At 65.6% G+C, this 57,092-nt stretch carries 51 protein-coding genes, 1 tRNA gene and 1 other RNA gene (1 of these 53 only partly in view); 18 read left to right on the forward strand and 35 right to left on the reverse strand.

The window, feature by feature from the left end:
* Positions 1–541 carry the 5' portion of a DNA polymerase III subunit gamma and tau gene (locus tag CJ028_RS02465; protein ID WP_105033789.1) on the reverse strand. It extends 2,189 nt beyond the left edge of the window, so only the first 541 of its 2,730 coding nucleotides appear in the window; it begins with the start codon at positions 539–541; its stop codon lies off the left edge, out of view.
* Positions 542–1,184: 643 nt separating this feature from the next.
* On the opposite strand from CJ028_RS02465, the gene CJ028_RS02470 reads away from it, so the two are divergent.
* Entirely contained in the window at positions 1,185–2,099 is a 915-nt protein-coding gene (locus CJ028_RS02470) for a type IV toxin-antitoxin system AbiEi family antitoxin domain-containing protein (protein ID WP_161498874.1), read from the forward strand.
* Between the two features lie 113 nt (positions 2,100–2,212).
* Here the strand turns inward: CJ028_RS02470 and CJ028_RS02475 are convergent, their stop codons facing one another.
* The 4 genes from CJ028_RS02475 to ffs all read right to left on the reverse strand — a co-directional run bounded on the left by CJ028_RS02475 (position 2,213) and on the right by ffs (position 8,486).
* Positions 2,213–3,436, reverse strand: a complete 1,224-nt coding sequence (locus tag CJ028_RS02475; RefSeq protein ID WP_105033705.1) for an acetate/propionate family kinase — start codon at positions 3,434–3,436, stop codon at positions 2,213–2,215.
* The gene (pta, locus tag CJ028_RS02480) at positions 3,433–5,643 is read right to left on the reverse strand and encodes a phosphate acetyltransferase (protein ID WP_105033790.1); all 2,211 of its coding nucleotides are present in this window, start codon (positions 5,641–5,643) and stop codon (positions 3,433–3,435) included. The genes CJ028_RS02475 and pta overlap by 4 nt, the downstream gene beginning before the upstream one ends.
* Positions 5,644–5,690: 47 nt before the next feature.
* Positions 5,691–8,156, reverse strand: coding sequence for a phosphoketolase family protein (locus CJ028_RS02485; RefSeq protein ID WP_105033706.1), 2,466 nt, complete (start codon positions 8,154–8,156; stop codon positions 5,691–5,693).
* A gap of 233 nt (positions 8,157–8,389) precedes the next feature.
* Positions 8,390–8,486, reverse strand: an RNA gene (ffs, locus tag CJ028_RS02490) — signal recognition particle sRNA small type.
* Positions 8,487–8,607: 121 nt separating this feature from the next.
* On the opposite strand from ffs, the gene CJ028_RS02495 reads away from it, so the two are divergent.
* A tRNA-Ser gene (locus tag CJ028_RS02495) sits at positions 8,608–8,695 on the forward strand.
* Positions 8,696–8,872: 177 nt separating this feature from the next.
* On the opposite strand, the gene CJ028_RS02500 is transcribed toward CJ028_RS02495, so the two are convergent.
* The 9 genes from CJ028_RS02500 to CJ028_RS02540 all read right to left on the reverse strand — a co-directional run bounded on the left by CJ028_RS02500 (position 8,873) and on the right by CJ028_RS02540 (position 17,032).
* Positions 8,873–10,240 carry an NAD-dependent succinate-semialdehyde dehydrogenase gene (locus CJ028_RS02500; RefSeq protein WP_105033707.1) on the reverse strand — a complete coding sequence of 456 codons (1,368 nt, stop codon included), beginning with the start codon at positions 10,238–10,240 and terminating at the stop codon, positions 8,873–8,875.
* 352 nt (positions 10,241–10,592) lie between these two features.
* A complete protein-coding gene (locus CJ028_RS02505; protein ID WP_105033708.1) occupies positions 10,593–11,105 on the reverse strand; it encodes a mycothiol transferase in 513 nt (170 codons plus the stop codon).
* 54 nt (positions 11,106–11,159) lie between these two features.
* Positions 11,160–11,666 carry a hypothetical protein gene (locus CJ028_RS02510; protein ID WP_105033709.1) on the reverse strand — a complete coding sequence of 169 codons (507 nt, stop codon included), beginning with the start codon at positions 11,664–11,666 and terminating at the stop codon, positions 11,160–11,162.
* Complete coding sequence (locus CJ028_RS02515; RefSeq protein WP_129590357.1) at positions 11,663–13,381, reverse strand: hypothetical protein; 1,719 nt, start codon at positions 13,379–13,381, stop codon at positions 11,663–11,665. The genes CJ028_RS02510 and CJ028_RS02515 overlap by 4 nt, the downstream gene beginning before the upstream one ends.
* A 26-nt stretch (positions 13,382–13,407) precedes the next feature.
* Positions 13,408–13,671 (reverse strand): hypothetical protein, encoded by a 264-nt coding sequence (locus CJ028_RS02520; RefSeq protein WP_129590358.1) that lies wholly within the window; start codon positions 13,669–13,671, stop codon positions 13,408–13,410.
* 69 nt (positions 13,672–13,740) lie between these two features.
* Positions 13,741–14,910 carry a sulfate/molybdate ABC transporter ATP-binding protein gene (locus CJ028_RS02525; protein ID WP_105033712.1) on the reverse strand — a complete coding sequence of 390 codons (1,170 nt, stop codon included), beginning with the start codon at positions 14,908–14,910 and terminating at the stop codon, positions 13,741–13,743.
* Positions 14,911–14,956: 46 nt separating this feature from the next.
* A complete protein-coding gene (locus tag CJ028_RS02530) occupies positions 14,957–15,739 on the reverse strand; it encodes an ABC transporter permease (RefSeq protein ID WP_105033713.1) in 783 nt (260 codons plus the stop codon).
* 112 nt (positions 15,740–15,851) lie between these two features.
* Complete coding sequence (modA, locus tag CJ028_RS02535) at positions 15,852–16,631, reverse strand: molybdate ABC transporter substrate-binding protein (protein ID WP_105033714.1); 780 nt, start codon at positions 16,629–16,631, stop codon at positions 15,852–15,854.
* Positions 16,628–17,032, reverse strand: a complete 405-nt coding sequence (locus CJ028_RS02540) for a TOBE domain-containing protein (protein WP_105033715.1) — start codon at positions 17,030–17,032, stop codon at positions 16,628–16,630. The genes modA and CJ028_RS02540 overlap by 4 nt, the downstream gene beginning before the upstream one ends.
* A gap of 272 nt (positions 17,033–17,304) precedes the next feature.
* Between CJ028_RS02540 and CJ028_RS02545 the strand changes: the two genes are divergently transcribed.
* The 6 genes from CJ028_RS02545 (at position 17,305) to CJ028_RS02570 (ending at position 22,069) form a co-directional block, all read left to right on the forward strand.
* Positions 17,305–18,606 carry a ThiF family adenylyltransferase gene (locus tag CJ028_RS02545; RefSeq protein ID WP_105033716.1) on the forward strand — a complete coding sequence of 434 codons (1,302 nt, stop codon included), beginning with the start codon at positions 17,305–17,307 and terminating at the stop codon, positions 18,604–18,606.
* A gap of 3 nt (positions 18,607–18,609) precedes the next feature.
* Positions 18,610–20,055, forward strand: a complete 1,446-nt coding sequence (locus tag CJ028_RS02550; protein WP_240607042.1) for a molybdopterin molybdotransferase MoeA — start codon at positions 18,610–18,612, stop codon at positions 20,053–20,055.
* Positions 20,052–20,561, forward strand: coding sequence for a cyclic pyranopterin monophosphate synthase MoaC (gene moaC, locus CJ028_RS02555; protein WP_105033717.1), 510 nt, complete (start codon positions 20,052–20,054; stop codon positions 20,559–20,561). The genes CJ028_RS02550 and moaC overlap by 4 nt, the downstream gene beginning before the upstream one ends.
* A gap of 174 nt (positions 20,562–20,735) precedes the next feature.
* Positions 20,736–21,551, forward strand: a complete 816-nt coding sequence (gene mobA, locus CJ028_RS02560; protein WP_129590359.1) for a molybdenum cofactor guanylyltransferase — start codon at positions 20,736–20,738, stop codon at positions 21,549–21,551.
* 6 nt (positions 21,552–21,557) lie between these two features.
* Positions 21,558–21,830 (forward strand): DUF6457 domain-containing protein, encoded by a 273-nt coding sequence (locus CJ028_RS02565; protein ID WP_105033719.1) that lies wholly within the window; start codon positions 21,558–21,560, stop codon positions 21,828–21,830.
* Entirely contained in the window at positions 21,830–22,069 is a 240-nt protein-coding gene (locus tag CJ028_RS02570) for a MoaD/ThiS family protein (RefSeq protein ID WP_105033720.1), read from the forward strand. The genes CJ028_RS02565 and CJ028_RS02570 overlap by 1 nt, the downstream gene beginning before the upstream one ends.
* Positions 22,070–22,139: 70 nt before the next feature.
* Here the strand turns inward: CJ028_RS02570 and CJ028_RS02575 are convergent, their stop codons facing one another.
* A complete protein-coding gene (locus CJ028_RS02575) occupies positions 22,140–22,733 on the reverse strand; it encodes a TetR/AcrR family transcriptional regulator (protein WP_105033721.1) in 594 nt (197 codons plus the stop codon).
* Positions 22,734–22,833: 100 nt separating this feature from the next.
* Here CJ028_RS02575 and CJ028_RS02580 point away from each other — a divergent pair, with 100 nt between their 5' ends.
* A complete protein-coding gene (locus CJ028_RS02580; RefSeq protein WP_105033722.1) occupies positions 22,834–23,727 on the forward strand; it encodes a carbon-nitrogen hydrolase family protein in 894 nt (297 codons plus the stop codon).
* Positions 23,727–25,094, forward strand: a complete 1,368-nt coding sequence (locus tag CJ028_RS02585; RefSeq protein ID WP_105033723.1) for an APC family permease — start codon at positions 23,727–23,729, stop codon at positions 25,092–25,094. The genes CJ028_RS02580 and CJ028_RS02585 overlap by 1 nt, the downstream gene beginning before the upstream one ends.
* 109 nt (positions 25,095–25,203) lie before the next feature.
* Here the strand turns inward: CJ028_RS02585 and CJ028_RS02590 are convergent, their stop codons facing one another.
* The gene (locus CJ028_RS02590) at positions 25,204–25,626 is read right to left on the reverse strand and encodes a molybdenum cofactor biosynthesis protein MoaE (protein WP_105033724.1); all 423 of its coding nucleotides are present in this window, start codon (positions 25,624–25,626) and stop codon (positions 25,204–25,206) included.
* Positions 25,626–26,141 carry a MogA/MoaB family molybdenum cofactor biosynthesis protein gene (locus CJ028_RS02595; protein WP_105033725.1) on the reverse strand — a complete coding sequence of 172 codons (516 nt, stop codon included), beginning with the start codon at positions 26,139–26,141 and terminating at the stop codon, positions 25,626–25,628. Before CJ028_RS02595 ends, CJ028_RS02590 begins: the two co-directional genes overlap by 1 nt.
* Before the next feature lie 267 nt (positions 26,142–26,408).
* On the opposite strand from CJ028_RS02595, the gene CJ028_RS02600 reads away from it, so the two are divergent.
* The 3 genes from CJ028_RS02600 (at position 26,409) to CJ028_RS02605 (ending at position 29,487) form a co-directional block, all read left to right on the forward strand.
* Positions 26,409–27,734, forward strand: coding sequence for an MFS transporter (locus CJ028_RS02600; RefSeq protein WP_105033726.1), 1,326 nt, complete (start codon positions 26,409–26,411; stop codon positions 27,732–27,734).
* Positions 27,735–27,833: 99 nt separating this feature from the next.
* A complete protein-coding gene (locus CJ028_RS21060; protein ID WP_167395124.1) occupies positions 27,834–27,971 on the forward strand; it encodes a hypothetical protein in 138 nt (45 codons plus the stop codon).
* A 286-nt stretch (positions 27,972–28,257) separates the two neighbouring features.
* Complete coding sequence (locus tag CJ028_RS02605; protein ID WP_105033727.1) at positions 28,258–29,487, forward strand: NAD(P)/FAD-dependent oxidoreductase; 1,230 nt, start codon at positions 28,258–28,260, stop codon at positions 29,485–29,487.
* A gap of 123 nt (positions 29,488–29,610) precedes the next feature.
* On the opposite strand, the gene CJ028_RS02610 is transcribed toward CJ028_RS02605, so the two are convergent.
* The 7 genes from CJ028_RS02610 to CJ028_RS02640 form a co-directional block, all read right to left on the reverse strand.
* Positions 29,611–31,023, reverse strand: coding sequence for a dicarboxylate/amino acid:cation symporter (locus CJ028_RS02610; protein ID WP_105033728.1), 1,413 nt, complete (start codon positions 31,021–31,023; stop codon positions 29,611–29,613).
* Between the two features lie 134 nt (positions 31,024–31,157).
* The gene (locus CJ028_RS02615; RefSeq protein WP_105033729.1) at positions 31,158–31,511 is read right to left on the reverse strand and encodes a DUF488 domain-containing protein; all 354 of its coding nucleotides are present in this window, start codon (positions 31,509–31,511) and stop codon (positions 31,158–31,160) included.
* Positions 31,512–31,520: 9 nt separating this feature from the next.
* Complete coding sequence (gene narI, locus CJ028_RS02620) at positions 31,521–32,279, reverse strand: respiratory nitrate reductase subunit gamma (RefSeq protein ID WP_105033730.1); 759 nt, start codon at positions 32,277–32,279, stop codon at positions 31,521–31,523.
* A complete protein-coding gene (gene narJ, locus CJ028_RS02625; RefSeq protein ID WP_240607044.1) occupies positions 32,276–33,001 on the reverse strand; it encodes a nitrate reductase molybdenum cofactor assembly chaperone in 726 nt (241 codons plus the stop codon). Before narJ ends, narI begins: the two co-directional genes overlap by 4 nt.
* The gene (gene narH / locus CJ028_RS02630) at positions 32,998–34,698 is read right to left on the reverse strand and encodes a nitrate reductase subunit beta (protein ID WP_105033731.1); all 1,701 of its coding nucleotides are present in this window, start codon (positions 34,696–34,698) and stop codon (positions 32,998–33,000) included. The genes narJ and narH overlap by 4 nt, the downstream gene beginning before the upstream one ends.
* Positions 34,698–38,456, reverse strand: coding sequence for a nitrate reductase subunit alpha (locus tag CJ028_RS02635; RefSeq protein ID WP_240607045.1), 3,759 nt, complete (start codon positions 38,454–38,456; stop codon positions 34,698–34,700). Before CJ028_RS02635 ends, narH begins: the two co-directional genes overlap by 1 nt.
* A 168-nt stretch (positions 38,457–38,624) precedes the next feature.
* A complete protein-coding gene (locus tag CJ028_RS02640) occupies positions 38,625–39,341 on the reverse strand; it encodes a helix-turn-helix transcriptional regulator (protein ID WP_105033732.1) in 717 nt (238 codons plus the stop codon).
* Between the two features lie 152 nt (positions 39,342–39,493).
* On the opposite strand from CJ028_RS02640, the gene pdhA reads away from it, so the two are divergent.
* From pdhA to CJ028_RS02655, 3 genes are read left to right on the forward strand one after another with little or no spacing between them, the layout of a single operon-like run.
* Positions 39,494–40,570: a pyruvate dehydrogenase (acetyl-transferring) E1 component subunit alpha gene (gene pdhA, locus CJ028_RS02645; RefSeq protein ID WP_105033733.1), complete on the forward strand. Its 1,077-nt coding sequence runs from the start codon at positions 39,494–39,496 to the stop codon at positions 40,568–40,570.
* The gene (locus CJ028_RS02650; protein WP_240607046.1) at positions 40,567–41,586 is read left to right on the forward strand and encodes an alpha-ketoacid dehydrogenase subunit beta; all 1,020 of its coding nucleotides are present in this window, start codon (positions 40,567–40,569) and stop codon (positions 41,584–41,586) included. Before pdhA ends, CJ028_RS02650 begins: the two co-directional genes overlap by 4 nt.
* Positions 41,587–41,595: 9 nt before the next feature.
* Positions 41,596–42,864, forward strand: coding sequence for a dihydrolipoamide acetyltransferase family protein (locus CJ028_RS02655; protein WP_205683920.1), 1,269 nt, complete (start codon positions 41,596–41,598; stop codon positions 42,862–42,864).
* On the opposite strand, the gene CJ028_RS02660 is transcribed toward CJ028_RS02655, so the two are convergent.
* Genes CJ028_RS02660 through CJ028_RS02670 form a run of 3 tightly spaced genes read right to left on the reverse strand, consistent with a single transcriptional unit; the run spans position 42,861 to position 45,224 of the window.
* A complete protein-coding gene (locus CJ028_RS02660) occupies positions 42,861–43,097 on the reverse strand; it encodes a putative acetyltransferase (protein ID WP_105033734.1) in 237 nt (78 codons plus the stop codon). The genes CJ028_RS02655 and CJ028_RS02660 overlap by 4 nt on opposite strands.
* Complete coding sequence (locus CJ028_RS02665; protein WP_205683921.1) at positions 43,094–43,792, reverse strand: potassium channel family protein; 699 nt, start codon at positions 43,790–43,792, stop codon at positions 43,094–43,096. Before CJ028_RS02665 ends, CJ028_RS02660 begins: the two co-directional genes overlap by 4 nt.
* Positions 43,785–45,224, reverse strand: a complete 1,440-nt coding sequence (locus CJ028_RS02670) for a TrkH family potassium uptake protein (protein ID WP_105033735.1) — start codon at positions 45,222–45,224, stop codon at positions 43,785–43,787. The genes CJ028_RS02665 and CJ028_RS02670 overlap by 8 nt, the downstream gene beginning before the upstream one ends.
* Before the next feature lie 102 nt (positions 45,225–45,326).
* On the opposite strand from CJ028_RS02670, the gene CJ028_RS02675 reads away from it, so the two are divergent.
* Positions 45,327–45,884: a hypothetical protein gene (locus tag CJ028_RS02675; RefSeq protein ID WP_105033736.1), complete on the forward strand. Its 558-nt coding sequence runs from the start codon at positions 45,327–45,329 to the stop codon at positions 45,882–45,884.
* 63 nt (positions 45,885–45,947) lie between these two features.
* Here CJ028_RS02675 and CJ028_RS02680 read toward each other — a convergent pair whose 3' ends face one another.
* From CJ028_RS02680 to CJ028_RS02695, 4 genes are all read right to left on the reverse strand, one after another.
* Positions 45,948–47,333 carry an NAD(P)/FAD-dependent oxidoreductase gene (locus tag CJ028_RS02680; RefSeq protein WP_105033737.1) on the reverse strand — a complete coding sequence of 462 codons (1,386 nt, stop codon included), beginning with the start codon at positions 47,331–47,333 and terminating at the stop codon, positions 45,948–45,950.
* A complete protein-coding gene (locus CJ028_RS02685; protein WP_105033738.1) occupies positions 47,330–48,034 on the reverse strand; it encodes a phosphatase PAP2 family protein in 705 nt (234 codons plus the stop codon). Before CJ028_RS02685 ends, CJ028_RS02680 begins: the two co-directional genes overlap by 4 nt.
* 176 nt (positions 48,035–48,210) lie before the next feature.
* Positions 48,211–49,488, reverse strand: a complete 1,278-nt coding sequence (locus CJ028_RS02690) for a multidrug effflux MFS transporter (RefSeq protein WP_240607048.1) — start codon at positions 49,486–49,488, stop codon at positions 48,211–48,213.
* 35 nt (positions 49,489–49,523) lie between these two features.
* Positions 49,524–50,753 (reverse strand): ROK family transcriptional regulator, encoded by a 1,230-nt coding sequence (locus CJ028_RS02695; RefSeq protein ID WP_105033740.1) that lies wholly within the window; start codon positions 50,751–50,753, stop codon positions 49,524–49,526.
* Between the two features lie 117 nt (positions 50,754–50,870).
* Between CJ028_RS02695 and CJ028_RS02700 the strand changes: the two genes are divergently transcribed.
* Complete coding sequence (locus tag CJ028_RS02700) at positions 50,871–51,716, forward strand: NAD-dependent epimerase/dehydratase family protein (protein ID WP_105033741.1); 846 nt, start codon at positions 50,871–50,873, stop codon at positions 51,714–51,716.
* Here the strand turns inward: CJ028_RS02700 and CJ028_RS02705 are convergent.
* Genes CJ028_RS02705 through mmsA form a run of 4 tightly spaced genes read right to left on the reverse strand, consistent with a single transcriptional unit; the run spans position 51,713 to position 56,975 of the window.
* A complete protein-coding gene (locus CJ028_RS02705) occupies positions 51,713–52,960 on the reverse strand; it encodes an FAD-binding protein (protein WP_105033742.1) in 1,248 nt (415 codons plus the stop codon). The two genes, CJ028_RS02700 and CJ028_RS02705, sit on opposite strands and share 4 nt — an antisense overlap.
* A 42-nt stretch (positions 52,961–53,002) precedes the next feature.
* The gene (locus CJ028_RS02710) at positions 53,003–54,214 is read right to left on the reverse strand and encodes an ROK family transcriptional regulator (RefSeq protein WP_240607049.1); all 1,212 of its coding nucleotides are present in this window, start codon (positions 54,212–54,214) and stop codon (positions 53,003–53,005) included.
* Between the two features lie 59 nt (positions 54,215–54,273).
* Entirely contained in the window at positions 54,274–55,461 is a 1,188-nt protein-coding gene (gene mmsB, locus CJ028_RS02715) for a multiple monosaccharide ABC transporter permease (protein WP_105033743.1), read from the reverse strand.
* A gap of 5 nt (positions 55,462–55,466) precedes the next feature.
* A complete protein-coding gene (gene mmsA / locus CJ028_RS02720) occupies positions 55,467–56,975 on the reverse strand; it encodes a multiple monosaccharide ABC transporter ATP-binding protein (RefSeq protein WP_105033744.1) in 1,509 nt (502 codons plus the stop codon).
* Positions 56,976–57,092 lie beyond the last annotated feature (117 nt).

A 57,092-nucleotide genomic window follows, 5' to 3' on the forward strand; every position in this document is an offset into this window, starting at 1 on the left:
GCGGCACCAGCCGAAACGGATAATGATGCGTACGCGAGCGGATGGTGCCGATCACCTTTTCGGGTTCGGTGGTCGCGAAGATGAACTTCACGTGTTCCGGCGGCTCCTCGACGATCTTGAGCAGCGCGTTGAAGCCCTGCGGCGTGACCATGTGCGCCTCGTCGAGGATGAAGATCTTGTAACGGTCGCGGGCGGGCGCGAAGATGGCGCGCTCGCGAATGTCGCGGGCATCGTCGACACCGTTGTGGCTGGCTGCGTCGATCTCGACCACGTCGAGGGAGCCGCCGCCGTCTCGGGCCAGCTCGACACAGCTCGGGCAGACACCGCAGGGCGTGTCGGTCGGGCCCTCGGCACAGTTGAGACAGCGGGCCAGGATGCGCGCCGACGTGGTCTTGCCGCAACCGCGAGGTCCGCTGAACAGATAGGCGTGGTTCACCCGGTTGGTGCGGAGCGCCGCCATTAATGGATCGGTCACTTGGGACTGGCCGATCATCTCGGCAAAGGTCTCTGGCCGGTAGCGGCGATACAGGGCGGTAACCACGTTCTCAATGGTACTTGCCGCAACCGACACTCGCCCGCGCCGGCCCCTGCCTGTGCACAACCGTCAAGGGATGCTGGTGCGCAGGTACCGCCGCCGCTCACCTGCCGTGCGCGCGGGCGGTGCGACCGACCGCGCACGTTCGCGACCAATTCAGGAAATCGACCCCGAGCATCCGCTTTGGCGTCGAAATATCGGCCAACCTGCCGCATTTCCTGAATTAGCCACGGACACGCGTGCGGAAACCAGGGGCAGGAGGTAAAACGTGGCATCCCGGCGGCGGGGGTCGGCCGGGACCGCACGTGTCCGCGCTCACTGCTCGGCAGATCGGGCGACGTCGGGGTTGCTGCGGCCCACGCGAGCGGCTGGCGCTCGTTCATTTCGAGCGCGCACGCCGCTCTCCCGCTGCTGGCCGGCGCCGGAACCTGCACGATCGCGATCGCCTGACCGACGCTTTCGCAGCCGGTACGTTATGCCGGTAAATTTCCGACACGCCGTTGAGATGTGCAGCAAGACCCGGCGTGTCGTGTTTTTTACCGGCAGAACGTGCAGCGGATGCCTCCTCCCCAGCCCGGCGGGGCATCCGCTGTCCCCAGAATGGCTGGCCACACCCCCGGCGGGGAGCCGACGCGGGGATCCTCACGGCATGGATCCGGTTCAGATTGTGTGCTCACTCGGTCACGTCGCCACCACCGACGAACTCTTTCGACGGGGTATAAGTCCCCGTGACATTCGTGCCGCGCTGCAGACCGGCCAGATCACTCGCGCCACACGCGGTATCTATGTCTGCCAGCACGCCGACGACGAGCAGCGCCAGGCCGCAGCGCTACACGCCCAGATCGCCTGCGTCAGCGCAGTGCATCGGGTCGGCGTCTGGTGCGGCCTTGATTGTGCTCTTCACCTCATGCGTCCAGCGGATGCCCGTGGCGGCGGTGCGAGCGCTCGCCCGCTCGTCGACTGGAATGGTCGTGAGCTTCAGTTTCATGGAGCGACGCCGCGGTTTGCCCGACCGGGCACGCCGTGGCTGGTGGCCCCGATAGAAGCAGTGTGGCAAGCAATCCATTGTCTCGACGAAGAGAATGCCATTGCCTGTCTCGAATCGGCTCGGCATCTGAAATTCATCACTTCGGCCGAGCAGCGTCGAATCTGCGTGCTTGCCCCGGCTCGGCTGCAGCCGGGTATCCGGGAGCTGGAGGACACGGCAGACTCCGGGCTCGAGACCCTGACGCGTCGGCGACTCCGTCATCACGGATTCACCGTCGTGGCGCAGGGTCGCATTGGCACGTCGACCGGGTCGCTCCGCGAGGACCTCGTCGTCGACGATTGCGTCGCGCTCGAGATCGACGGCCGGCAATGGCACGGTGCGGAGAAGCTCGCCTCCGATTACGACCGGGATCTGTGCGTCGAAGGTCTCGGGCGGCGCACGCTGCGATTGTCGTACCGGCATGTCATGTTCGAGTGGGAAACGACCCTCGCGGTGATCGAACGCACGGTCGCTGATGCACGCCGGAATCGCCGTTCTGTCCGCCGAATCGTCGGCCAAAACGAACCGTGGTGGTGAGTCGTGCACGCTATGCCGGTAAAATTCGCGACACGCCGCGTTCTGGGTCGTCTTGACGCGGCGTGTCGCAGATTTACCGGCATAACGTACCGGGGCCGAGCATTCGGCGGGGGCTAGCGCACCGTGGTCAGGGTCTGGCGGGCGATCTCTAGCTCCTCATTGGTGGGAATCACGAGCACGGTGACCGCGGAGTCGTCGGCGCTGATGACCCGCGCGCCCCGATCGGCGGCCGTGTTGCGCTCGGGATCGATGCGGATGCCGAGCGCCTCGAGCCCGGAAAGCGCGCGGGAACGCACGAGCGGCGCGTTCTCGCCGACACCGGCGGTGAACGCGATCACGTCGACCCTGCCGAGCTGCGCGTAATAAGCCCCGACATAGCCCTTAATCCGGTGCACATACACGTCGATGGCGAGCTGTGACGGCCCGTCGCCGGCAGAAGCGGCTTCCAGGACGTCGCGCAGATCGCCGCGGCCGGTGAGCCCGAGCAGTCCGCTGCCTCGGTTGAGCAGGGTGTCAAGTTCGTCGAAGTCGAGACCGGCTCGGTGATTCAGGTGAAACAGCACGCCCGGGTCGATGTCGCCTGAGCGGGTGCCCATGACGAGCCCCTCGAGCGGGGTCATGCCCATGCTGGTCTCAACCGAACGCCCGCCCGCGACCGCACAGGCCGACCCGCCGTTGCCGAGGTGCAGCACAATCTGGTTCAGGTCTTCGACCGGTCGTTCCAGAAAGTTGGCCGCCTCGCGCGCGACAAAGCCATGGCTGGTGCCGTGAAACCCATAACGACGGATGCGAAACCGCTCGGCCAGGTCGGCGTTGATCGCGTAGGTGAAGGCTTCGGGCGGCAGCGTCTGGTGAAATGCCGTGTCAAAAATGGCCACGTGCGGCACGTCAGCGAAGGCTTCACCGGCCGCGACGATGCCCTGCAGTGCGCCGGGATTGTGCAGCGGCGCGAGCCCCGACAGCTCGTCGATGTCACGCTCGACCTGCGGCGTGACCAGGGTCGGCTGGTGAAAGCGCGCCCCGCCGTGTACCACGCGGTGTCCGACGGCGACCGGCGCGTGCGCCGTGAGCGACGGCCCGTGGGTGGCGAACGCTTCGAGCATGACGGCAAAGCCGACCGTGTGGTCGGGAATGGGCAGCTCGCGCTTCCACTTTCGATCAGCGGATGCCGGAACCTCGGTTGCCGGTTGCGTCGCGGCGACGGAATGCGAGGACTGCCCGACCAGCTCGCCGATACGCTCCACCAGCCCGCTGGCCAGGGTGGTCTCGGTGTCCATCTCGATGAGCTGGTATTTGAAGGAGCTCGAGCCGGAGTTGACGACCAGAACGGCGGTCATCGGGTGGCTCCGGCCGGGGTGGCGTCGAGGGGCGACGCAGCAGTATCCGTCAGCCCCGCCGCCTGGATCGCCGTGATCGCCACGGTGTTGACGATGTCCTGCACCAGGGCACCACGCGACAGGTCGTTGATCGCCTTGCGGAGGCCCTGCAACACGGGGCCGATCGCAACGGCGCCGGCGCTGCGCTGCACAGCCTTGTACGTGTTGTTGCCGGTGTTCAAGTCGGGAAAGATGAACACGGTCGCGCGGCCGGCCACGCTGGAACCTGGCATCTTGGTGGCGGCGACCGCGGCATCCGCTGCGGCGTCGTACTGAATCGGGCCTTCGACCAGCAGGTCGGGGCGGCGCTCCCGCACGAGGGCGGTCGCGGTGCGCACCTTTTCGACGTCGGCGCCCTCGCCGCTGGTTCCGGTGGAGTATGACAGCATCGCGATGCGCGGCTCGATGCCGAACTGCACCGCCGTCGCGGCGGCCGAGATGGCAATGTCGGCCAGCTGCTCGGCAGTGGGCACCGGGATGACGGCGCAGTCGCCATAGACCAGCACGCGGTCGGCGAGCGCCATGAGGAACACGCTTGACACGACGCCGACGCCGATTTGGGTCTTGATGATCTCGAAGCTGGGCCGAATGGTGTGCGCGGTGGTGTGGGTGGCACCGGAGACCATGCCGTCGGCCAGGCCCGACTGCACCATCATGGTGCCAAAGTAGCTCACGTCGGTGACCGTCTCGTTGGCCTGGTCGAGGGTGATGCCCTTGTGCGCGCGCAGCTGCATGTATTCCTGCGCGAACTTGAGGCGCAGGAGGTCGTCGTAGGGGCTCACGACGTGGGCCTTGGAGATGTCGAGCCCCAGACCGATGGCGCGCGAGCGCACTTCGAACTCTTCCCCGAGAATGGTCAGCTCGACCACATCGCGGGCCAGCAGGGTGGCAGCAGCGCGCAGCACGCGGTCGTCCTCCCCCTCGGGCAGCACAATGTGCTGGCGGTTCTGGCGCGCCCGCTCGAGCAGCGCGTACTCGAACATGAGCGGGGTAACGACTTCGGTGGGGCTCACGTCGAGGCGATCGAGCAGTGCGGATGCGTCGACGTGCGTCTCGAACAACGCCAGCGCGGTATCGTGCTTGCGCTGCGAGTCAGCAGCGAGCCGGCCGCGGGTGCGAGTGATGCGCATGGTCGTGTCGTAGGAGCCGAGCGACGTCCTGATGATCGGCAGCGAGGGCGCGAGTCCCTCCATCAGCCGTTGGATGGCGTCGGGCAGGTCGAACCCACCGTTGAGAACGATGCCGGCGATCGACGGGAACGTCGCCGAGGCATTTGCCAGCAGCACGGCCAAAAGCACGTCTTCACGGTCACCCGGCACAACGACGACAGCGCCCTCGATCAGGCGTGGCAGCACGTTGACCATCGACATGGCAGCCACGACAACGCCGAGCGCCTCACGCGCCAGCAGCGCCGGGTCGCCCTTGATCAGGATGCCCTCGGTCGCCTCCATGATGCTCTGCATGCTCGGCGCAACGAGGTAGGGGTCTTCGGGAATGGCCCAGATCGGCACGCCGAACGCTCCGCCCGAGCGCGCCGGCTGGGCGTTGGTCGTGGCGCGCACCACGTCGATAATCTGCGGCAGAGCGTTTTCGTCGGCACGGTTGACGATAATGGCCAAAATGGATGCGTGTTCGTCGCGCAATTCCGCCAGCGCCACGTCGGTCTGCTGGCCGATATCCACGGCCGAGCGGGCGTCGCTCTGGCCGAGGCGTTCGCCCTCGCCGGGGCCGACACGGCCGCCGAGCACGAGCAGCACGGGAGCGCCGAGGTTCGCGGCGATGCGGGCGTTGAAGGCGAGCTCGGTGGGGCTGCCGACGTCGGTGTAGTCACTGCCGATGACGACGACCGTGTCGCAAATGGCCTCGATCGCCTTGTAACGGGCGACGATCACGGCCAGGGCCGCATCCGGGTCGGTGTTGACGTCGTCGTAACTGACACCGATGCTCTGCTCGTAGGTCTGTCCTGCGGCCACACCGGGGCCGGCATTGGCCTGCAGGTGACGCAGCAGAAGCTCAACGACATAGTCGGGTTCGGTTGCGGTGCGGGCGACGGGGCGGAACACGCCGACCCGCTCCACCAGGTGAGTGAGCGTGTCGAGCACGCCCAGCGCGATCGAGGATTTGCCGGTATTACCTTCGGCGCTGGTGATATAAATGCTTCGAGCCACGATGTCCATTCAAGCGTATTCGGGTTGGGAGAGTGTCGGGCGGGTCGCTACACGTTGTCGCTGCCGGTCTCCGGGGCGGCGGCATCCGCTTGGGAAGACCAGGACCAGTTCGTGATGGCCGGAACGTCTTCACCGTGATCGCGGGTGTACTGGCGGGCCGCCAGGCGGGCATCCTGCATCTGCTGCCGGAGCAGGCCGGCGCGGGCGGCCAAGCCCGGGGTGCGGTCGATGACGTCCATGACGAGGTGATACCGGTCGAGGTCGTTGAGCATGACCATGTCGAACGGAGTCGTCGTGGTTCCGATCTCCTTGTAGCCGCGGGCGTGCAGATTCTCGTGACCGTGACGCTTGTAGGTGAGCCGATGAATGAGCCACGGGTAGCCGTGATAAGCGAAGATGATCGGCTTGTCGGGCGTGAAGACGGCGTCGAAGGCACTGTCGCTCAGGCCGTGTGGGTGGTCATCCGCCGACTGCAGACGCATCAGGTCGACGACGTTCACGACCCGCACCTTCAAATCGGGCAGGTTTTCGCGCAGAATCTCGGCGGCGGCGAGCACCTCGAGCGTGGGAACGTCGCCAGCGGCGGCGAGCACGACATCGGGAGCTTGCCCGGGCACCTCGGTGCCGGCCCAGTCGAAGATGCCGAGGCCTCGGGTGCAGTGCGCGACGGCCTGCTCCATGGTGAGCAGGTTCGGCGCCGGCTGCTTGCCGGCCACGACGACGTTGACATAGTTGACGCTGCGCAGGCAGTGGTCGTAGGTGGAGAGCAGCGTATTCGCGTCGAAGGGCAGGTAGACCCGCACTACGTCGGCGCTCTTATTGACGACGTGGTCGATGAATCCGGGGTCCTGATGGCTGAACCCGTTGTGATCCTGTCGCCAGACGTGCGAACTGAGCAGGTAGTTCAGGCTCGCGATCGGCGCCCGCCACGGAATCTCGGCGGTCACCTTGAGCCACTTGGCGTGCTGGTTGAACATGGAATCGACGATGTGGATGAACGCTTCGTAGCAGTTGAACAGTCCGTGCCGCCCGGTGAGCAGGTAGCCCTCGAGCCAGCCCTGGCACTGGTGTTCGCTCAGCACCTCCATGACACGGCCGGCCCTGGCCAGGTTGGTGTCGCCGGGCTTGAACTCGGCGTTCCACTGCTTATTGGTCACCTCGTAGACCGGCGGTGCCAGCCGGTTTGAGGCGGTCTCGTCGGGTCCGAAGATGCGAAAGTTGTCGGGATTCAAGCGGATGACTTCGGCCAGGTAGCCGCCGAGCACGCGCGTCGCCTCGGCTTGCGTTGCACCCGGCTCCGGCACGTCGACGGCGAAATCGCGAAAGTCGGGCAGGTGCAGGTCGCGGCGCAAGAGTCCGCCGTTGGCGATCGGGTTGGCGCTCATACGCAGGGGGCCGATCGGGGCGAGGGCCTTTATCGCTGCGACGGGAGCACCGCTGGAGTCGAACAGTTCTGCGGGGCGGTAGGAGCGCATCCACTGTTCGAGCAGGGCCGTGTGGGCCGGGGTGTCGCGGGCGTTTGCCAGCGGAACCTGGTGCGCGCGCCAGGTGTTCTCCACCTGAACGCCGTCGATGATGGCGGGGCAGGTCCAGCCCTTGGGCGTGCGGAGGATGATCATGGGCCAGCGCGGGCGGGCGAAATCTTCGTTGTTCTTCTCGGCCGCGGCGGCCGCTGCCTTGATCTCGGCGATCTGGTTGAGCACCAGGTCGAGAGTGTCCGCCATGCGGGCGTGCACGAGCATCGGGTCTTCGCCGTCGAAGCCGCCGGAGACTATATAAGGAGTGTGACCGTAGCCACGCATGAGATCCAGCAGCTCGTCTTCGGGGATGCGCGCGAGCACCGTGGGGTTGGCGATCTTGTACCCGTTGAGGTGCAAAATGGGCAACACGACGCCGTCCTGGACGGGGTCGATGAACTTGTTGGAGTGCCAGCTGGTGGCGAGCGGGCCGGTTTCAGCCTCGCCATCGCCGACCACCGCGGCCACGAGCAGGTTCGGGTTGTCGAACGCCGCACCGTAGGCGTGGCTCAGGGCGTAGCCAAGCTCGCCGCCCTCATGGATGGATCCAGGTAGCTCGGGCGAAGCATGGCTCGGGATGCCGCCGGGAAAGGAGAACTGGCGAAACAGCTTCTGCACGCCGTGCGCGTTCTGCTCGATGTCGGCGTACACCTCGGTGTAGGTGCCGTCGAGGTAAGCGTTGGCGACCATGCCGGGGCCGCCGTGACCTGGGCCGGTGATGTAGATGGTGCTCTGGCTGCGTTCCTGGATGGCGCGGTTCAGGTGCGCGTAGAGAAAGTTGAGACCGGGCGTTGTACCCCAGTGGCCGAGCAGGCGCGGCTTGACGTGGTCGCGGGTGAGGGGCTCTGTCAGCAGGGCGTTGCCGAGCAGGTAGATCTGGCCGACAGCGAGGTAATTCGCGGCCCGCCACCAGGCGTCGATGCTCGCGAGGGCCTCTGGGTTGAGGGGTGCGGGTGCACGCGTAGGCCAGGTCATGGTGCCGGAATCGTTGATCATCGGTCCTCCGCGTTGTGGCACAGCGACACAGCCGCGCTTCTTCCCATCCTATTGAGCCGCGGTGTCTACCCCAGTGCCAAAGGTCCTCACTCCTGCATGTTCGGCCAAATGGGGGCCATGAAATCTACGGAATATCACGTGATCTCTGTCTGATCTTCACGCGAGAGCGGGAAAAACGTTGCCATGGGGGTGCTGAAGCAGCAATTTCTCCGCTTTCGCGGCCGTGTGGGCATAGAAAAGACTCCTCGCGCACCCGCCAGAGCCCGGTTACCCTTGCTACGTTTCCGTCCTGGGGGAATTGGCCAAGGTGGCGCCACGCGAGGAGCCGAACCTCAGTTTAGGGTACGACGCAGGAAGGCACCAACCGGGGACGGTCTTCGCAGGTGGCGGCGGCATCCCCTGGAAACAGGTAAGATTCTCTGGTGCCGTTGCTTTATTGAAACGGCGGCCAGGAGAATTCGCCTAGTGGCCTATGGCGCACGCTTGGAAAGCGTGTTGGGTGAAAGCCCTCGGGGGTTCGAATCCCCCATTCTCCGCCAGACCAATAAAACGCAGCGTGCTGGGTGACGCACACACCCCACTCACGGGGTTCCAATCCCCCATTCTCCGCCAGACCAATAAAACGCAGCGTGCTGGGTGACGCACACACCCCACTCACGGGGTTCTGTGGTCGTCATCGCGCGTTCGCCGCTTTGGCCTCCGAGATCGGCAGTGGGTCAGCCGATGCGGATGAGTTTCTTGTTCACGAACTCGCTGGCACCGTAGCGTCCGAGTTCGCGCCCGAAGCCGCTTCTGTTCACCCCGCCGAACGGCAGCTCTGCGCTGCCTGCGCCGACCAAGTTGACGTAGACCATGCCGGCCTCGATCCGGTCGGCGACCCGCAGTGCCTGCTCGGGATCGGTCGTGAACAGGTAGGAGCCCAGCCCGAACGGAGTGTCATTCGCAAGGGTGATGGCGTCGTCCTCTGAGCGAGCCCGATAGACGAACGCTACCGGGCCGAAGAACTCTTCGTGATACGTGTCGTTGTCCCGCGTGACATCGGTCAGCACGCCAGACGGGAAGAAGGCACCGGACCGCTTGCCAGTGGTCGCCAGGGTCGCTCCCTGCGCGACCGCGCGCTCGACCTGCTCCTCGAGATGCTCGGCCGCGCCGAGCGACGAGAGTGGGCCGTAGTCTGCACCGTGAACGGTCGGGTCGCCGGGTGTACTCGCCAGGATGGCGGCGGTGAACTTCTCCGTGAACTCGTCATAAAGTTCATCGATCACGATAAATCGCTTAGCTGCGTCGCAGGCCTGCCCGCCATTGCGGAGGCGACCTTCGACGGCGGCATCCACTGTGGCGGCCATGTCGTCGGTGCTCAGCAGGATGAACGGGTCTGACCCGCCCAGTTCCAGCACGACCTTCTTGAGATGGCGACCGGCCACCTCGGCAACGGCCGCGCCGGCGCCCTCTGAACCGGTGAGGGAAACGCCCCGTACCCGCGGGTCGGCGATAACCGTGGCGACCTGCTCACTGTCCGCATACACGTTGATGTAGGCGCCAGCCGGGAAGCCTGCGTCCTGGAAGATTTGCTCTATCGCCGCGGCCGACTCCGGGCACTGCGACGCATGCTTGAGGATGATCGTATTGCCGGTCATGAGGTTCGGTCCGGCGAAGCGCGCGACCTGGTAATACGGGAAATTCCAGGGCATGATCCCAATCAGCACACCGAAAGATCTGGAGCGCATGAAGGCGGAACCTTCGCCGCTGAGAAGGGTGATTGGTTCGTCCTTCAGAAATTCCTGCGCGTTGTCGGCGTAGTAACGGTAGATGTCGGCGGCGTAGGCGATCTCGCCGAGCGCTTCGTCGACGGGCTTTCCCATCTCGCGCACGATGACGGCCGCCAGCTTGTCACGGCGCTCGTCGTGCAAGTCGCCGACCCGGCGCAGGAGCGCTGCCCGCTCGTCGATTGACGAGTTGCGTGACCAGCTGCGGTGGGCCTCATCAGCCGACGCAATAACCTGCTCGAGTTCATCATTCGAAATCTGGGGGTAGGTTTTGATGGTCTCACCTGTGGCGGGGTTGATGACGGCATGGTGGCTCACGAGCCACCTCCTTTCACGGGGCTACTATTCCGGAGAAAATCGCGTAGTACGAGCCAATCATGTTCGCGAAATTTGTCAAGGCGAATGCGTGCGCCCGTCTGGTGACTTGAGCCAAAGGCAAGGAAAATCTGTTCCAAGACTTGGAGATGTTGATCACCTCGCGGCCCAGCCGGTCTTTAAAGTCTTTGGTGAAGCCCCTACGTGATGCGGTCATACCGACGGGGCGACCGCGATGCGTTGGCGACAAACTCGCAAATTCCGCTGGGCCGACCTGCTGATTGCGTTCACCGAACAGGGTGACCGTCGTTAAACCGGGCCAAGACAAAGGAACGCGCCAGCGCGGCGCCCTGGGCTAGACGCCAGCGCGATCGGCGAGACCGCGCACGAAGGCGGCCTGGCCGGCGTGCTGCAGATCGTCGGAGAGCACACTCGCGAGGCGCACACCGACCGTGACGGCAGGCGTCCAGGACTCGTCGACGACCCGGTCCAGGTCCGCCGCGCTCAGACTGGTCAGATAGGCCAGGGTCGCGGTGTGCACGGCGTCGTAGTAGCCGCCAAGCAGGTCGGCGTCGGCGCGAACGGCGGCGACTTCGGCGGAGGTGAAGCCATAGCCGATCCTCGTCGGCCCGAACGGCAGGTCGAACCGCTCTTCCCACCCCTGCCCGGTGTACACCTGCTCGGTACCGGCGAGGTCGGCGATGTGGTCGTCCTGCAGGCGGGACAGATGCCAGGTGAGCCAGGCGATGGTGTTGGCATCGGCATCCGCTCGATACGTGAGGGTGGCGACGGTCGCGTTTTTCAGGGCCGCGCGCACGCTGCCCTGGATGCGGGAAAACTCTTCGATGAGCAGTTCGGTGGGGGTCATAGCTCTCCTTAGTCGGTTCTGCCACCGTACCCCGGCGCTCAGCCGCCGTCGCGACTAGTACTCATCCGACGGATGCTGCCCCTCCTCCAGCTCGAAACACGGAGAGAAGGACGTGATGTAGAGCTGCGTGCCCGAATTCCAGATGGCCGCGTTGTAAGACCCACCGTCGTCGACTCGCAGGTCGACTTCGGCGTCATCGCCGGTGGTGTCACCCTCCTTAACCGTGACTCGCTCTTTGAGTTTCCAGGCCGCCGCAATGCCGTCCACGATGGCTTGAGGATTGACCTCGCCGGCAAAGGTGAGAACGGTTCGGCCCGACCACCGGTATTGGTCGTCTCCGCATTTGAGCAGCGGACCAGTCTGCTTCTGCGTCTGGTCGCCGATACTCTCGGAGGGAAGCAGAGCAGCAGTCTCGTTTTCCATCGTGAGGGCGATGCCCTTGGCTGTCTGCAGGTCCATGCTGGTCTCCTTCTGCGGGTTCTGCGGTACTGCGCAAGCCGTCAGCGCCAGGGTGACGATGAGCGCGCCAGCGCCCAACCGAGCCAGAGTCATCGGTTTCACCGGTAAATCCACCTTTCCAAGTCCTTGAGCACGTCGATATTATCTCTATCACCGGTAGCGACGAGGTTATGGTTGTCCATCAGCACGGTCGGGTGCCAGATCAGTGTCCCGTCGCCGTCCACCGTATAGGCAGGCTTCGGCCCCTCGTAGAAGGTCCCTGCTTCGAAAGCGTCGCTGGAGCGCGGATTGTTACCGTCGCCAACGGCCCCAGTGCCCTGTGCTACTTGCAGAATATCTTCGTAGGAGAAGTCGGCGTAGTTGGTCGTGGGATCGGGTCTCCACTCCTCTGGCATCCACGCTCCCGACAGTGAGACGACTGAGTCGTAGTGGGCCCCGGCCACCTCGGCCGAGGTGATGTTGGCGAGTCCCCAGCTGTGTCCGACGGCCGTTGAGGTTGCGTCGGAAAGCAGGGGGTCCGCGGCCAGGCCCGTCTCGAAGTCGGCCAGTACCGGGCCGGTCTGCTTGACAAAGTCTGCCGAATTCGCATCAGCTACTCCCTTGGTCAAGCCACCACGAGGGCCGTCCGAATCTCCGGGAAAGAGACCATCCTTATAGATAAAGGCGACGGTGTCGGGATGCTGGTTGACGATCCAATCGGACAGCGGCTGGACCGAGCCGTCGTAGAACATGTCCATATTGCTCATCGTGCCGGGCACATAGGTGATGCGCTCACGCGTTTCACTTGACGGGGTTCCGTGCATTTCGACGATGCGCGCGCCCTCCCTGTCGTAGAGGTAGAGCTGATTCTTACCGTCGACCGTTCGCTGCAGGTAGCTGCGCTCAGCCTCCAGCAGTTTGTGCTCCTTTACGATTTGATCACTTCTGTCATAATTCTGTTCCCACCGCCCCCGAGTGCGCTCCATTCCGGCAATTTCAGCATCGAGCTTGGCGGATTCGGCGTCGATTTCGGCGATTCTCGTGCTGGCGTTGAGGCGGTTGGCGGCGACGCGGGCAAGAGCTGGCAGTCCGTTCAACGATCCGAGCAGGACCGGGGCCCCGGCGATGAGGGCGAGCTGAGCAGGTTCGCCCAGCTGCTGCCACCGCTCGGCGACGGTCTCGGGGGCGGCGGTCAGCATCCGCTTGACCAGGTCGGGATTGGTGGCGATCAGTACGGTCAGATCTGACTTCGACAGCGTATTCAGACGGGCAATCAGATCGTCGACCGACGCCCCTGCTGCCCAGGACGTGCTAAACCAGGCGGTCGCGCCGAGAACCTGATCCGACTCCAGATCGCGCACGCAGACGTCATCGGCGTTGCTGCGACGCGTAACCAGCTCCTGCCACGACGCATCAATGGCAACTATCCGAGCATTGGCGCTCTCAAGCTCCGCGTCCATACGGGCTTGCCGTTCAGCGGTGCCTATCGGAAAATTCTCACCCTTGTCGAAGGCGTTCGACCAGTGCAGGTCGTAGAGATCAGTGTCGGCCGCAATCCGCCGCGCTTCCAGCAGACGCTGCTCGCCCTGAATCTCGTCGACTTTTACGGAATACGTTTCGAGGGCGGCGGCCTGCGCGTCCAGCCCCCGAATCAGCAGATCGATCTCCGGCACCAGCGCCACGAGCCGCTCGACAAAAGCGTCACGCGAAAGCGCGGTCCACCCGGTCGTTTCAGCGTGCGATTGCGCGCCGGCCAGCGTCGTCTGCAACGTGCGCAGATTCGCGGCCTTGGCGGAGCGAATTCTGGACTCGGACAGGATGCTGTCCGGCTCGCCCAACCCCGGATTCGCTACGGTCCACACGGTCAGTTCAACTTTCGGCCAAGTGCGGAGTCGGTCGCCCGAAACTTCTCGGCCACGGTTGTTGGAAAGTCGCTGAGCTCGGTCAGCGTAAGCGCAGCGAGTTCGGCGCGCTCGATCTGTTGGGCTTTGCCTGCGTGCAGGGCTGCCGCGACCGCGTCGCTTTGCAACCCGCCTTCCGGCCACCGATAAGTCCAGTTAGAAAAACTCAGCTGCGCGCCCGCACCCGCCAGTGTCGTCGACAGGTCGTCGAGCACCGAATCAGTCACGCGTAAAGTCGCCATCAGCATCCCCTGCCAGATTCGACGTGCCCCCTATTGAACCGTACTAGGTCGAGCTTAGCGGCGGTAGGCGCTGACCTCTGTTGCCTTAACCGAGAGCCAGACCGTCGAACCCAGCTGCAGGCCAAGGTCGGCGACCGCGGCGGGGGTGAGTTCCGCGATGACCTCGGGGTCGCCGCTCGTGCGCAAGCGCACTCCGCCGCTGCCCGGCTCGATGCCGGTCACCCGGGCCGACCAGACGTTGCGGGGGCTCGCGTGACGCGGCTGTTCTGTTTGCACGACGACGGATGCCGGGCGAAAGACCGCCGCGGCCGGAACGTTCTGCTCGGACCCCGTGCGGGCGCGAGGTGCGGAGCTCACCGAAGCCGGGAGGATGGAGGACGTGGTCGCGAGGGCGGCGGCATCCGCTGGGCGCACGTGGAAGATGCGGCCGTCGGGGGCGACGACCGCGCCGTTCTGCACGCTGCCGACCACCAGGTTGACGCCGGCGAGGGCCGCGACGAACGGGTTGCGCGGGGCCGCGAGCACGCTGGCAGTCGTGCCCTCGTCGACGAGGGCGCCGTCGTGCAGCACCGCGACGCGATCGGCGAGTACGACCGCGTCGACGATGTCGTGGGTGACGATGATTGCGCTGGTGCCGGTTTCGGCGAGCTGCTCGCGGATGAGCTGGCGAATGAACGGCGCGGTCTCGGCGTCGAGGGCCGCCATCGGTTCGTCGAGCAGGAGCACGCGGGGCCCGGCCGCGAGGGCGCGGGCGAGGGCGACGCGCTGCTGCTGTCCGCCGGAGAGTGCGCCGGGTTTGCTGTCTCCGAGGTCGTGCAGGCCGACGCGGTCGAGCCAGCGGTCGGCCTCTTTTCGGGCCTGGTCGGCGGTCAATCGCGCCTCGCCGACGCGCAGCGCGAACGCCACGTTGGCGCGGGCACTCAGGTGCGGGAACAGCAGGGGGTCTTGCCCGAGCAATCCGATAGCCCGTCGTTCTGGCGCCACGAAGCGGCCGGGGGCGGTCAGGATGGCGCCGTCAATGGTGACGGTTCCACCGTCGAGAGTGGCGAGGCCGGCGAGCAGGTCAAGCACGGTCGACTTGCCCGAACCGTTCGGCCCGAGGAGCGCGAGCACCTCGCCCGGCGCAAGGGTGAGTTGCACGTCGAGGCTGAACGAGCCGCGAGTGAGCTGCAGGTTCGCCTCGAGCAGGGCGTTGGCGGCGGATTTCCAGAGGGCGGGGGTCATGTGAGTCTCACCCAGCGCGGGCGGCGAGCATCCGCTGCTCTCGGGGTCATGAGAGCACGCTCGCTCGGCGAGTTCCCACCAGAACGAGGATGATCACGGCGACCGCGATGAGCAGCAGCGACAGGGCGACGGCCTGGTCGGTCGTCACGCCCGAGCCGTTGAACGCGGTGTAGATGGCGAGGGGCATGGTGCGGGTGACTCCGGCTTGGTTGCCGGCGAACAGGGCGGTGGCGCCAAATTCGCCGAGGGCGCGGGCGAAGCTCAAAACGGTGCCGGCGAGCAGGCCGGGGGCTACTAGCGGCAGGGTGATGCGCGCGAAGACGGTGCCGCGACCGGCGCCGAGGGTGGCGGCGACCCGTTCGTAGCGCACACCGGCGGTGCGCAGGGCGCCCTCGACCGCGATCACCAGGAACGGCAGGGCAACGAAGGTTTGCGCGATGACGACCGCGGCCGTCGTGAACGGAATGCGCAGCCCGGCCAGTTCAAGCGTGTTCCCGAGCACGCCGCCGCGTCCGAGCAGGGAAAGCAGCGCGATGCCGCCCACGAGGGGCGGCAGCACGAGCGGCACGGTCACGAGCGCGCGTAATAGGCCGGCCACCCGCGGCTTCGATCGGGCGATGACGACGGCCAGCGGCACGCCGAGCACGAGGCAGAGCACGGTCGAAACGGATGCCGTCGCCAGCGACAGTCCCAGCGGCTGCAGGGCTTCGGGCGATAGGAGTAGGGCGGGCAGGGCGGGCCAGTCGACCTTGAGCAGCAGCCCGGCGAGCGGCAGCACGAGCAGGGCGAGGCCGATGCTCGCGGGCAGGTAGAGCAGGCGCGGGATCATGCGTGGCCCCCGGGCGCCGGGCGTTTTGCGTTCCGGGCCCGGGCCCGGAACGTGGGCCCAGTTTCTAACCTGGGCCCAGGTTCACAAGGTGGGCCCAGTCGGCGACAAAGCTTCACGGAGCCAGAAACCCGTGGGCGGCGAGCACGGCCTGCCCTGCGGGCGAGCGCACGAGGTCAACGAAAGCCTGGGCAGCTTGGGGATGCGCGCTGCCCGTGACGACCGCGATCGGATAGTGCCCGACGACCGCGTCCGCTCCGGTCGGGGTCACACCCTCGATTCGGCCAGGGTTGGCGGCGATGTCCGTGGCGTAGACGAGGCCGGCATCCGCTTCGCCGCCGGCGATTTTGGTAACGACGGCGGTCACATTCTGTTCCTCGCTCGCCGGCGTAAGCGTGACCCCAGCGTTGGCCAGCAGGGTAGCGGATGCCGCACCGCACGGCACCTGCGCCGCGCACAGCACGGTGATCACGCCGGAGCGGGCGAGATCCGCGAGGGTGTCAATCTTCAACGGGTTGCCGGGGGCGACCGCGATGCGGAGTGTGTTGCCGGCGAACAGGGTGGCCGAGCCGGTGAGGCCGCCGTCGGCGAGCGGCTGGATGTTCTTCTGGTCGGCGCTCGCGAACACATCGGCGGGGGCGCCCGCTGTGATCTGGGTCGCGAGGGTGGAGGATCCGTCGTAGGTGACCTGCACGTCGACGCCCGGGTTCTCTTTCTCCAGCAGGCTGGCGAGATCGTCGAAGGTCGGGTTGAGGGAGGCGGCCGCGTAGACAATCAGGGTTTGCGGCTTCTCAGCGGTCGCGCTGGTGCCGCCGCTGCCCGGGGCGGTCGTGGGCGCGCACCCGGTGAGGGCCAGGGCGAGCACGGCCAGGGCTGCGAGGGCCAGGCGGGTCACAGCATCCGTCCCGGAGTTTCGACGATCACGTTGGTGGCCTTGATCACGGCGACGCTGAGCGAGCCGATCTCGAGGCCGAGTTCGCGCACGGCCTCGCTCGACATAAGCGAGACGACGCGGTGCGGGCCGCACTGCAGTTCGACCTGGGCCATGACCGTGTCCATGGTGATGGCGGTGACGATGCCGACGAACCGATTGCGGGCACTGCGGCCCACACTCGACGGGTCGACCGGGGCGCTCGCCTGGTCGACCGCGAAGGCGGCGAGCGCGGCACCTCCGACGGCGAGGCGACCGGATGCGTCGGCATCCGCTGCGAGACGGCCACCGTCTACCCAGCGTCGCACTGTGTCATCGCTGACGCCGAGCATCTCGGCGGCCTCACTGATCCGATATTGCGTCATGAATGGCACGATAGCACCGCATCTGCGGTCTTAATCCGTCCGGCTGTCCCGTGAATCACTCCTTGCCGTCCCGAAAACCACGTCGGGCCTGCCGGTGCAACGCGCATAACTCCTGCAAATTGCTCAGCCCGACTGGTAGGTTCCCGCTCAGATACGGGCAGAGTGGCGGCGACGACGACAGATTGCAGGAGTTATGCGCTTTGCAGGTCGGTTAGGCGGCCGTCTCCCCGGAGCTGGTGGCCGTGGAGCCGCGCAGCGCCTAGCGTTAAGCCATGGCTATCCCTCCCCTTGTTGAACCCGTTGATCGGCTCAGCGCGTCCGAATCCGTGCGTACCGCTCGCCAGCGTCGCCTCCCGCAGCTCAATGAACTCGGCCAGCGCCGCCTCGCCAACGCCCGGGTGCTCGTGCTCGGCGCCGGCGGACTCGGCTCCCCCGCCCTGCTTTACCTCGCAGCGGCCGGCGTCGGCACCATCGGCATCGTCGACGGTGACGACGTGGAACAGAGCAACCTGCAGCGCCAGATCGTTCACGGCCAAGCGGATGTCGGCCGCCCCAAAGTAGACAGCGCCGCCGAACGCATCATTGAGATCGCTCCGGAAACCACGGTCGTACGGCACTCCGAGCGTCTGGTGGCGAGAAACGCGGCCGAGATCATCGGCGGCTACGACGTGGTCATCGACGGCACCGACAACTTTCCGACCCGGTTCCTCGTGAACGACACCTGCGCGCGGCTCGGACTGCCGCTGGTGTGGGCATCCGTTTTGCGATTCGACGCTCAGCTCTCGGTGTTCTGGGCCACTCCGCCGGCTGGTAGCGGCGTCACCGGAGTGCATCTGCGCGACCTGTTTCCCACGCCGCCGGCCGCGGGAGAGGTGCCCAACTGCGCCGATGCCGGCGTGCTCGGCGCGCTGTGCGGCCAGGTCGGGTCACTCATGGCTACCGAGACCATCAAGCTCATCACCGGGATCGGCTCGCCGCTGATCGGCCGCGTGCTCGTGATCGACGCGTTGTCGGGGCGGTTCAGCGAGATTCCGCTGCTCGGAACCGGCATTGCCGCCGAGCCGACCGCTGCAGAACGAGCCGCCGAACAAGCTGAGGAGGCCGCTCGCATCGCGATGACCAGCACCCCCGAGGTCACGAGCGTCGAGCTCGTCGACCGCCTCGCGGCCCAGAGCGCCGGTACCGACAATTTTCTCGTCGTGGATGTGCGCGAGCCGAGCGAATTTGCCGAAAGCTCAATTCCCACGGCCCGGTTGCTGCCGCTCGGCGAGCTTTTGACGGACGGCGTGCTCTCGTCCAGCGGTCGCGCCGCGCTGCCGGCGGATATGCCGCTCATCGTGCACTGCCACGCTGGTGGCCGCGCCGCCCGGGCCGCGAATGCACTTCGTGAGGCCGGATTCACCGATGTGTCCGTGTTCACCGGGGGGATCCTCGCCTGGGATGACCTCGTCACGGCCGGGCGAGCTCCCGGAATCGGCAGCCGCTGGGCCGCGCCCGAGCCCGCACCGGCCGGACGGCACGCCTCGGCGCGCGACGACGCCGGCAGCGCCGGCCAGTCCGACAGTCTGGTCTAAGCGGTGGCCGAGAACGAACGACCTGACGCCTTCACGGAAGCTCCGGCTTCGCGCGACGTGGCAGCCGATGCGCGCTTGGTCACGTCCGGCGATCGCGCGAACGACCACGATCACGCACACACCGACCGGGCGGATGCCTGCGCCCCCGCCGCCTCCGCTCGCACCGTTTCCGAGCAACTCGCGGTCGTGCTCGGCAGCGTGGCTCCGCTGCCGCCCGTGCGGGTCGAGCTCGACGCGGCCCGCGGACTCGTGTTGGCCGAAGACGTGCTCACCCTGACCGACACTCCCCCCTTCGACAACTCCGCAATGGACGGTTACGCCGTCATCCGCTCTGACCTGCTCGGGGCATCCGCTGCGAATCCGATCACCCTGCCGGTCGTCGCCGATCTCGCCGCTGGCACCGCCGAAAACCCTCGTCTCGTGCCCGGGCAGGTCGCGCGCATCATGACGGGCGCGCCGATTCCCGACGGAGCGGATGCCGTCGTACCGATCGAAGACACCGACCAGGGCACCGAACGGGTCACCATCGTGCAGGCCCCCGGCCCAGCGGCGCACGTGCGGCGCGCCGGCGAAGACGCCCACGCGGGCGACCGGGTGCTCGCCGCTGGCAGCGTGCTCTGGCCCACCCGGGTCGCAGCGGCGGCGAGCGCCGGAACCAGCTCGGTGCTCGTTCACCCTGCTCCTCGCGTGGCCGTCATCTCTACCGGAAGCGAACTCGTCACCCCTGGCAGCCCAACCCGTCGCGGCCAGATTCCCGACTCCAACTCCTTCCTGCTCGCCGCAGCCGTCGCTGAGGCCGGCGGCATTCCCGTGCGGATCGGCGCCGTGCCCGACGACGACGACGTACTGCGCACCCTGTTGGCCGAGCTGGCCGGCACGGTCGACGTGATCGTACTCTCCGGCGGCGTGAGCGTCGGAGCGTACGACGTGGTCAAAGCAGTACTGAAGCCGCTCGGCACGGTGGACTTCGGGCCGGTCAAGATGCAACCAGGCAAGCCACAGGGCTTCGGACGCTGGCCCGCCACCGACAACGTGCCCGGACCGCTCATCTTCGCCCTGCCCGGCAACCCGGTCAGCGCCTACGTGTCTTTCGAGGTGTTCGTGCGGCCCGCGCTGCGGCGGCTGCTCGGCTATTCAGATTTGCACCGCCGCACGATCACAGCCACCGTCACCGACGGCTGGAACTCGCCGCCCGGACGCGCCCAGTACATGCCCGTGATCGTGACGCACCGAACTGTGATCGAGCACGCGCCCGCCGTCATCACCGCCGAGGGCAGCACGAGTGTCAGCACCGGCAGCATCCACGTCGAAGTGCGCCCAGCCTCCCGCGGAGGGTCGGGCTCACACCTCGTCGCCGGCCTGGCGCAGGCCAACGGACTCGCAATCGTGCCCGAAGACACGACTCACATTCGCGGCGGCGACCGCATCACTGTCATGCTGACATCATGACGCACACCACCGACACGGCCGGCGCGGCCGTTCCCACCCAGCTGTTCACCCACCTCGACTCGGCTGGCCAGGCCCGCATGGTCGACGTGACCAACAAAGTCCCCACCGTGCGCAGCGCCACCGCCGCCGGTTTCGTGCGCTGCGGCCCGAAGGTGATCGCAGCGCTCCGCGACGGCACCGCACCCAAGGGCGACGTGCTCGCCGTGGCCCGCATCGCCGGAATCCAGGGGGCCAAGAAGACGGCCGACCTGCTCCCCCTCGCCCACGTGATCGGCGTGCACGGCGCCGTCGTCGACCTCGTCGTTGAGGATGACGGCGTCAGCATAACCGCCACGGTGCGCACCGCCGACCGCACCGGCGTTGAGATGGAGGCGTTCACCGCCGTCTCGGTCGCCGCCCTCGCGGTCGTCGACATGGTCAAGGGCCTCGATAAATCCGTCACGATCGAGAACGTTCGCCTGCTCGCCAAGAGCGGCGGCAAGAGCGGCGACTGGCTGCGCGCGTGACCCGGCCCGTTCCTATCCACCCGCTGCTCCCGCGCAGATTTCGCGCGAGCGGATGCCCCACGTCCCCATGACCGCGCCCGATCTGACCACCGCCGCGCCCGATCTGGGTAGCCGCTACGCCGGTTACCGTAGCGTGCGCCCACATCGGGCGCGCTCGTGGCTTGGCGTCACCTCATGAGCCCAAATCCGAGCACGATGAGCCCCACGATCGACCTCATCGTGCTCGCGGGGGGCCGCGGCAGCCGCCTCGGCGGCGCGCTCAAACCCGCAGTCGAGGTGGCCGGGCGCACCCTGCTCTCCCGCGTGCTCGACGCCCGACCGGGTGCCCGGCACGCGGTCGTGGTCGGTCCGCCGGCCGCCCGGCCCGCCGCTGTCTCACCTTCGCTGGCCGAGAACCGCGCGCCCGTCACACTCGCACGCACACCCGGCGTCACCGAACCCCAGTCCCAGCCCGGCGATCAGTCGGGCAAGTCCACAGCGGCCTTAACGCAGTCCGCCCTGATCTGGGCCCTCGAGGACCCACCGTTCGGCGGCCCGGTGGCCGGCATCGCGGCCGGCCTGGTCGCGCTCGAGGCGAGCGCCGACGAACCCGCCGACTGGTTGCTCGTGCTCGCCTGCGACCTGCCCTGGGGAGCGGATGCCGCGCGCCTGCTGGTCGCGGCAGCATCCGCTCTCGACACGGCAAACGCTTCGGCGACCGAGCCGACCGACACGTCGACCAGCTCAGCATCAACCGTCGACGGCGTGCACCTCACCGACACCAGCGGCCACGTGCAGTGGCTCGCCGCAATCTACCGGACACCCGCCCTGCGCGCGGCCGTGGATCGACTGGGCGATCGCGTCAACGGTGCCAGCATGCGACAGCTGCTCGTGGGGCTGAACCTTAACGGGCTGCCGGACGAATCCGAAGTCGGTGCCGACGTGGACACGTGGCAGGATGTTGAGAGCAGTTCCGAACGTTTGATCCGCTCAAAACCGACCGAGGAGTGACCCCGAATGAGCTCTGCACCGCTGCCTCCCGAAGCGCTCGACGAGTGGCTCACGGCCCTCGCCGATCGGCTCCAGCTTGATCCAGCCGACGTACCGGTGGGTGACCTGCTCGATGTCGCCCGCGACGTCGCCCACAATGTAGCCCGGCCGGCCGCGCCGCTCAGCACCTTTCTGATCGGCCTCGCCGCCGCGAAAAACGGCGGAACCGGCGCCGACATCGAAGCCGCCTGCGCCGCCGCGAGCGAACTCGCCCGCGACTGGGCGCCCGAGAAACTCTGATGGCCAGCCTGCGATTCTTCGCCGGAGCGGCCGAAGCCGCCCAGACCGAGACGGCCACGGTCGACGCCGACACGATCGGTGAACTCCGCACCGAGCTCGGCGAGCGCTACGGCAGCGAGTTCGTGCGGGTGCTCAAGCTGTGTTCCCTGCTGGTGAATGGCGCCCGCGCCAGCGATGAGGCGGCTACGCTCGCTGCCACCGACACGGTCGACGTGCTCCCGCCCTTCGCCGGCGGCTGAGAACCCGTTCACAACCGCGGAGAATCGAGGCCCGCTCGCTCTCGTTTCGCCTCGCACCCATCCGGAAAATCTAGGTCGCCACGACCATTGTGCGGGCGTAACTACACAGCCATTCTTCTTCTTCGTCGGCGGTTATCGTTGCAATGAGCACATCGATTCCATACCCATCTTCGAGCGCGACAAAGCTTCGAGCGAGCATCTTGCGGGGCATGAGCAGCCGATACTGGCCGCTTGCCTCGCATTCTGCGAGCACCCGCTCATAGAGTGCCACCTGGCGGAGAATGAACGCCTGGTGCTGCGCAGCAGCTACCGCATTGCGAAGCACGATCGGGGTGAGTTCGAAGAGTATTCGGCTCGCTTCCTCTGCGGTTCCCTGGCGAGGAATTCCGGAGCGAATGCACGCGTACAGCCTGTCAATGGGGGTTGTGAACTCGGCCACGCGACCCTCCCGATGAACGCAGTATTCCACGCTGCCCTGCTCGAAGACCGCGGTATAGAGAACCCGCACATCAGGATAGTAGTAGAGCACTGAGGCCGAGGAGAGTCCCGCCTCTTCCGCGATATCCGCCAGGCGCGCGCCCGTCGATCCATGAATCAGAACGGCACTTGCCGCCGCCGCGATCAGCTGGTCCCGGCGCTTCCCCTGATCTTTCGGACGTGCCATACCTCGATAGTGCCACAGCACAGCTTTGACCCTGACCCTTGACACGTTCGCAGTTCATTATATAAATTTTGTTTAATCTATTTTTGATCGAACGGAAACCATGTCGAGACCACTCCCTCTTGCGCTGATTCAAGCCCCGGCCCAGCCAAACAACGACCTCGACGCCTTTGCGTCCGCCGTCGAGCGGCTCACCAAAACGCACTCGGACTCGGCACTCTTCATCTACCCGGAGCTACACCTGTCCACAGTCGGTGACGCTTCTGACGACCAGACAGCCGATCTGATCCAAAGCCTGGCGCAGCCGCTCGACGGACCCCGAAATGACCACTTGGCCTCGATCGCCGGGGACTTGGGAATCTGGCTCGTACCGGGCAGCTTCTACGAACGAGGGCGCGACGGGCGCATTTACAACACAGCTGCTGCTTACTCCCCAGAGGGAAAGCGCGTGACCGCCTACCGCAAGATGTTCCCCTGGCGCCCCACCGAAAAAGTGGCTGCCGGTGCTAATTTTGTCACGTTTGACATGGCTGGCTATGGTCGCGTCGGACTGTCGATCTGTTACGACGCGTGGTTTCCCGAAACCAGCCGCCACCTGGCCTGGCTGGGCGCTGAGCTCATCGTCAACGTCGTCCAGACGGCGACCTCAGACCGAGAGCAAGAGATCACTCTCACCCGCGCCAACGCTATCGTCAATCAGGTCTTTGTTGCCAGCGCCAACGCCGCAGCACCGCACGGTCTCGGGCAGAGTCTTCTTGTCGACCCGCAAGGGCGCGTACGGGTGCACTCTCTCACCTCGGAGTCGAGAGTACTCACGGACGTCATCGACCTGGACGACGTAGTGAACACTCGGCGATTCGGCACGGCCGGGGTCACCCGGCCCTGGGCTCACTTCAGTCCGGACGACGCCAGCATAGAGATGCCCTTCTATTCCGGCCACATCAACCCGCAGGCGTGGCAGCCCGCACAACACTCCGACCAGAAGGACATCCACTGATGAGCACACAAACGCCCACGCTGCGCGCGCGGCTGTCTTTGCCGTCGATCGTGCTTTTCGGCGTCGCGTATATGTCTCCGGCAATCGTGATGCTCACCTTTGGCGTCATCGCCGTCAGCAGCCACGGAGCGACCCCGACCGCCTACATCATCGCCGCAGCCGCAATGTCACTGACGGCCCTGAGCTACGGCAAGATGGCACGCATATTCCCTGCTTCTGGTTCCGCGTACACCTACGCACGAAAAACGATCAGCCCCGAGATCGGTTTCCTCGCCGGGTGGGCGATTCTGCTGGACTACTTCTTTCTTCCGATGGTCGCGTGGCTCATCCAGTCGCTCTATCTGAACGCACAATTTCCTGCCATCCCGATCTGGGTCTGGCTCGTTGTAAACGTCGTCGCGACGACTCTGGTCAACGTCCTCGGAATCGTGCTGGCTGTCAAGGTCAACAAGACCCTGATGACTTTGACCATGATTGGAATCATCGCTTTCGTGGTGCTCGCAATCGGCCATTTGAGCACGAACAGCCCGGCGTCCTTCACCGCTCCGTTTTGGAACTCGTCAACCTCGGTCGCGATAGTTTCCGCGGGTGCAGCGATGGCCGCATACTCATTCCTGGGGTTCGATGCGATTAGCACGCTGAGTGAAGAAACCATCAATCCTAAGAAGAACATTCCTCGCGGAATATTGCTCGCCGTCCTCATCGGTGGCACGATATTCATCGCGGTTTCCTATGTCATGCAGCTGGTCCATCCCGGCGCGACTTTCACGGATCCTTCCACCGCGTCGTACGCGATGTCCGTTCTCGTGGGTGGTCCGGTATTCGCCCAGATCGTCAATATCGTAATCATTGTCGGCGGATTCGCCTCGTGCATGGCGATCCAGGCCAGCACCAGTCGACTTATGTTCGTGATGGGACGCGACGGGGTGCTCCCTCGCCGACTGTTCGGACGGCTGAATTCCAAGTTCAAGACACCGGTCTTCAACCTGGTCCTGATCGGCGCTGTGGGGATGCTTGCACTGAATCTCTCGCTGGGAACAGCGGCGTCCTTCATCAACTTCGGTGCTTTTCTCACCTTCACCGTCGTCAATGTCTGCGTGATCGTCTACTTCATTCGACAGTGGCGCCGCGGCCAAAAGGAGCGTGTGCTCACGTTCCTGATCTTCCCGCTGCTGGGGGCGGTCGTCGACATTTATCTCCTCACCCAGCTGGGGACCGTGGCGCTCTATCTCGGGCTTGGTTGGTTGGGAATCGGCGTCATCTATCTTGCCGTCCTCACCAAGGGGTTCCGAGCGTCACCTCCGGAAACAAATCTGGACAAGAGGCCCACCACGTCGGCGCAACCCGTTCCCCAACTCGGGGGTTGAACCCGTTCACAACCGCGGAGATTTCCGTCTGAATGGCGCAGATCGCACGCTGAAACAGGCGTTTTCACGCAGATCTCCGCAGTTCCGCACGGCCACTCCGCGCTAAACGCTACAAACCGACCCAGGAATGCGTTCCGTCGACCTCGTACTGCTTCTTCCAGATCGGAACCTCGGCCTTCACGGCCTCGACGAGGCTCTCACAGGCTGCAAAGGCGTCGCCGCGGTGCGCACTGGCAACCGCCGCAACAAGGGCGAGGTCGCCGACATCGAGGTGTCCGATGCGGTGACTGACCGCCAACACCACCAACGGATGCTTCCCCCGCACCCGGTCAGCGATCTCACCAATAATGCGCCCCGCGTCGGGATGCGCACTGTAGTCGAGGCCAGTGACACGGCCTGTGGCATCGGGATCGTGATCGCGCACCTGCCCAATGAACGTCACCACGGCTCCGTGCGTGGCATCGGACACCGCCAAAACGTGTTCGTCGACGATGAGCCGCGAGTCGGTGACCAGAGCGAAGCCAGCACTCATCAGTGGTCGCCACCATCGAGCTGGTCGATGATATGCCGCACGAGCGGCGCGAGAATGGCTACGCCGTCGCGCACCGCGCCGGCCGAACCAGGCAGGTTCACGACCAGGGCACCATTGTTGCCGACCGAATCGGCGATGCCGGCGATGCCGCGGGACAGCATCGCGGTGGGGATCGTCGCGACGCTGACGGCGCGAATCCGCTCGGAGATGCCCGGCAGAATCGTGTGCAGCACAGTGGCCGTGCCCTCGGGAGTGAGGTCGCGCGCCGAGACCCCGGTGCCGCCGGTCGTCACGACGAGGCGGGCACCGTCACCCAGCGCCCCCGAGATCGCCCCGGCGACACTCTCGATGCCGTCAGGCACGACCCGCGGCGGACCAGCCGGAATGCCGACCTCCCCGAGTGCATCGACGGCGGCCGGGCCTGATTTATCTTCGCGTTCGCCGCGCGAACAGCGGTCAGACACGGTGATCACGACGGCACCGAGTTCGGCGCCAAGCTTGAGCTGAGTTTTCACCGTTCCACAGTACCCCGACGCAGCGAAAGCGCTCCGACTCAAGCGGATGCCGGCGACCACAGACGCCGTCACGGTGGTCGACGGCGATCTCCGCCGCAAGCCTGGGATCGAGCCTGTCGAGATTGCAATCAACGGATGGCGACCACCGGCATCCGCTCTGGGCCGGAATCATTTGTCACGGTGTTTGCGCGATGCACCCCACTTGCCAAGCGAACAAGCTAGCTACTACAACGAGCCGCATGCCCGACCGAACAACCGAGGAAGCCCATGTCAACCGTCTCACCCTCACGCGTCACGTCCACGCTGAAGCCGGACCTCTCCAACTGGGATCCGGAACACGACGAAACATGGGATTCGCACCTCGCCTGGCGCACCCTGTGGATCACCACCTTCAGCATGACCCTCGGCTTCGCGGCCTGGTACCTGGTCAGCGCGATCGCGCCACGGCTTAATGACATCGGCTTCGACCTGAGCACCAGCCAGCTGTACTGGCTGGTCGCGCTGCCAGGCCTCGCTGCCGGCCTGCTGCGGCTCGTCTTCATGTTTTTGCCACCGATTCTCGGCACCCGCATTCTCGTCGCCCTGTCGAGCGCCCTGTTGCTGCTGCCGATGATCGGCTGGACCCTCGTCGCCCGCGACGTCTCCACCCCCTACTGGGTGCTCCTGGCACTCTCGTTCGCTGCAGGTATCGGCGGCGGCAGCTTCTCGGGGTTCATGGCGTCGACCAGCTATTTCTTTCCCAAGCGCCTGGCCGGAACAGCCCTCGGCCTGCAGGCGGGGCTCGGCAACTTCGGCATCGGCCTCATTCAGCTGCTCACTCCGTGGGTGGTCGGTTTCGGCCTGCTCGGCACCGCTGTGCTCACCCCGGAGAGCGATTCAAACGGTGAGCTGGTCTGGCTGCACAACGGCGGGCTCGTGCTCATTCCCTGGGTGATCCTCGCGGTCATCCTCGCCCTCCTCTTCCTGAAGCGTGTGCCGATCAAGGCCAACTTCAGACAGCAGCTGGATATCTTCAAGGTCAAGCACACCTGGATCATGACCGCCATCTACCTCATGAGCTTCGGCGCGTTCAGCGGCTTGGCCGCGCAAATGGGTCTGATCATTCTCAACGTTTACGGCGACTTTCCGGATGCTCCCAACCCGCTCGCCTTCGCCTTCATCGGCCCGGTCGTCGGCGCCCTCGTGCGTGCTGCTTCTGGCCCGCTCTGCGACCGGTTCGGCGGCGCCATCTTCACCTTTATCGGCGGTGCCGGCATGGCCGTCGGCACCCTGGTCACGGTGTTCTTCCTCACCCCGACCAGCGTCGACGAGTTCAAGGGCTTTCTCACCGGCATGATCATCATCTTCTTCTTCTCCGGCCTGGCCAATGCCGGAACGTTCAAGCAGATGCCGATGATCTTCCCCAAGCGGCAGGCCGGCGGAGCGATCGGCTGGACCGCGGCGATCGCCGCCTTCGGACCGTTCATCGTGGGCATGGCCCTCACCACCATGAGCCCAACCGCCTTCTTCATCGGCTGCTCCGCGTTCTGCGTGCTCTGCACCGGGCTGGCCTGGTTCTATTACGCGCGTCCCGGCGCACCCAACCCGAGCTAACGCTCCCTCCAGCGACCCGGAGTCCCCTTCTCCTCCAGCGGGGGACTTCGGGTTTTTTCCTGCCAGCACGCAGGTCATACTGAAACGAGGAGGTCAACGATGACCAGATATGAAGAACCGATCGGCGGCGACCCGGTCTGCTGGCTCGAGCAGGTCTGTCCGGAGTGCGGCGCGTACGTTTCCGGCGAACTGCCCGCACCGTGTTGGCGCTGCGACACGGTGGTCTCGCCGAGCTGAGCTTGCGTGCGCGACCCGCGCGCGGCATCCGTTACCCGCCCCCCTGCCAAGAGTGGGCGCAGACAGTCAGTTGCCGGCCGCGTGGGAGTTGCGCCGCTGTGCGGGAGGCGCAACTCGCACGCACTGGCACAACTCCCGCGTGTCGAGTTGCGCTGGAGTTCTGGCCCGATCCGAAGTCCCGCGTACTGACGTACCTCCCGCGCAGCGTGCGTCGCCGGCAGGACACCCCTCTCCCAAGCGGGCAAACGCTGTACAGTCAGAGCACGCTTTCGAGGGAGAACCCGCCATGGCCGAACAACAGACTTTCGTGATCGTCGGAGCGTCGCTAGCGGGTGCGAGCGCGGCTCGAACCCTGCGCGATGACGGCTTCGACGGGGAGATCCACCTGATCGGCGCCGAAGAACACCATCCCTACATTCGCCCGCCGCTGTCGAAGGATTATCTTGCCGGCACGGCCGATCGCGCTTCCGTGTTCGTGGAAAGCCCGAGTTGGTACACCGACCGCGACGTGCAGTTTCACCCCGGCACCCGAGCGGTCGACCTCAACCTGGCGAAACACCGAATCAGCACCGACAATGGCGAAACGTGGCGTTATGACCGGCTGCTTCTGACCACCGGCTCCCGGCCTCGCCGCCTCAGCGTGCCGGGCGCGAACCTCGGCGGGGTGCACTACCTGCGCACCCTCGACCACTCCGATCTGTTGCACTCCCAGTTAGCGGATGGCGGCAAACGTCTCGTCGTCATCGGCTCCGGCTGGATCGGCATGGAAGTGGCCGCGACGGCCCGCACCCTCGGCAACGAGGTGACCATTCTGGAGCGTGGCGCGGTACCGCTCGCGACCGCCCTCGGGCCTGAGCTCGGGGGCATGTTCGCGACCCTGCACGAGGAGCACGGGGTGGTCATCCGCCGCTCCGCGGTGGTCGACAGCCTGCTCGGCGCCGACGGCCAGGTGACCGGGGTGGTCCTCGCCGGCGGTGAAACCGTGCCCGCCGACCTCGTGCTGGTGGGCGTCGGCGCGGTTCCGAACGTGGAATTGGCCCAGAAGGCCGGGCTCGCCGTCGACAATGGCATTCTGGTCGACGCTAGCCTCGCAACGAACGACCCGCACGTGTTTGCGGCGGGCGACGTGGCCAACGCCGAGCATCCGCTGGTGAACCAGCGCCTGCGCAGCGAGCACTGGGCGAACGCCCTCAACGGCGGACCGGTCGCGGCCCGCGCGATGCTCGGTCAGGATGTGGCTTTTGACGCAATTCCGTACTTCTACACGGACCAGTTCGACCTCGGCATGGAGTACTCGGGCTTCGGCCCGCTCACCGGCGGGGCCGAACTGGTCTACCGGGGCGACATGACGACACGGGAGTTCATCGCTTTCTGGGTGAAAAATGCCCGGGTCGTCGCCGGCATGAACGTGAACGTCTGGGACGTCAACGACGCTGTGCAGGCACTCATTCGCCGGGACGAGCCGGTCGATCCCGCTCGCCTCGCCGACGAGTCGATCCCCCTCGACCGGGTCTAGCCTTCGGCCAGCGGATGCCGACCCGCGTCGGTCCCGCCAGCCGCCTCACTCGTCTGAGGGGGCGCACATCGCTCTTACGAGGCCAGTTTCAGATCCGATTGCGCCCCCTCACCCGTGAGTGAACTACACCTTCTCGTCGACCAGCTCGCTCGGAGCCGATTCCACGGCGTCGTCCGTGAACGGCTGCGACGTGCGCGGTGCGTTGTACAGGGTCTCGTCGAGGATGCCCTGACGCTTGGCCACGATCGTGGGCACGAGGGCCTGACCGGCGACGTTCACGGCGGTGCGACCCATGTCGATGAGCGGATCGATGGCCAGCAGCAGGCCGACCCCGGCCAGCGGCAGTCCCAGGGTGGAAAGGGTCAGCGTCAGCATCACGACGGCGCCGGTGGTCCCGGCCGTGGCTGCCGAACCCAATACGGATACCAAAACGATCAGCAGGTACTGGGTGAGGTCCAGCTGAATACCGAAGAACTGTGCCACAAAGATGGCGGCGACGGCGGGGTAGATGGCCGCGCAACCATCCATCTTGGTCGTCGCTCCCAGAGGAACAGCGAACGATGCATATCCGCGCGGTACGCCCAGGCTGCGCTCGGTGACGCGCTGCGTCAGGGGAAGGGTACCGATGGAGGAGCGCGACACGAAGCCCAGCTGAACGGCCGGCCAGACACCGGAGTAGTACTGCTTGACGGAGAGACCGTGAGACTTGATCAACACCGGGTAGACCACGAACAGTACCAGGATCAGGCCAATGTAGATGGTCACGGCGAACTTGCCCAGTGATCCCATGGTGTCCCAGCCGTAAACCGCTACGGCGTTTCCGATCAGGCCGATCGTGCCGAGCGGCGCGATGCGAATAATCCACCACAGCACCTTTTGAATGACCGCGAGAGCTGACGCGTTCAGGTTCAGGAATGGCTCAGCAGCTTTGCCGACCTTCAACGCGGCAATGCCCACCACGATGGCGATGACGAGAATCTGCAACACGTTGAAGTTGATGCTGGTGCTGGCGACGCCGTCAACGACGGAGGTGTTGGCACCGAGTCCGAGGAAGTTCTTCGGGAAGAGCCCGGTCAAAAATGCCCACCAGTCCCCGGTCTTGCCGGTGTATTCGGCATTCTCGGTGATGCCCGTTCCTGCGCCCGGTCGCACCAGCACACCCAGTCCGATGCCGATCAGAACGGCGATCAAGGCCGTGATGGCGAACCAGAGCAGCGTGTTCCAGGCCAGCTTCGCCGCGTTCGATACTTCGCGCAGGTTCGCGATGGAGCTGACCACGGCAGTGAAGATGAGCGGTACGACGGCAGCTTGCAGCAGCGAGACGTAGCTCGACCCGATAATTTTCAGGGTCGCACCGAGACCGTTGGGATTCGCTTCGGTACTGCCGGTGTATTTGGCCACGAGTCCGAGGCCCAGACCGATGATGAGTGCGGCGATGATCTGAACGCCGAACGAGCGCGCCCATTTGGGGAACCTGCTGCCGTGGGTACTGACGGGAACTACTGAAGTCACTGGTTCGACACTTTCTATTGTCATTCGTGAGTCACGCTGACGCCCCTGTCCCGCGCGGCGGGAGTCCTTTGAGATTCCACCGCCGCGTGCAGACGCCTCTATTCCCAAGGCTGGAAGGAGTCTCAGTATTCCTTTAAGCGGAATGTGACCTCGTGCGTCTACTTCTCCTGCAGGTATTCGGCGAGCACCCGCGCATGGTTCACCCGCGGGTCCTTGGCCCCATAGATCAGCGTGGTGACACCGTGAGCGGCGAGCGCCCGAAGCTGCACGACGGCCGCCTGGGTTTCGGTATTGCCGTCGAGTTCGGCGCGGTAGCGCAGGGCGAACTCGTCCATGCGCTTCGGGTCGTGCTTCCACCAAGTGCGGAGCTTGGGCGAGGGCGCGACCTCTTTCAGCCACTCATCGAGGTCGGCGCTCTCCTTGGAGACACCGCGCGGCCAGAGTCGATCAACCAGCACCCGGCATCCGTCAGAAGCGGATGCCGCGTCATACGCCCTCTTGATCTGCACCATGAAACGAGACTACTTTCTGGAGCGCTCCAGCGGGCGTTCGCTCTTTTCCCAGCCGCGGCGTGGCGCCCGCGAACCGGCACCGCGGGGGTCATCGCGCGAGCGGTAGACCACGTAGGGGCGCACGAGATAGCCGAGCGGCGCCGAAAACACGTGCACCAGACGGGTGAACGGCCAGAGCAGAAAAAGCGTCGTGGCGGTGAGTACGTGCAGCTGAAAGAAGAACGGAACATCACTCATTAGCGACGGGTCGGGCTGAAAGCTGTACAGCGAACGGATCCACGGCGAGATCGATCCGCGATAGTCGTAGCCGCCGCCGAAAATCTGGTACAGCACGGTGGCGGTCGTGCCGAAGGCGATGGTGCTGGCCAGGAACACGTACATGAACTTGTCCATCACCGTCGTGACCAGCAGCACCCGCTTGGTCAGGCGGCGGCGGTAGATCAAAATGGCGAGCCCGGCAACGGTCAGCACGGCCGCGAAGCTGCCGAGCCAGGTGGCACCGAGGTGATACATGTGCTCGGTCACGCCGAAGAACTCGAGCCACGGCTTGGGAATGAACAGGCCGACGACGTGCCCGCCGATCACCATGAGAATGCCGTAGTGAAACATCGGCGAGCCCCAGCGCAGTAGCCGGTTCTCGTAGGTCTGGCTCGAGCGGCTGGTCCAGCCGAACTGGTCGTAGCGGTAGCGCAGCAGGTGGCCGACCACGAACACCCCGGAGGCTGCGTAGGGAAAAGCGACCCAGAGCAGATAATCCCAGGCGGTCATACTCTCACATCCTCGTTTGCGTGCGCGGAAAACGGTTTCAGATTGCCGAGGTAGGTCATGCCGACCGTCTCTGTCGGCGGCCCTTCATTGACCAGGTTGAGGTAGCGTTCGCGGGTCTCGTCGTCGATCAGGGGCAGCGACAGGCACACCGCCTCAACGAGGTGGGCGTAAGGACTCTCGAACTTCTCGAGCGCTGCGCGCAGCACCTCGATGCCGTCGCGGTGCGCGGCGAGCAGTTCCTGGGCGATCGGCGAGTCCGACAGTGCCGAGAATTCCAGCACCATCGGCAAATAGTCAGGCAGTTCGTCGGCGTCAACCTGCCAGCCGGCCGCCCGGTAGGCCTCGACGAAGCGCACGAGTGCCATACCGCGGCGACGGGTATCGCCCGCCGCGTAGTAGGTGAGGTACGGGCAGCATTTGCGCTTCAGATCGAAGGTCGCGGTGAAGTGCGTCTCGAGCTGCTGCTGGCTGCGCGTATTTACCGCACGGAAGAACGCCGCAAAGCTACGGTGAAGTTCACCGGGCAGATCCAGAACGGATGCCTCCACCAGCGCAAACTGCGCCCGTCGCTCCGGCGTGGGGTAGTCGAGCAGAATGGACGCCGCCATGTGCGCGATTACCCCCTGCTCGGGCGTGAGCGGAACGGCCGCGATCGATCGCGGAGCGATCTTGGGCGCCCTAAAGCCGAAGTTCATGCGGCGCGCGAGCGCGCCGGTGCTCATGCCGGACTCCCGGCATCCGCTATCGGCGGGAACAGGCCCTGGGGCACGCCGCCGCCGTTCCAGTTGAGCAGGTTGATGCGGCCGGGGGTCGCCGGGCGGGTCTTGATGATCGGGGAGTCCCCGACCATCTGGTTGTAGTTGTCGACCGTCGCATTCAGCGGCATGCCGGGGGTGTTGCCGTAAGGGCCCGCGGGGCCGGCGTCGCCGGCGTTGTGAGGGCCCGCGTGCTCGCGCGGGCCACCCATTCCGGGGCCGCCGTCGTTGTCGAGCGAGCAGCCGAGCTCGTCGAGCTCCCGCGCCGTCTCGACGTGGGCCTTGGGAATGACGTAGCGGTCTTCGTACTTGGCGATCGCCAGCAGCCGATACATGGCGGTGATGGTTTCACCGGTCATGCCGACCGCGTTCGGAATGCGCTCGTCGGGCTCGTTGCCGAGGTTGATGTCGCGCATATAGGCGCGCATCGCGGCGAGCTTGCGCAGCGAGAGTTCCACCGGAACGACGTCGCCGGCCGAGAACAGCCCGGCGAGATATTCCACCGGAATACGCAGCTTGTCGATCGCGGCGAACAGGGTGCGGGCGTCTTCGCCGTCGCTGCCCGAGTTGCTCACAACGTCGACGACAGGCGAGAGCGGGGGGATGTACCAGACCATCGGCATGGTGCGGTACTCCGGGTGCAGCGGCAGCGCGACCTCGAACTCGGAGATGAGCTTGTAGATCGGGCTGTTCTGCGCCGCTTCGATCCAGTCGTCGGCCATGCCCTCCGCCTTGGCGGCGGCGATGACCTCTGGATCGAACGGGTCGAGAAAGCAGGCGCGCTGGGCGTCGAGCAGGTCCTGATCGTTCTCGATCGAGGCTGCGGCGAGCACTGCATCAGCGTCGTACAGCATGAGGCCAAGGTAACGCAGGCGTCCGACACAGGTTTCGGAGCAGATGGTGGGCTTACCCTGCTCGATCAATGGGTAGCACAGCGTGCACTTCTCGGCCTTGCCCGTTTTGTGGTTGAAGTACACCTTCTTATAGGGGCAGGCGGAGACGCACATGCGCCAGCCACGGCAGGCGTCTTCGTCCACGAGCACGATGCCGTCTTCTTCACGCTTGTACATAGCGCCGGAGGGGCAGGCTGCAACGCAGGCGGGGTTGAGGCAGTGCTCGCAGATGCGCGGCAGGTAGAACATGAAGGTCTCTTCGAACTCCATTTTCACCTTCTCGCTCATCGTCGCCAGGATCGGGTCCTGGCTCGCGGTCTCCTGCGAGCCGCCGAGGTCGTCGTCCCAGTTGCCCGACCATTTGATGTCGATGTCCTGGCCGGTCAAGAGCGACTTCGGGCGCGCGACCGGACTCTGCGTGCCGGCCGGGGCGGTGGTGAGCATGTCGTAGTCGTAGGTCCACGGCTCGTAATAGTCGTCGATCTGCGGCAGATTGGGGTTGTTGAAGATCTGCGAGAGCTTCTTCAGCCGCCCGCCAGCCTTCAACTGCAGCCGGCCGCGCTTATTGCGCACCCAGCCGCCCTTCCACTTCTCCTGGTTTTCGTATTCGCGCGGGTAGCCGAGGCCGGGCCGCGTCTCCACGTTGTTGAACCAGGCGTATTCCACGCCGGTGCGGTTGGTCCACACCTGCTTGCAGGTGACGGAGCAGGTGTGACACCCGATGCACTTGTCGAGGTTCATGATCATCGACATCTGGGCCATGACACGCATTAGTAGTCCACTTTCTGGCTGCGACGACGAATCACGGTGACCTCGTCGCGTTGGTTCCCGGTCGGGCCGAGGTAGTTGAAGGCGAAGGACAGCTGGGCGTAGCCGCCGATCAGGTGAGACGGTTTCAAGAGGATGCGCGTGAGCGAGTTGTTGGTGCCGCCGCGCATACCGCTGGTTTCGGCGACCGGCACATTGATGGTGCGGTCCTTCGCGTGGTACATGTACACCGTGCCTTCCGGCATGCGGTGCGACACGATTGCCCGCGCGACGACGACGCCGTTGCGGTTGTACGACTCAATCCACTCGTTGTCCCGCACGCCGATCTTGTCGGCGTCCTGCGGGCTCATCCAGATCGTCGGCCCGCCACGGGAGAGCGAGAGCATCAGCAGGTTGTCCTGGTACTCGGAGTGGATCGACCACTTCGAGTGCGGGGTGAGGTAACGCACGGCCACCTCGGCGTGCCCCGCGGAGCCCGTAGCCCCGGTCGCGGTCGTCGCGCCCACGATGGAGTCGTCGAACAGGCGGTGCATGTCCAGCGGCGGCCGAAAAATGGGGAGCTGTTCGCCCAGTTCGATCATCCAGTCGTGGTCGAGGTAGAAATGCTGACGCCCGGTGAGGGTGTGCCAGGGCTTCAGGTGCTCGACGTTGATGGTGAAGGCGCTGTAGCGGCGACCCCCGTGCTCTGAACCCGACCATTCCGGGGAGGTGAGCACCGGAACCGGCGCGCCCTGAACATCCGGGTAGCTGAATCGGCGTCCCTCGTTGTCGCTGGCGAGCTGGGCCAGCTTCACGCCGGTGCGTTCCTCGAGCTGGCGAAAGCCCTGGGTGCCGAGCCGACCGTTGGTGGTTCCCGACAGCGCGAGCACCATTTCGCAGGCGTGGATCGCGGTCGATAGGCGCGGGCGGCCGGCGGCCGGACCACTCGGAACCAGGCCGTTCTTCTTGCCGAGGTAGGCGATTTCAACGTCGGGGTTGAATTTCACGCCCTTGGTGACCATTCCAAGCTTTTCGGTCAGCGGCCCGAGTGCGCCGAGCTGCGCGGCGAAGGCCGGGTAGTCGCGTTCGACAACGACGAGCTTGGGCATGGTGACCCCGGGAATGAGCGGCTGATCGTTCAAGACCGTTCCGTGCGGGGTGGCCATGCCGTCGGGGGTGTCGTGTTGCAACGGAGCTGCGACGAGATCCTTACGCTTACCGAGGTGCGTCACCGACATCTCCGAGATCTTCGCGGCGAGCACGTGAAAGATGTCGAAGTCGGTCTTGGCCTGCCATGGCGGGGCGATCGCCGGGTTGAACGAGTGAATAAACGGATGCATGTCCGTCGTCGAGAGATCGTTCTTCTCATACCAGGTGGCCGGCGGCAAGACGACGTCGCTGTAGATGGTCGTCGAAGTCATTCGAAAGTCGCTCGTGACCATCAGGTCGAGCTTGCCCTCCGGGGCGCTCTCATGCCATTTCATGGTCTTCGGACGGCGAGCCGGCATCGATTCGACGGCGCGCACCGCGGACGGCGCCCCGAGCAGGTGCTTGAGAAAGTACTCGTTGCCCTTGCCAGAGGAGCCGAGCACGTTGGCCCGCCACACCACGAGCACTCGGGGAAAGTTCTCGGGTGCATCGGGGTCTTCGCAGGAGAACTCGAGCGAGCCGTCATTGAGCGAATCGACCACGTATTCGGCCGGTTCCTGCCCCGCGGCGACCGCGTCATCAACGAGGTCGAGGGAGTTGCGGTTGAAGGTGGGGTAGCTGGGCATCCAGCCGCGCTTGGCCGATTCGACCATGGTGTCCGCGGTGGTGCGTCCCTTGAATATCCCGGTACCGAGCGGGCTCGCGAGGGTGTCGGCGCTCAGGCCGTCGTAGCGCCACTGGTCGGTAGCGAGGTAGAAGAAGCCGGTGCCAATCATTTGGCGCGGCGGGCGCACCCAGTCCAGGCCGAACGCATACTGGCCGTACCCGGTGAGCGGACGCACCTTTTCCTGACCGACGTAGTGGGCCCAGCCCCCGCCGTTCACGCCCTGGCAGCCGGTCATGGTGGTGAGCGCGAGAAAGGCGCGGTAGATGGTGTCGGAGTGGAACCAGTGGTTGGTTCCCGCGCCCATCAAGATCATCGAGCGACCCTGGGAGTCCTCGGCGTTCTGCGCGAACTCACGGCCGATGCGCGCGGCAGCCTGCCACGGCACCGAGGTGATCTCCTCTTGCCAGGCTGGCGTGCCGGGGGTGGAGGCGTCGTCGTAGCCGGTGGGCCATTCGCCCGGCAGGCCCGGGCGGCCCACGCCGTACTGCGCGAGCAGCAGGTCGAACACGGTCGTCACGAGCACGCCGGCGACAACGCGCACCGGCACGCCGCGACGTACGATGCCGGCCGCTCCGGCGTGCTGTTCGCCGACGCTGTCAACATCGGGGGTGCCGTCGAAGCGGGGCAGGTCGATCGCGACAGAGCGACCGTCGTAATCGGGGGCATCCGCTATGGAGAGAAGCGGGTCACGTCCCTCAAGGTCAAGGTTCCACTTGCCCTTGTCGGCCTCGCTGAACCGGTGCCCGATCGAACCGTTCGGCACGAAAGCCTCGCCGTTTTCGTCGAGCATGACGGTCTTGAAGGCGGCACTCGACACGGATGTGTCGGTGCCGGGCAGCGCGTCGGCCGTCAGAAACTTGCCGGGAACCCAGGCGTCCTGGCGCGGGGTGAGCGCGATCAGGTAGGAGGAGTCGCTGAACTTTTTCATATACTCGACGAAACGCGGGGTGCGACGGTCGACCAGGAATTCCTTGAGAATGACATGGCCCATGGCGAGGGCGAGGGCGCCGTCGGTGCCGGGGTGTGCGGCGAGCCACTCGTCGGCGAACTTGGAGTTGTCGGCGTAGTCGGGCGAGACCGTGATGACTTTCTGGCCGCGGTAGCGAGCTTCCACCATGAAGTGGGCGTCGGGGGTGCGGGTGACGGGAACGTTGGAGCCCCACATGATGAGGTAGCTGGAGTTCCACCAGTCGGCCGATTCGGGTACGTCGGTCTGGTCGCCGAACACCTGTGGGCTGGCCACTGGCAGGTCGGCGTACCAGTCGTAGAACGAGAGCATGGTGCCGCCGAGCAGCGAAATGAAGCGGTTGCCGACGCCCTGCGACACGATCGACATGGCCGGAATCGGGCTGAAGCCGACGACCCGGTCTGGGCCGTACTGCTTGATGGTGTGCACGTGGGCGGCGGCGACGATTTCGGCGGCCTCATCCCAGCTGGCACGCACCAGGCCGCCCTGCCCGCGGGCGCTCTTGTACTGGCGGGCGGTCTCGGGGTTCCCGGTGATTTCGGCCCAGGCCAGCACCGGGTCGCCGAGGCGAGCCTTCGCTTCACGGTAGAGGTTCAGCAGTACGCCGCGCACGTAGGGGTAGCGCACTCGGGTGGGCGAGTAGGTGTACCAGCTGAAGGCGGCGCCGCGGGGGCAGCCGCGGGGCTCGTATTCGGGGCTGTCCGGGCCGACACTGGGGTAGTCGGTCTGCTGGGTTTCCCAGGTGATGATGCCGTCCTTGACGTACACCTTCCAGGAACAGCTGCCGGTGCAGTTCACGCCGTGGGTGGAGCGCACCTCTTTGTCGTGGGTCCAACGGTCACGGTAAAAGGCGTCGGCGGCGCGGCCGCCGGTCTTGAACACGCTGCGCAGGTCTTCGCTGGTTTCGCCGCGGCGCAGAAAGCGGCCGAGCTTGATCAGCGAGTCGGCGACCGGGCCGTCGGTGCCGGGCTTGGTCGTTGAAGTTATGCGTGTTTTCACGGTGCCCCTTGCTTGTGCGGGGACTGCCGCAGCGGCACTCACCCTCGAATCAAGCTTTGCCGCACCGGTAATCCTCAACAACCGAGAAGTACCGTGAATAATGTTTTGGCCCGGCGCTCAACTCCTGCAAATCGCGGGCCCCCGGTTATTTTGTCGCGTGGTTCCGGGTCACCGCAGGGGTTGAGCGCGCGACGCTGTAGAAATTGCAGGAGTTATGCCCGGAGCGCGATCAACGGGTACTACGTCGCTCGCCGTCTGCCGGGCCACCACGTCGATCACGCAGAGGTGCGGGGCGTCGATAAGGTTCAGACCCACGGCTCGCAGCGGGCCGTCTGCCTGCTCGAGCACTCCCTGAATCAGGCGATAGTGCACGCCGCAGACCTCGGGGTGTTCCTTGACCATCTCGGAGTATGGGCAGTCGCGCAGGTTGAGCTGTTCGCCGTTCTCGGCGATGCTCGCGTCGAAACCGGCCTGGTCGAGGTGGTCATCGAGCGCATCGAGCTGGCGTTGCGCGGCGGGACCGGTGCAGCCGGCCAACGCGCTCTGGCCTGCAGGAAGAAGCGGCAGCATCCGTCGCAGCTGGTCGGCACGCTGCTGCGCGGCTTCGATCTTGCGGCTGCGGATCGAGCCCAGTTCGGTGCTGACGCCGCCCGCAGCGCTGTAGAGCATCTTGGGGCGGCCCTTGCTATCGCGCGGTTCGGGCGCACAGGTGACGAATCCCTCGTTGATCAGGCGGTCGAGGTGTTCGCGAGCGGTGTTGTGGTGCAGGCCGGCGGCCTCGGCGAGGTCGTTCACGGTCATCGTTCCGCGGCTTTGCAGCTGGTAGAGCAGGTTCATGCGGCTCAGACTGGCGAGCGTTTTGTAACTCGGGGGTTGGGCGGCCATGACTCCATTATGGACACCCAATCTGGGCAGCAGCAGAATTCACGTCTTCAGGCCTGTTCTCTCGCAGATTCTCCGGCGAGGCAGAGCGAGAAGAAATTATTCAGAACAAAGTAATAGTCTTAACAAACGAAACACGCAGGAAGTGGGACCACATGGCGGCAAAAGCCCGCACGCGACCGAAAGCAGACGTCGAGATTCCCGGTGGTGAACCCGCCGACACCCTGCGTGACTATTACGAACGGATGTCGCTGGTGCGGGCCTTCGAGCTGCGCTCCAGCGAGATGTATGCCCGGGCTAAGATCGGCGGCTACTGCCACCTGAACCTCGGCGAAGAAGCCACGGTAGTGGGCCTGATGGCTGCGATCGAGGCCCGTGACTACCTGTTCACCGGCTACCGCGACCACGGCTACGCCCTGCTCCGTGGTTTGTCGCCCGAGCGCGTGATGGCCGAACTGTTCGGCAAGGTCACCGGAGTCTCCGGCGGACGCGGCGGCTCAATGCACCTGTTCGACAAAGAAACCCGCCTGTTCGGCGGCTACGGCATCGTTGGCGGGCAGATTCCCCCGGCCACCGGCGCCGCGCTCGCCCTGAAGAACCAGGAAACGGCCGGGCCCCACGCTGCCGCCGTTATGTGCCTGCTCGGCGACGGCACCACCAACATCGGCGCGTTCCACGAATCGCTCAACCTGGCCGGCCTGTGGAAGCTGCCGATCGTCTACGTGATCGTCAACAACGGTCTCGGCATGGGCACGACAGTGGAGAAGGCATCCGCTGAACCCGATCTGTACAAGCGTGCCGCGTCCTATCGCATGCCCGGCATCCGGGTCGACGGCGACGACGTTCTCGCCGTGCGCGACGCCGCCCGCGATGCCCTCAAGCAGGCTCGCGAGTCGCGCCAGCCGGTGTTGCTCGAGGTCATGTGCTACCGGTTGCGCGGACATTCCGTGGTCGATCCCGCCCGCTACCGCTCGCGAGATGACACCACGATCGCCCAAGAGTCCGACCCGGTGCCGAGCTTTCGCGCCGAGCTGATCGCCTCCGGCGTGCTCAGTGAAGCGGATGCCGCCGCCATCGACGACGCTGCCGACGCGCGAGTCTCCGAGGCGGTCGCCTTCGCCGACGAAAGCCCGGAACCCGACGTGGACGACCTGTTCAAGTATGTATACGCAAGCACGGTGGCGAACGCGCCATCCGCTTTGCCCGGAGAACCCGTTATGGACGCACTGTGAATACTCAAGTAGCCACCACCCGCACGATCACCTACCGCCAGGCGCTCAACGAGACCCTGCGCGCCGAGCTTGAGCGCGACGAGAAGGTCTTTCTGGTCGGCGAAGAGATCGGGGTGTTCGAGGGATCGTACAAGATCACTGCCGGACTGCTCGAAGACTTCGGACCGGACCGGGTGCTCGACGCCCCGATCGCCGAAGAGGGTTTCGTGGGCGCAGCCCTCGGCGCCGCGATGCTCGGCATGCGCCCGGTGGTCGAAATCATGACCATCAACTTCAGCCTCATCGCGATCGACCAGATCGTGAACCACGCGGCCAAGATGCGGTCGATGTTCGCCGGCCAGGTCTCCATTCCCCTGGTCATTCGCATGCCCGGCGGCGGCGGCCAGCAGCTCGCCGCGACCCACTCCCAGAACCTCGAGGTCTGGTACGCCCACATTCCCGGGCTCAAGGTCGTCGCCCCGTCGACTCCGGCCGACGCGAAGGCGCTCCTCACCGCGGCCATTCGCGACGACGACCCGGTGATCTTCTTAGAGAACCTGTCGCTCTACAGCGCCAAGGGCGAGGTGCCAGACGGCGAACAGATCGCCGAGATCGGCAAGGCCGCTGTGGTCAAGACAGGCACCGACCTCACCATCGTGAGCTACTCGCGCGGCACCACGACCGCCCTCGAAGTGGCTCGCCAGCTCGAAGCCGAGGGCCTGTCGATCGAGGTCGTCGACCTCCGCAGCCTACGACCGCTCGACCGCGACACCATCTGCGCCTCGGTGAAAAAGACCGGCCACGCCGTCGTCTTCGAAGACGACTGGCTCAGCTACGGCATCGGCGCCGAGATCTCGGCGACCATCGGCGAGGGTGCATTCGACTTTCTCGACGCCCCTGTGCGCCGCGTCGCCGCCGCCGAGGTGCCGTTGCCCTACGCCAAGTCCCTCGAGAAAGCAGCGCTGCCCAGCGCAGCCGACCTCGCCAGGGTCGTGCGCGAAGTGCTCAACCTTTCATCCACCCCGAACGACAAGTAGGAGCCGGCCATGCCCGACGTCATCATGCCCCGCCTCTCCGACACCATGGAGGAGGGCGAACTCAGCCGCTGGATGAAACAGGTCGGCGACGAGATTCACAAGGGCGACGTACTCGCCGAGATCGAGACCGACAAGGCCACGATGGACCTCGAAGCCTTCGACAACGGTATTCTCGAACAGCTGCTCGTCGTGGCCGGCGCCCTCGTTCCCATCGGGGCACCGGTAGCCCGCATCGGCGACGGCAGCAACATCGTCGAAGGCGGCACGACGCCCGCAGCGCCTACCGCTCCGGTAGCGGATGCCGTGGCTCCAGCCGCGCCCGCCGCCGCTGCCGCGGCGGCAACACCTGCCGTCCTGGCACCCGCCTCGGCAACACCCGCTGCCCCGGTGGCAACCGGCGAGCTGCGTACCTCTCCGCTGGCCCGCAAGATCGGTCGCGAGCACGGCATCGACCTGCACACCATCGCGGGCACCGGGCCGCAGGGCCGCATCACCCGCACCGACGTCGACACGGCTATCGTCGCGCAGGCGGCCGCAGCATCCGCCCCGGCACCGATCGAGGCAGTCGCCGCCGCAACGCCGGTCGTTTCGACGGATTCGATCTCCGTTCCGGTCAGCCGTATCCGCGCCGTTACGGCCCGCCGGCTCACCGAGAGCCAGGCCGTGCCGCACTTCTTCCTCACCAGCGTCGTCAATGTGGAGCGACTCGTCGCGTTCCGCGCCGGCGCGAACGCCTCGCTTGAGACGATCGGCAGCAAGGTCAGCCTGAACGACCTGTTCGTGCGGGCCAGCGCGGTAGCGCTCCGTGCCCACCCCGAAGTCAACGCCTCGTGGGGCGACGGCGTCATTGTGCGCCACCAGCACGTCAACGTGGGCGTGGCGGTCGCGACCGACGACGGCCTGCTGGTTCCAGTTGTCGCCGACGCCGACCAGAAATCGCTCGCCGCCATTGCTACCGAGACGCGCGCCCTGGCCGGCCTGGCACGCACGGGCGGCTTGTCCCTCGCCCAGATGTCGGGCGGAACCTTCACCATCAGCAACCTCGGCATGTTCGGGATCGACTCGTTCACCGCCGTGTTGAACCCGCCGGAAGCCGGAATCCTGGCGATCGGTGCCGCGAGCGACGTTCCGGCCGTGCGAGACGGTGTTCTGGTGACCGTGCCCATGGTGAAGATCACCCTGACCGTCGACCATCGGGTACTCGACGGGGCCGTCGCCGCCGCGTTCCTGCGCGACCTCACGACCCTGCTCGAGGAGCCGCTGCGCATCGTTCTCTAACCCGGTCCGCCCCGGCGCCCGCGCGGCTCGGGCGCTGGTGGCACCTCTTTCGCAGCCACGACGTCGGCCATGGCGAGCATGACCAGACCGCGCTTGGTCTCCACCGAAACGGATGCCGCGCTGCGGCCGCGCAGAAAGCCCAGCGCGTCCGTGTACCCACCGGGGATTCGGCACCGCACGACGACGCGGGTGCCGAGCGGGGCATCCGCTAAGAACTCGAAGGGCGAGCTCATCGCATGAGACTGTATTCTTCGACCCGCGCCGATTCTCCGGCGATGAGGATGATGTCGCCGTCTTCGATCACGGTGTCGAGCGAGGTATAGCTCCAGCCGGCACCGGGCCGGTGAAAAGCCGTTACGGTGATACCGTACCGGGCGCGCACTTTGGCCTGGCCAAGCGGCACGCCAATCAGCGAGCGTGGCGGAGCCGTTTTGACCAAGGCGAAATTCTCGCCAATCTCGATGTAGTCCTGCATGGCGCCGCGCACCAGGTGGGCGACGCGCTGCCCCATGTCCTTCTCCGGGTAGATGACGTGGTTGACGCCGAGCTGGGTGAGAATCTCGCCGTGCGGGTCGCTGACGGCTTTCGCCCAGATGTTGGCAATGCCGAGTTTGAGCAGCAGCGAAGCGGTGAGAATATTCGCTTGGATATCGCCGCCGATCGCCACGACCACGCTGGAGAAGTCCGGCACTGAGAGCTCCCGCAGGGTCGCCTCCTTGGTCGAATCGGCGCGCACCACGTGGGTGAGCAGCCGGTTGTGCAGCTGCACGACCTCTTCGTCGCCGTCGATGCCGAGCACCTCGGTGCCGCTCTTCATGAGCTCGAGGGCCAGGGCGCTGCCGAACCGCCCCAGACCAATGACCACCACGGACTCGGCCTCGGCCAGGCGCGCGGGGTCACGATGCCCGAACAGGGAATATTTAGCCAATGATCGGCCTTTCTTTGGGGTACTCGTAGGTAGAACGCCGATCGCGCAGAGCAATGGCCGAGGCGAAGGTGATCGGGCCGAGCCGGCCGATGAACATGAGCAGAATCAAGATGAGCTGCCCCTCCCACGGCAGGCCCGCTGTGATGCCGGTGGACAGCCCCACGGTCGCGAACGCACTGATGGTCTCGAACAGCAGCGCGTCCAGGGAAATCTCCGTCATGAGCATGAGCGCCGCGGTGGCGGCAATGATGACGCCGACAGCGAGCAGGGCGATCGTGATGGCCTCGCGGTGCACCGCCCGTGAGAGCCGCTTGCCGAACACGTTCACGGCCACCTGGCCGCGGACCTCGGTCCACAGAATGAAGAACAGCACAGCGAAGGTCGTGATCTTGATGCCGCCGGCGGTTCCGGCCGGACCTCCACCGATCAGCATGAGAACGTCCATGCCGAGCAGGGTCGCGGAGTCCAGCTGGCCAATGTCGACGCTGTTGAATCCCGCAGTGCGGGTCTGCACTGACTGAAAGAACCCGGCGAGCAACTTGCCCGGCCAGTCCAGCGGGCCGAGCGTATTCGGATTCGACCATTCAACCGCGGTGATATATGCCGTCCCGAGAATAAGCAGTGCGATCGTGCCGGCGAGGACGATTCGGGTGTTCATGGTCCAGGTGCGAATCGACCAGCTGAACGGACGCGTCCGCAGCTGCCGCCGCAGCTGCACGATCACCGGAAAGCCCAGGCCCCCAAGAATGACGGCGGCGCTGATCGGCAGGCAGATCCAGGCATCCGTTGCGTAGCCCATGAGATTGTCGCTGAACAATGCAAATCCGGCGTTGTTGAAGCTCGACACCGAGTGGAACACCCCCAGCCAGATGGCCCGACCAACGGGCTCGCCGTAGCCGAGCGTGAACCGCAGCGCGAGCAGGACGGCTACGGTGATTTCGATCGCGACCGAGATACGTACGACACCAAAGACGAGTCCCTTCACGTCTTCGAGGCCGACACTCTTGGTTTCGGCGGCCGCCGTGATGCGTGATCTGAGGGAGAGCTTGCGGGCGATCGCCAGACCCACCACCGAGGCGAACGACATGATCCCGAAACCGCCGATTTGAATCAGCAGCAGAATGACGATCTGGCCGAACGGCGTCCAGTACACCGCGGTATCGACGACGGTCAGCCCGGTGACGCAGACCGCGCTCGTCGCGGTGAACAGCGCCTCCAGAAATGAGGCCCCGCCCGGTCCGACCCGGGCATTCGGCAGCATCAGCAGTGCCGTACCACCGAGAATGGTCAGGGCGAAGCCCGAAACGACAACTTGCGCCGGATGCAGCCGGTGCCGCTTCGTTGTATTGCCGCGTTCGCGGACGGCCCGTGAGTGCACGGAGCCAACTCTACGCCGGGCACGCGCCAGGGGTTGTGCACGATTCGTCGACATATAGTTCTACTCGGTTCAGACCGCTTCGTCTACCCCCTCGGGCCAAGAAAGAGATACCGCTCGAAGTGCGGGATACTGCATTTGAGGGGTGAGACGAAACACATGGTGCGCGAGGGGACCGAGCCGGGCGGAATGCAGATTTTGCGACCCCGGCGAAAGCTGGTCGCGCGGTCGATCGTCGCTGCACTGTCGTTCATGTTGCCCCTACTGATCGTGCTGTATTGGCTCGCTATTCCCCGCGACACCTGGATGTTCGTCGCCGCCGTTCAGCTCGGCCTGACCGTTCTCGGAGTGGTCGCTGTGTGCGGAGCACGCAAGATGTGCGTCACCGTGACGGGTACGCGTCTGGAGAGCCGAAACCTGCTGGGCCGCCTGACCACGATTGACACGGCCGATATTGCCAGCGTTCTGCTCGTCGATGTCTATCAGAACGGGGTGGTCGACACGCTCCCGCACCTGTATCTGCTGGACTCCGCCGGCGACGTACTCCTCCGTCTCCGGGGCCAGTTCTGGCCCCAATCGGGGCTCGAGAATGTGATCGACACGCTCGGGGTAGCCGTCGTGCGCCCCCCCGACCCGCTCACCCTGGCCGAGCTAGGGCGCCTCCGCCCGCAGCTGGTTCACCGCTGGACGCGGCGCACCGCTCGGCTGGGCCTCTAAAATTTCCGCCGGTCCGGGCCGCTGAGGCGCAGCCGACTGCGTGGTTGGCGCCCACTCTGCCATCTAGTGCCCCCGGCCCGACACGACGTCGGCTATGCGTGCCAGTGGCGACGTCGTTCGATGGCCGGCGAGCTCCGCTCGATCCGCCAGCGAATAGGCTCGGTAGAGTGCTGTGACGGCCAGCCAGCGCAATGGCTCCGGCTCCCACGCGCGCACCCGGTGGTTTACCCAGGGCAACCGAACCAAGTCGCTGTCCCGGCCGAGAATGAGGTCGGTCAGCGTGCGCCCGGCGAGGTTCGTGGTCGCGACCCCGGTACCCACGTAGCCGCCGGCCCAGGCCAGTCCGGTCTGCGGGTCGAGACCGACGGTGGCGGCCCAGTCTCGGGGAACACCGAGCACACCGGACCAGGCGTGGTCGATGCGGGCGCTCGACGTCGCCGGAAAGAAGCGCACCAGAATGTCACGGAGGGCGTCGACGGTGGCCTGCGGGGTTTGGCCGTCGGCATCCGTTTGCGAACCGAAGCGGTATGGCACGCCACGCCCGCCGATCGCGATGCGGTCGTCGCTCGTGCGCTGCGCGTACATGTATGCGTGGGCCATGTCGCCCAGGGTTTCCCGGCCCGACCAGCCAATACTCTCCCACACGGATGCCGCCAGCGGCTCGGTCGCGATCAGCGACGAATTCATGGGGAGCCAGGTTCGGTGCAGTCCCTTGAGGCCGGCCGTGAACCCCTCCGTGGCACGCACGACGAACGTGCCCTCGACGGTTCCGGCAGCGGTCACCGCCCGGTGCGGCGCGATCTCGCTCACCGGGGTGTTCTCGTAGATCTCCACTCCGAGGGCTTCGACAGCGCGGGCCAGGCCGGCTACGAGCACGGCCGGGTTGATGCGGGCGCAGTGCGGATGCCACATGGCCCCGGTGGCGCCCGCCACGTTGATGCGGTTCTGCGCCGCGGTTTTCGAGAGCAATTCAACGTCGGTGTGCGCCCACGTTTGCTCGGCACGGGCAGTCTGTTCCAGCCGGTGCTGTTGCGCCGGGTCGTAGGCCACCGTGAACTCGCCACCCTTGACGATTCCCGCGTCGATGTCTTCGAGGGCCGCAACCCGGATAACCTCATCGACCGTGTCGTTCATCGCGGCTTGAAACTGTTCGGCGGCGGGGCGGCCGTGACTTTTCACGTACTGCTCGCGGCCGCCGGTGACCGAGTTGGTCAGCCAGCCGCCGTTCCGGCCGGAGGCGCCGAAGCCGGCGAAGCGCGCCTCCAATACGATGACGCGCAGCTGGGGCGCCGCCTTCTTGAGGTAGTAGGCCGTCCACAGCCCGGTGTAGCCGGCGCCGACGATGACGACATGGGCTTGGGTCGACCCGGGCAGGGCTGCGCGCGGGGCTGGCTGACCGAGCTGGTTCCACCAGAACGAGACCTGTCCGTTCTGCCGGGCTTTCGTCACGACCTGGCTTCTTTCTGTCGCTGCCGTTCGAGTCGACGCCGTGCGGCCAGTTCCCGTTCGCCATCGAGTTTGGCGGCGACCGGAGCCCACAGCACGATGGCGACACCGGCGCCGAGCAATAACCCACCGATGGTATCGGTGAGCCAGTGCGCCCCCAGATACGTGCGGCTGAGCAGCATCACGATCGTGTACGCGGCGCCGGCGAGCGCCACCCAGAATCGCGGAAAAATAATGGCAAGGCACACCGCCATGGTCGCCGCATTGGCGACATGGCCAGAAGGAAACGACCCAAAATCGGAGACGACCAGCATGTCTTCAGGACGCGCCCGTCCAAATACCTGTTTGAGCAGTTGCACGCCGCCCGCACTCAGCACCGTGGCCACGAGGTAGTACCCCGCCGCCCACGGCCGTTTGAACAGCACGATCACGAGGATGATGGCGAGCGGCACGACCAGAACGCCGAACAGGCCGCCGCCGAGCGCGTTCATGAACAGCGACGGAATTTCCCAGACCGGCGAGCGGTGCTCGATGATCTCGCCCATCCACTCGGTGTCAACCTCGAGGGCGACGCCGTTGGCCCGCACGACCACCACGAGGCCGAGCAGGGCGGTGAGCGCGAGGGCGGACAGCCCGCTGATGACGGGCCAGCGACGTGAGATGCGGCGTGCGGCGGGGTCGGCGGCGCGTTCCGGGTTAGTCATCCCGCCATCGTAGGTCTATTGCCCCCGCACCGGGGCGACTCGCCGCCATCCGCTCGCTGTATTACGCACGGGGCCCAGGCCCGGGCCCTGGGCCCAGTTTATAAACTGGGCCCGCGTTCACACCATGGGCCCAGTCCGTGAGATACCTCGATCGTGGGCCAAGCGAGCGCCTCGGCCTAGCGGTCGAGCGCTGGCACGGTGCGCGGGCGCACGATCAGCCAGAGCGAAAGAATTGAGATCACGGCGGTGACGCCCATGACGGATGCCATCGGTATCGCCGTGCCCACTCCGAGCAGTCCTACAATCGGCGAGATCAGACCGGCCACACCGAAGTTAGCTGCGCCGAGCAAGGACGCCGCGGTTCCGGCCTCGTGGCCGTGGGCGTTGAGCGCGATGACCTGAACGCTCGGCAGGGTGAAGCCGCAGGCCGCGATGAAGAACCAGAGCGGCACCAGGGTACCCCACAGCCCAATGCCGGCCAGGTCGAGCAGCACAATGGCAGCAGCGGTAATCAGCAACACGACCGTGGAGACGGAGAGAATCCACTGCGGCCCAATATTGAAGCGGTGCATCAGGCGGGAGCTCAGCTGCACGCCGGTGACCACACCGAGGGAGTTGACGGCGAACAGCAAACCGTACTCCTGCGGACTGAACTCATAGACGTCCTGAAACAAAAACGGTGAGGCCGACAGGTACGAGAACAACCCGGTAAAGGTCATCGCCCCGATGATCGCGACGCCCACGAAGGTGCGGTCGCTCAGGACCGCTTTGTAGCGTTGGCCGAGCGTGCTGTGGCCCTTCGCGTGGCGTTCGCTCTCGGGCAGGGTTTCAACGATCCAGAAGGCGACGGCCAGGATCACGATGACGCCGTAGGCCGCGAGTACCCAGAAGATACCGCGCCAGTTCATGACGAGCAGAAGCTGCGAGCCGATCACCGGCGCCAGAACGGGCGCGAGGCCGCTGACCAGCGCGAGGCGGGAGAGCATCTTGACGAGCGGCTTGCCGCCGAACAGGTCGCGCACCATGGCCATGGCGACGACCGCACCGGCCGCGGCGCCAAAGCCCTGCAGCACGCGGAAGATGGCGAGCACGACGATGTCGTTCGACAGTGCCGCGCCGACGCAGGCGAGAATGTGCACACCGGTCGCGAGCATGAGCGGCAGCCGGCGGCCGACCTTGTCGCTCCAGGGGCCCACGACCAGCTGGCCGAAACCAAAACCAATCATGGTTCCGGTCAGGGTGAGCTGAATGACCGACGGCAACACGTTGAATTCGCTTTCCAGAGTTGGAAAGGCCGGCAGATAGAGGTCGATGGTGAACGGGCCGAGCGCCGTGAGTGCCCCGAGAATGAGAATGTAGACGATGCGCTGGCGCCGAGTCAGTTTGTCCCCGGGGTGCGCGGCGGTGGAGGCGAGTTGCGCGGCGCTAACCACGGGGATACTGGCAGTAATCACGAAAACGGATGTCCTTGGTCGGTCTGGAAACGATTTTAGAAAGTTGGTGCGGCCGTCTCGGCAGCTCTAGAGCTAAGCCGCGGTAGACCCGCAGTATTCCCCTGATCCTGCTGCGGGTCCAGCAGCAGTGCCTCGAAAGCGAGTTCAGCGGCCCCGATCATGAGCAGGTTGGAACCGAGCACAGCGGGCGTGATGCTGACCTCCGCGAATGCTGCGGGGAGAGTCAGCGCGGCGACGGCGACGTTCAAACGCTCCGAATCGACCGCGTGGAGCGCCGCCAGAAAGCCGCCGAGCACGATGAGTTGCGGGTTGAGCATGTTGACGGCGCCGGCCAAGGCGATGGCCAGAAAATCGAGCTGTCGATTCACCAGGTTGCGCACGACGGGCGAGTCGGAGGCCACCAACGCGCGTTCCAGGGTGTCGGCATCCGTCGCGCCGGCGTGCAATCCGAGCGCGGCGAGCAGGGCGTGGCGGGTGACCTCGGCTTCGAGGGTGCCCGCGATGCCGGCCGAATCGGTGTTGGTGCCCGCGCTCACCCTGGTGTGGCCGAACTCCCCGGCATACCCGGCCCGGCCGCTGGCGGCAACGCCCCCGATCACGAGGCCGCCGCCGATACCGCTCGACCCGCCGTTGAGATAGACGAGGTCGGTCAGGCCCTGGCCAGCACCGAAATAGTGTTCGGCCGTGACGCCGAGGCTCGCGTCGTTGGCCGCGACCACCGGCAGGCCCGTCGCAGCAGCGAGCAGGTCGCAGAGCGGCTCGTCGACCCAACCGAGATGCGGGGCGTGGCGCACCAGGCCGTCAGTCGCGCGCACGAGACCGGGCACCGCCACTCCTATTCCGATTATGGAATATTCGCCGAGGTCGCGCTTCAGCTGGGTCACAATGCCGGTGGTGATCGTCACGGCCTCAGTGATTGACGGCGACGAGGGCATGGCATAGCGGATGAGCCGATGCACGACGCCGCTGAGGGCGACGACTCCCACGGTGATCGCGTCGATTTCCGGGTTCACGGCAATTGCCACCACTCGGTCGCTGGCCGCCACGATCGGGCTCGGCCGTCCGGCCAGCCGCGTCGGATCGGGGGTGCGTTCCTCGACCAGGCCGCGCTCGACCAGCTCTGCGACGAGTGCTCCGATGGTCGACCGGTTGAGGCCGGTCAGCCGGGTGAGTTGGGCGCGGGACGCTGCGCCGCTCCGGTGCACCAGGCGCAGGATGATCGACAGATTGTGGCGGCGAAGGTCGTCGTGGTTGGTGCCCTGCACGGGATTCCTTTGCTCGTCGACGGTGTGTGTGGCAGTTCAGGTTACTGCCGGGGAGACCGCAGACCACCGTGATACGTTGCCCAAGCCTACAAACCCTCGAGCCGCAAGGAATATCGCATGAGAATCATCGTCACCGGAGGAAGCGGAAAACTCGGCCGCAGCGTCGTCGCCAGGCTTACCGCCGACGGCCACGAGGCGCAGAACCTCGATCGGGCCGGCACGCGTGGCCCCGGGTTTCTCAGCATCGACCTCACCAACTACGGAGAAGTCCTCGATGCCTTTCACGGCGTTGATGATACCTCCGTCGGTTTCGACGCGCTCGTGCACCTGGCGGCGGTACCGGCCCCGGGGATCCGCCCCGATGTGGCAACTTTTCACAACAACATGCTCACGACCTACAACGTGTTCCAAGCCGCGCGCCGCACCGGAATCACGCGCATCGTGTACGCCTCGAGCGAGACGGTACTCGGCCTGCCGTTCGACATCGACCCGCCCTACCTGCCGGTGGACGAAAAGTACGCGGCCCGTCCGGAGAGCACCTATTCGCTGGTCAAACACCTCGAGGAGCAGATGGCCATCCAGCTAGTGCGTTGGGATCCAACCCTGAGCGTGACCGCCCTGCGTTTCTCCAACGTAATGGACCCCGACGATTACGCCGCGTTCGCCGGCTATGACGAGGACCCACGCAACCGCAAATGGAATTTGTGGGGCTACGTCGACGGACGTGACGGAGCCCAGGCCGTTTCGCGGGCGCTGGACACCGCCGGCCCTGGCTTTGAAACGTTTATCATTGCCGCCGCCGACACCGTGTCGAACCGGTCCAGCTCCGACCTGGCCGCCGAGGTCTTTCCCCGGGTCGGATTCACCCGGCCGGTGACCGAACACGAGACCCTGCTCGGCATCGACAAGGCCCGGCGTCTGCTCGGCTACGCGCCCGAGCACAGCTGGCGCGATCACGTCTAGTGGAGACCGAACACCGTGCGTTCCAGAAACTCGTTGCGAAACGTGCCGGCCGGGTCGAGCCGGTCGGCCAGGGCGCGAAAGTCGTCGAGGCACCGATAGCGGGTCGCGAGCGTGGCAGCATCCGAGTGAAAGAGCTTGCCCCAGTGCGGGCGCATCAGAAATGGAGCGAGCGCCGCTTCGAGCGCGGGCAGCAGCACTTCGACGGCGGCCTGCTCGGGCTTCCAGGTGAAGTGCAGGGCCACGCCGGCCCGCTCGAAGCTCGGGCTGAGCCAGAGTTCATCGGCCGCCACGCTGCGAATCTCGCTCACCAGCAGCAGCGGCGCGATCCGGGCCGAGAGCGCACGCATCGCCTCGATTGCGGCGACGGCGTGCTCGCGCGGCACGTGGTACTCGGTCTGCAACTCGTCGCCGTTACTCGGCGTGAAGGCCAAACGAAAATGTGGCAGCCGCTCAAACCACGGTCCGGGCACGCCGAGCTGCTGCGTGCAGTTGACCGCTGACAGGGCGGGCAGTGGATGCCGCCCCTCGGTCGCCGCCGCGCCGCCGAAGAACTCGGGTTCCCCCGAGAAATCCCCGCCGCGCGTCTTCACCCAGACCTGGTCCACCGACGAACCCTGCCAGTTGGTGAACAGGCTCACGCTGTAGGCGCTGCCCATCAGGTCGTCGAAATGAGTCAGCACTTCGCTCCACGGCAGATTCTCGTAGACGAACTGCTGCACGTCGAAGGTCTGCTGAATGTCGAGCGTGACCCGGGTGACGATGCCGAGAGCGCCGAGCGCGACAACCATGCCGGAGAAAGCCGGAGTCGACCGGTCGACCCGGAGCAGCTCACCTGAGGCCGTGACGATCTCGAGAGCCGACACCGCCGTGGCGAGGCTGCCGTTCTGGTCGCCGGAACCGTGGGTGCCGGTGGCGATCGCGCCGGCCACGCTGATGTGCGGCAGCGAGGCGAGGTTGTGCAGGGCGTACCCCCGGCGCTGCAGTTCGATCGCGAGGGTGCCGTAGGTCGTGCCACCGCCAACCTCGACGCGAAGCGCGACCGGGTCGATGACGATGACATCGTCAATTCGGTCGAGCGCCACGAGTGTGCCCGCCGAATCGGCAATGTCATTGAAGGAGTGGCGAGAGCCGAGCGCGCGCACCCGGGTGGCCGCGGCGACCAGTCCCTGCAGCTCGGCAATGCTGGTCGGGTGCGCGATCGGGGCCGCATAACGGTAGTTGCCGGCCCAATTGTGCTCGTTCATACGTCGCCTCACGGTATTTGGTGTTCGCTCCAACATACCAAGCTAGGAACGCCCGCGCGCACACCCGGCCGGGTCGTCGAGCAGACCGGCGAAGGCCAGCTCGGCCGCCCCGACCATCATGAGCCTGGAGCGCAGCTTCGCCCGTTCGAGCAGCACCGCATGCCCAAGGCTGCCGATGGAGCTCACGCTCACTGCCTCGACCAGACGCTCACGGCCCACCGACAGCAGCGAGCCGAGAAAGCCGCCGAGCACGACCATTTCCGGGTCGAACATATTCACAAAGTTCGAGATGGCCACCGAGAGAAAGTCGATCTGCCTGGCCACCTCGCGCAATACCGCTGGGTCACGCGAGACGCCGAGGGCGATGTCCAGTTCGTCCTGGTCAGCGCGGGGCAGGTCCAGCACCCTGAGCAGGCGCGGCATGCTCACCTCGGTTTCCAGGCAGCCGATGCGGCCGCAGTGACAACGGACCCCGGCCGAGTTGACCAGGGTGTGGCCGAGTTCTCCGGCATAGCCGCTGGTGCCGCGCAGTGGTGAGCCCCCGATGATGAGGCCGCCGCCGATGCCGTTCGACGCGCCGTTGAGGTAGACCAGGTCGGTCGTGCCACGGGCCGCCCCGAACAAGCTCTCGGCGATGGCGGCGAGGCTCGCGTCGTTGCCGGCGAACACGGGGTAACGCAGGGCCTTGGCGAGGGCCGTGGTGATGGCGCTATCGCGCCAGCCGAGGTGCGGAGCGATCAGTACGCGCCCGTCGATCGTATCGACCAGGCCGGGAACGGCCACGCCGACCCCGGCGATCTCGTAGTTATTCTCGATCTCGCCGCGCATACCGTCGACGATGGCCTTGACCGCGTTCACGGTTTCGCTCACGGTCGGAATGCGAGCCGTATCAAAGCGTATGCGACGAATCACCTCGCCGCCGAGCCCCACCAGTCCCACGGTAATCGCGTCGACGTCAGGGCTCACCGCTATTGCGGCGATTCTGGGGCTCGGGAATACCTGCAGGCTCGGGCGTCCGACCCGGCCGGGCACGTCTTCCGGTTCACCCTCGAACGCCATGCCGAGGTCGACCAGTTCGGCCACGAGGGCTGAAATGGTCGACCGGTTCAGACCGGTGCGTCGGGTCAACTCGGCGCGAGAGCATCCGCTGGAATGATGAATCATGGTGAGGATCATCGACAGGTTGAACCGACGCAACTGATCGTTACTCGTGCCCCCCCGAAGGCCGAGGGGTGGCGGGGCTAGCCTGGTCACGACTCACCACCCCTCAGGTTTAGTTGCACCCGACAGAGTCCTGCAGGCGTCAGGCGAAGCTAGCGGCCGGCCCGGCGCTTGTTGAAGATGTCGAAGGCGACGGCCAGCAACAGAACGAGGCCCTTGATGGTCATCTGCCAGGCAGCATCCACCGAGAGAATCGACAGGCCCATGTTGAGCACACCCATGACGAGTGCGCCGATGACGGCGCCGATGACGGTGCCGACACCACCGGTCACCGCGGCGCCACCGATGAAGACGGCGGCGATGGCGTCGAGCTCGTAGTTCTGCCCGGCCGAGGCGACAGCGCCGCCGGCGCGGGACGTCGATACGACGCCGGCCAGTCCGGCGAGTACGCCCATGTTGACGAAGATAAAGAAGTCGACCCATTTGGTCTTGACGCCACTCATCTTGGCGGCGAACAGGTTGCCACCCATGGCGTAAACGTGGCGGCCGAAAACCGTCTGGTTGAGCAAAAAGGTGTAGCCAAGAATGAGCACGGCGAGCACGATCAGAATGATCGGGGTGCCGCTGTAGCCCGAGAGTAGCCAGGCGAACCAGATAATGGCCACGGCGGCGATGCCGCTCTTGATCCACAGGCTCACGATCGGTTCGCGCGGCAGTTCGAGCTTGCGCAGGGTGGCGCGGATGCGCAGCTGCTGCACGATCAGGGCGAACGCGGTCAGTACACCGAGCGCGATGGTGAGCACGTCCCGGCCGCCGACTTCGCCGAACCAGGCGGGCACCCAACCGGCGCCGATCGCGGTGAATTCAGAGGGAAGCCCGCTGATGGTGCCGCCGGTCAGCAGCACCAGGGTGAGCCCGCGAAAGATCAGCATGCCGGCGAGCGTGACGATGAACGCCGGGATACCGACGAACGCCACCCAGAAGCCCTGCCAGGCACCGACCAGGGCGCCGACCAACAGCGCGATGACGACGGCCGCCCACCACGGCAGCCCCCAGCTGCTCATGCTGATCGCGGTGACGGCGCCAACCATGGCGACGACCGAACCGACCGACAAGTCGATGTGGCCGGCGATAATCACGATGACCATGCCGATGGCGAGGATCAGCACGTAGGCGTTCTGCTGAATCAGGTTGTTGACGTTGCCGGGCAGCAGCAGGCGGCCGTCGGTGAGAATCTGGAACAGCACGATGATGATCGCCAGGGCGGCGAGGATCCCATACTGCCTGAGATTGACCGCGAACTTAGGCCTGGCGCGCTTCACGGGGGTTGTGGTACTCATCGGGGTCAGTCCTTTCCCGCGGTCATGTAGTGCATGAGTGTTTCTTGGGAGGCATCCGCTGCGGCAACTTCACCGGTGAGCTTGCCCTCTGAAATGACGTAGATGCGGTCGGAGAGTCCGATGAGTTCGGGCAGCTCCGAGGAAATCACAACGACGGCTTTGCCCTGGGCGGCCAACTCGTTGATGATTCCGTAGATCTCGTACTTAGCGCCGACGTCGATGCCACGAGTCGGTTCGTCGAGAATGAGAATGTCGGGGCCAGCGAAGATCCACTTCGACAGCACGACCTTCTGCTGATTGCCGCCGGAGAGCTTGCCGGTGATCGACGAGACGCTCGGCGCCTTGATGTTCATCTTCTCGCGGTAGGAGTTGGCGACCTTGTACTCGCGATACCGGTCAATGACGCCCCACTTGGCGAGCTTGCCCAGCGCGGCGGCCGAGACGTTCACGGTGATGTCGCCGATGAGGTTGAGGCCGTAGCGTTTTCGGTCTTCGGTGGCGTAGGCGAAACCGTGACGGATCGCTTCGTCTACCGTGCGCAGCTGAATTTCGTCGCCGTTCTTGAAGATGCGACCACTGATCTTGGTGCCGTAGGAGCGGCCGAAGATACTCATGGCTAGTTCCGTGCGTCCGGCGCCCATGAGCCCGGCGAAACCGACGATCTCGCCGGCCCGCACGGTGAACGAGGCGGCATCGACGACCTTGCGGGTCGTGTCGACCGGGTGGTACACGGTCCAATCCTCAACGCGCAGCACCTCGGTGCCAATCTTGGGTTCACGCGGTGGAAACAGGTTATTGAGTTCGCGACCGACCATGGAGCGGATGATGCGGCCCTCGGTCGCGTCCGGCCCATCCATCGCAATGGTTTCGATGGTCTTGCCGTCGCGAATAACGGTGACCGTGTCTGCGATGCGCTTGATCTCTTTGAGCTTGTGGCTAATGATGATGCAGGTGATGCCCTGGCCGCGCAGGTGTTCGATCAGGCCGAGCAGGTGCGCCGAGTCCTCGTCGTTGAGGGCAGCGGTCGGCTCGTCGAGAATGAGCAGTTTGACCTGCTTGGAGAGCGCCTTGGCGATTTCCACCAGTTGCTGCTTGCCAACACCGAGTTCGAGCACCTTGGTGGCCGGGTTCTCGGCCAGGCCGACCCGGGCGAGCAGCAGGGCGGCTTCGCGGTTCGTTTTGTTCCAGTCGATGATGCCGCGGGTGGAATTCTCGTTGCCCAGGAAGATGTTTTCGGCGATCGACAGGAACGGGCTCAGCGCCAGTTCCTGGTGGATGATCACGATGCCGTCGGCCTCACTGTCATTGATCGTCTTGTAGGAGACCGGTTTGCCCTCGAACTCGATGGTGCCCTCGAAGCTGCCGGCGGGGTATACACCGCTGAGCACCTTCATAAGGGTGGACTTACCGGCACCGTTCTCGCCGCAGACCGCGTGCACCTCGCCGCGAACGACCTCGATGGATACACCGTCGAGCGCCTTCACTCCGCTGAAATCCTTCACGATGTTGTTCATCCTGAGGATGGTCGTGTGCTCCAAGGGCAGCCTCCTGGTCAAAATTGCATGTTGCGCTGGGGCCCGTTGACGGGCGAAATGGTCGGCCCCGCTCGCGCGGGGCCGACCGAAGCAGAC

The sequence above is a fragment of the Cryobacterium aureum genome, from assembly GCF_002954245.1.
Taxonomy (GTDB): Bacteria; Actinomycetota; Actinomycetes; order Actinomycetales; family Microbacteriaceae; genus Cryobacterium; species Cryobacterium aureum.

What these genes read in the sequence shown, in the direction of transcription:
- CJ028_RS02470 (WP_161498874.1), top strand. Translation starts at nt 1,185, where the DNA reads ATGGATCCGGTTCAGATTGTGTGCTCACTCGGTCACGTCGCCACCACC.
- CJ028_RS02475 (WP_105033705.1), bottom strand. Translation starts at nt 3,436, where the DNA reads ATGACCGCCGTTCTGGTCGTCAACTCCGGCTCGAGCTCCTTCAAATAC.
- CJ028_RS02485 (WP_105033706.1), bottom strand. Translation starts at nt 8,156, where the DNA reads ATGATCAACGATTCCGGCACCATGACCTGGCCTACGCGTGCACCCGCA.
- CJ028_RS02505 (WP_105033708.1), bottom strand. Translation starts at nt 11,105, where the DNA reads ATGACCCCCACCGAACTGCTCATCGAAGAGTTTTCCCGCATCCAGGGC.
- CJ028_RS02525 (WP_105033712.1), bottom strand. Translation starts at nt 14,910, where the DNA reads ATGACCCCCGCCCTCTGGAAATCCGCCGCCAACGCCCTGCTCGAGGCG.
- CJ028_RS02530 (WP_105033713.1), bottom strand. Translation starts at nt 15,739, where the DNA reads ATGATCCCGCGCCTGCTCTACCTGCCCGCGAGCATCGGCCTCGCCCTG.
- CJ028_RS02540 (WP_105033715.1), bottom strand. Translation starts at nt 17,032, where the DNA reads ATGACGCAATATCGGATCAGTGAGGCCGCCGAGATGCTCGGCGTCAGC.
- CJ028_RS02545 (WP_105033716.1), top strand. Translation starts at nt 17,305, where the DNA reads ATGGCTATCCCTCCCCTTGTTGAACCCGTTGATCGGCTCAGCGCGTCC.
- moaC (WP_105033717.1), top strand. Translation starts at nt 20,052, where the DNA reads ATGACGCACACCACCGACACGGCCGGCGCGGCCGTTCCCACCCAGCTG.
- mobA (WP_129590359.1), top strand. Translation starts at nt 20,736, where the DNA reads ATGAGCCCAAATCCGAGCACGATGAGCCCCACGATCGACCTCATCGTG.
- CJ028_RS02565 (WP_105033719.1), top strand. Translation starts at nt 21,558, where the DNA reads ATGAGCTCTGCACCGCTGCCTCCCGAAGCGCTCGACGAGTGGCTCACG.
- CJ028_RS02570 (WP_105033720.1), top strand. Translation starts at nt 21,830, where the DNA reads ATGGCCAGCCTGCGATTCTTCGCCGGAGCGGCCGAAGCCGCCCAGACC.
- CJ028_RS02575 (WP_105033721.1), bottom strand. Translation starts at nt 22,733, where the DNA reads ATGGCACGTCCGAAAGATCAGGGGAAGCGCCGGGACCAGCTGATCGCG.
- CJ028_RS02580 (WP_105033722.1), top strand. Translation starts at nt 22,834, where the DNA reads ATGTCGAGACCACTCCCTCTTGCGCTGATTCAAGCCCCGGCCCAGCCA.
- CJ028_RS02585 (WP_105033723.1), top strand. Translation starts at nt 23,727, where the DNA reads ATGAGCACACAAACGCCCACGCTGCGCGCGCGGCTGTCTTTGCCGTCG.
- CJ028_RS02590 (WP_105033724.1), bottom strand. Translation starts at nt 25,626, where the DNA reads ATGAGTGCTGGCTTCGCTCTGGTCACCGACTCGCGGCTCATCGTCGAC.
- CJ028_RS02600 (WP_105033726.1), top strand. Translation starts at nt 26,409, where the DNA reads ATGTCAACCGTCTCACCCTCACGCGTCACGTCCACGCTGAAGCCGGAC.
- CJ028_RS21060 (WP_167395124.1), top strand. Translation starts at nt 27,834, where the DNA reads ATGACCAGATATGAAGAACCGATCGGCGGCGACCCGGTCTGCTGGCTC.
- CJ028_RS02605 (WP_105033727.1), top strand. Translation starts at nt 28,258, where the DNA reads ATGGCCGAACAACAGACTTTCGTGATCGTCGGAGCGTCGCTAGCGGGT.
- CJ028_RS02610 (WP_105033728.1), bottom strand. Translation starts at nt 31,023, where the DNA reads ATGACAATAGAAAGTGTCGAACCAGTGACTTCAGTAGTTCCCGTCAGT.
- CJ028_RS02615 (WP_105033729.1), bottom strand. Translation starts at nt 31,511, where the DNA reads ATGGTGCAGATCAAGAGGGCGTATGACGCGGCATCCGCTTCTGACGGA.
- narI (WP_105033730.1), bottom strand. Translation starts at nt 32,279, where the DNA reads ATGACCGCCTGGGATTATCTGCTCTGGGTCGCTTTTCCCTACGCAGCC.
- narJ (WP_240607044.1), bottom strand. Translation starts at nt 33,001, where the DNA reads ATGAGCACCGGCGCGCTCGCGCGCCGCATGAACTTCGGCTTTAGGGCG.
- narH (WP_105033731.1), bottom strand. Translation starts at nt 34,698, where the DNA reads ATGCGTGTCATGGCCCAGATGTCGATGATCATGAACCTCGACAAGTGC.
- CJ028_RS02640 (WP_105033732.1), bottom strand. Translation starts at nt 39,341, where the DNA reads ATGGCCGCCCAACCCCCGAGTTACAAAACGCTCGCCAGTCTGAGCCGC.
- pdhA (WP_105033733.1), top strand. Translation starts at nt 39,494, where the DNA reads ATGGCGGCAAAAGCCCGCACGCGACCGAAAGCAGACGTCGAGATTCCC.
- CJ028_RS02655 (WP_205683920.1), top strand. Translation starts at nt 41,596, where the DNA reads ATGCCCGACGTCATCATGCCCCGCCTCTCCGACACCATGGAGGAGGGC.
- CJ028_RS02660 (WP_105033734.1), bottom strand. Translation starts at nt 43,097, where the DNA reads ATGAGCTCGCCCTTCGAGTTCTTAGCGGATGCCCCGCTCGGCACCCGC.
- CJ028_RS02670 (WP_105033735.1), bottom strand. Translation starts at nt 45,224, where the DNA reads ATGTCGACGAATCGTGCACAACCCCTGGCGCGTGCCCGGCGTAGAGTT.
- CJ028_RS02675 (WP_105033736.1), top strand. Translation starts at nt 45,327, where the DNA reads ATGGTGCGCGAGGGGACCGAGCCGGGCGGAATGCAGATTTTGCGACCC.
- CJ028_RS02685 (WP_105033738.1), bottom strand. Translation starts at nt 48,034, where the DNA reads ATGACTAACCCGGAACGCGCCGCCGACCCCGCCGCACGCCGCATCTCA.
- CJ028_RS02700 (WP_105033741.1), top strand. Translation starts at nt 50,871, where the DNA reads ATGAGAATCATCGTCACCGGAGGAAGCGGAAAACTCGGCCGCAGCGTC.
- CJ028_RS02705 (WP_105033742.1), bottom strand. Translation starts at nt 52,960, where the DNA reads ATGAACGAGCACAATTGGGCCGGCAACTACCGTTATGCGGCCCCGATC.
- mmsB (WP_105033743.1), bottom strand. Translation starts at nt 55,461, where the DNA reads ATGAGTACCACAACCCCCGTGAAGCGCGCCAGGCCTAAGTTCGCGGTC.
- mmsA (WP_105033744.1), bottom strand. Translation starts at nt 56,975, where the DNA reads ATGAACAACATCGTGAAGGATTTCAGCGGAGTGAAGGCGCTCGACGGT.